General features: G+C 69.7%; 38 protein-coding genes and 7 pseudogenes (2 of these 45 running past the window's edge). 28 read left to right on the top strand and 17 right to left on the bottom strand.

Annotated features, from left to right (window positions below):
- The 12 genes from OG331_RS50645 to OG331_RS50590 all read left to right on the top strand — a co-directional run.
- On the top strand, positions 1–167 hold the 3' portion of the coding sequence (locus OG331_RS50645) for an XRE family transcriptional regulator (protein ID WP_406190952.1). The gene continues 1,120 nt to the left of window position 1, outside the view; 167 of the gene's 1,287 nt are visible here — the last part of the coding sequence; the start codon falls outside the window, past its left edge; the stop codon is at positions 165–167.
- Entirely contained in the window at positions 164–703 is a 540-nt protein-coding gene (locus tag OG331_RS50640) for a GNAT family N-acetyltransferase (protein ID WP_406190954.1), read from the top strand. Before OG331_RS50645 ends, OG331_RS50640 begins: the two co-directional genes overlap by 4 nt.
- A gap of 767 nt (positions 704–1,470) precedes the next feature.
- Positions 1,471–2,070 (top strand): hypothetical protein, encoded by a 600-nt coding sequence (locus tag OG331_RS50635; RefSeq protein ID WP_406190956.1) that lies wholly within the window; start codon positions 1,471–1,473, stop codon positions 2,068–2,070.
- Positions 2,016–2,915 carry an ATP/GTP-binding protein gene (locus tag OG331_RS50630; protein WP_406190958.1) on the top strand — a complete coding sequence of 300 codons (900 nt, stop codon included), beginning with the start codon at positions 2,016–2,018 and terminating at the stop codon, positions 2,913–2,915. The genes OG331_RS50635 and OG331_RS50630 overlap by 55 nt, the downstream gene beginning before the upstream one ends.
- 21 nt (positions 2,916–2,936) lie before the next feature.
- Positions 2,937–3,638, top strand: coding sequence for an SAF domain-containing protein (locus tag OG331_RS50625; RefSeq protein ID WP_406190960.1), 702 nt, complete (start codon positions 2,937–2,939; stop codon positions 3,636–3,638).
- On the top strand, positions 3,638–4,447 hold the full coding sequence (locus OG331_RS50620; protein ID WP_406190962.1) for a hypothetical protein: 810 nt from the start codon (positions 3,638–3,640) through the stop codon (positions 4,445–4,447). The genes OG331_RS50625 and OG331_RS50620 overlap by 1 nt, the downstream gene beginning before the upstream one ends.
- Complete coding sequence (locus OG331_RS50615; protein WP_406190964.1) at positions 4,437–5,945, top strand: CpaF family protein; 1,509 nt, start codon at positions 4,437–4,439, stop codon at positions 5,943–5,945. The genes OG331_RS50620 and OG331_RS50615 overlap by 11 nt, the downstream gene beginning before the upstream one ends.
- The gene (locus OG331_RS50610) at positions 5,942–6,898 is read left to right on the top strand and encodes a type II secretion system F family protein (protein WP_406190966.1); all 957 of its coding nucleotides are present in this window, start codon (positions 5,942–5,944) and stop codon (positions 6,896–6,898) included. Before OG331_RS50615 ends, OG331_RS50610 begins: the two co-directional genes overlap by 4 nt.
- Positions 6,895–7,779, top strand: a complete 885-nt coding sequence (locus tag OG331_RS50605; protein ID WP_406190968.1) for a type II secretion system F family protein — start codon at positions 6,895–6,897, stop codon at positions 7,777–7,779. The genes OG331_RS50610 and OG331_RS50605 overlap by 4 nt, the downstream gene beginning before the upstream one ends.
- Positions 7,780–7,820: 41 nt before the next feature.
- Positions 7,821–8,036 carry a hypothetical protein gene (locus tag OG331_RS50600; protein WP_369275996.1) on the top strand — a complete coding sequence of 72 codons (216 nt, stop codon included), beginning with the start codon at positions 7,821–7,823 and terminating at the stop codon, positions 8,034–8,036.
- Complete coding sequence (locus OG331_RS50595; protein ID WP_406190971.1) at positions 8,036–8,464, top strand: TadE family protein; 429 nt, start codon at positions 8,036–8,038, stop codon at positions 8,462–8,464. Before OG331_RS50600 ends, OG331_RS50595 begins: the two co-directional genes overlap by 1 nt.
- A gap of 56 nt (positions 8,465–8,520) precedes the next feature.
- Positions 8,521–8,979, top strand: coding sequence for a TadE/TadG family type IV pilus assembly protein (locus OG331_RS50590; protein WP_406190973.1), 459 nt, complete (start codon positions 8,521–8,523; stop codon positions 8,977–8,979).
- A 20-nt stretch (positions 8,980–8,999) separates the two neighbouring features.
- Here the strand turns inward: OG331_RS50590 and OG331_RS50585 are convergent, their stop codons facing one another.
- On the bottom strand, positions 9,000–9,335 hold the full coding sequence (locus OG331_RS50585) for a hypothetical protein (RefSeq protein ID WP_406190975.1): 336 nt from the start codon (positions 9,333–9,335) through the stop codon (positions 9,000–9,002).
- Between the two features lie 104 nt (positions 9,336–9,439).
- Between OG331_RS50585 and OG331_RS50580 the strand changes: the two genes are divergently transcribed.
- The 4 genes from OG331_RS50580 (at position 9,440) to OG331_RS50565 (ending at position 14,326) form a co-directional block, all read left to right on the top strand.
- Positions 9,440–9,889 carry a TadE/TadG family type IV pilus assembly protein gene (locus tag OG331_RS50580; protein WP_406190977.1) on the top strand — a complete coding sequence of 150 codons (450 nt, stop codon included), beginning with the start codon at positions 9,440–9,442 and terminating at the stop codon, positions 9,887–9,889.
- Complete coding sequence (locus OG331_RS50575) at positions 9,889–13,293, top strand: hypothetical protein (protein ID WP_406190979.1); 3,405 nt, start codon at positions 9,889–9,891, stop codon at positions 13,291–13,293. Before OG331_RS50580 ends, OG331_RS50575 begins: the two co-directional genes overlap by 1 nt.
- Before the next feature lie 58 nt (positions 13,294–13,351).
- On the top strand, positions 13,352–13,642 hold the full coding sequence (locus OG331_RS50570) for a hypothetical protein (protein WP_406190980.1): 291 nt from the start codon (positions 13,352–13,354) through the stop codon (positions 13,640–13,642).
- Between the two features lie 294 nt (positions 13,643–13,936).
- Positions 13,937–14,326, top strand: a complete 390-nt coding sequence (locus tag OG331_RS50565; RefSeq protein WP_406190982.1) for a hypothetical protein — start codon at positions 13,937–13,939, stop codon at positions 14,324–14,326.
- 186 nt (positions 14,327–14,512) lie between these two features.
- Here the strand turns inward: OG331_RS50565 and OG331_RS50560 are convergent, their stop codons facing one another.
- Positions 14,513–15,976: an amidase gene (locus OG331_RS50560; RefSeq protein ID WP_406190984.1), complete on the bottom strand. Its 1,464-nt coding sequence runs from the start codon at positions 15,974–15,976 to the stop codon at positions 14,513–14,515.
- A gap of 64 nt (positions 15,977–16,040) precedes the next feature.
- On the opposite strand from OG331_RS50560, the gene OG331_RS50555 reads away from it, so the two are divergent.
- A complete protein-coding gene (locus OG331_RS50555; RefSeq protein WP_406190986.1) occupies positions 16,041–16,670 on the top strand; it encodes a TetR/AcrR family transcriptional regulator in 630 nt (209 codons plus the stop codon).
- 99 nt (positions 16,671–16,769) lie between these two features.
- Here OG331_RS50555 and OG331_RS50550 read toward each other — a convergent pair whose 3' ends face one another.
- From OG331_RS50550 to OG331_RS50535, 4 genes are all read right to left on the bottom strand, one after another.
- Complete coding sequence (locus OG331_RS50550; RefSeq protein WP_406190988.1) at positions 16,770–17,048, bottom strand: hypothetical protein; 279 nt, start codon at positions 17,046–17,048, stop codon at positions 16,770–16,772.
- Positions 17,027–17,230: a hypothetical protein gene (locus tag OG331_RS50545; protein WP_406190990.1), complete on the bottom strand. Its 204-nt coding sequence runs from the start codon at positions 17,228–17,230 to the stop codon at positions 17,027–17,029. The genes OG331_RS50550 and OG331_RS50545 overlap by 22 nt, the downstream gene beginning before the upstream one ends.
- Before the next feature lie 3 nt (positions 17,231–17,233).
- On the bottom strand, positions 17,234–17,617 hold the full coding sequence (locus OG331_RS50540; RefSeq protein ID WP_406190992.1) for a hypothetical protein: 384 nt from the start codon (positions 17,615–17,617) through the stop codon (positions 17,234–17,236).
- Between the two features lie 509 nt (positions 17,618–18,126).
- The gene (locus OG331_RS50535; RefSeq protein WP_406209530.1) at positions 18,127–18,396 is read right to left on the bottom strand and encodes a helix-turn-helix domain-containing protein; all 270 of its coding nucleotides are present in this window, start codon (positions 18,394–18,396) and stop codon (positions 18,127–18,129) included.
- A 653-nt stretch (positions 18,397–19,049) separates the two neighbouring features.
- Between OG331_RS50535 and OG331_RS50530 the strand changes: the two genes are divergently transcribed.
- Complete coding sequence (locus OG331_RS50530) at positions 19,050–19,814, top strand: hypothetical protein (RefSeq protein WP_406190996.1); 765 nt, start codon at positions 19,050–19,052, stop codon at positions 19,812–19,814.
- A gap of 88 nt (positions 19,815–19,902) precedes the next feature.
- Here the strand turns inward: OG331_RS50530 and OG331_RS50525 are convergent.
- The 3 genes and pseudogenes from OG331_RS50525 to OG331_RS50515 form a co-directional block, all read right to left on the bottom strand.
- Positions 19,903–20,025, bottom strand: a pseudogene (locus tag OG331_RS50525) (IS701 family transposase); the annotation flags it as partial.
- A gap of 32 nt (positions 20,026–20,057) precedes the next feature.
- Complete coding sequence (locus tag OG331_RS50520) at positions 20,058–20,399, bottom strand: transposase (protein ID WP_406209587.1); 342 nt, start codon at positions 20,397–20,399, stop codon at positions 20,058–20,060.
- A pseudogene (locus OG331_RS50515) lies at positions 20,388–20,600 on the bottom strand (IS5/IS1182 family transposase); the annotation flags it as partial. The gene OG331_RS50520 and the pseudogene OG331_RS50515, both read right to left, overlap by 12 nt.
- 447 nt (positions 20,601–21,047) lie before the next feature.
- On the opposite strand from OG331_RS50515, the gene OG331_RS50510 reads away from it, so the two are divergent.
- The 4 genes and pseudogenes from OG331_RS50510 to OG331_RS50495 all read left to right on the top strand — a co-directional run bounded on the left by OG331_RS50510 (position 21,048) and on the right by OG331_RS50495 (position 46,399).
- Positions 21,048–22,301 (top strand): cytochrome P450, encoded by a 1,254-nt coding sequence (locus OG331_RS50510; protein ID WP_406190998.1) that lies wholly within the window; start codon positions 21,048–21,050, stop codon positions 22,299–22,301.
- 176 nt (positions 22,302–22,477) lie between these two features.
- Positions 22,478–29,083, top strand: a pseudogene (locus OG331_RS50505) (SDR family NAD(P)-dependent oxidoreductase); the annotation flags it as partial.
- 147 nt (positions 29,084–29,230) lie between these two features.
- Positions 29,231–33,220 (top strand): type I polyketide synthase, encoded by a 3,990-nt coding sequence (locus OG331_RS50500; RefSeq protein WP_406190999.1) that lies wholly within the window; start codon positions 29,231–29,233, stop codon positions 33,218–33,220.
- A gap of 99 nt (positions 33,221–33,319) precedes the next feature.
- Positions 33,320–46,399, top strand: coding sequence for an SDR family NAD(P)-dependent oxidoreductase (locus OG331_RS50495; protein ID WP_406209590.1), 13,080 nt, complete (start codon positions 33,320–33,322; stop codon positions 46,397–46,399).
- A gap of 390 nt (positions 46,400–46,789) precedes the next feature.
- Here OG331_RS50495 and OG331_RS50490 read toward each other — a convergent pair whose 3' ends face one another.
- The 3 genes and pseudogenes from OG331_RS50490 to OG331_RS50480 all read right to left on the bottom strand — a co-directional run bounded on the left by OG331_RS50490 (position 46,790) and on the right by OG331_RS50480 (position 48,291).
- Positions 46,790–47,113, bottom strand: coding sequence for a nitronate monooxygenase (locus tag OG331_RS50490; RefSeq protein WP_406191000.1), 324 nt, complete (start codon positions 47,111–47,113; stop codon positions 46,790–46,792).
- Between the two features lie 181 nt (positions 47,114–47,294).
- Positions 47,295–47,552 (bottom strand): annotated as a pseudogene (locus OG331_RS50485) (hypothetical protein); the annotation flags it as partial.
- Entirely contained in the window at positions 47,509–48,291 is a 783-nt protein-coding gene (locus OG331_RS50480) for a transposase (protein ID WP_406191002.1), read from the bottom strand. The gene OG331_RS50480 and the pseudogene OG331_RS50485, both read right to left, overlap by 44 nt.
- Here OG331_RS50480 and OG331_RS50475 point away from each other — a divergent pair.
- From OG331_RS50475 to OG331_RS50465, 3 genes are all read left to right on the top strand, one after another.
- Positions 48,290–49,516 (top strand): PP2C family protein-serine/threonine phosphatase, encoded by a 1,227-nt coding sequence (locus tag OG331_RS50475; RefSeq protein WP_406191004.1) that lies wholly within the window; start codon positions 48,290–48,292, stop codon positions 49,514–49,516. The genes OG331_RS50480 and OG331_RS50475 overlap by 2 nt on opposite strands.
- 247 nt (positions 49,517–49,763) lie before the next feature.
- Complete coding sequence (locus tag OG331_RS50470) at positions 49,764–50,450, top strand: transposase family protein (protein ID WP_406190792.1); 687 nt, start codon at positions 49,764–49,766, stop codon at positions 50,448–50,450.
- A 113-nt stretch (positions 50,451–50,563) separates the two neighbouring features.
- Positions 50,564–50,905, top strand: coding sequence for a helicase associated domain-containing protein (locus tag OG331_RS50465; RefSeq protein WP_406191006.1), 342 nt, complete (start codon positions 50,564–50,566; stop codon positions 50,903–50,905).
- 233 nt (positions 50,906–51,138) lie between these two features.
- Here the strand turns inward: OG331_RS50465 and OG331_RS50460 are convergent, their stop codons facing one another.
- On the bottom strand, positions 51,139–51,699 hold the full coding sequence (locus OG331_RS50460) for a transposase (RefSeq protein ID WP_406209527.1): 561 nt from the start codon (positions 51,697–51,699) through the stop codon (positions 51,139–51,141).
- Here OG331_RS50460 and OG331_RS50455 point away from each other — a divergent pair.
- Positions 51,668–52,032, top strand: a pseudogene (locus OG331_RS50455) (transposase family protein); the annotation flags it as partial. The gene OG331_RS50460 and the pseudogene OG331_RS50455 sit on opposite strands and share 32 nt — an antisense overlap.
- Here OG331_RS50455 and OG331_RS50450 read toward each other — a convergent pair.
- Positions 51,980–52,963 (bottom strand): transposase, encoded by a 984-nt coding sequence (locus OG331_RS50450; protein WP_406191008.1) that lies wholly within the window; start codon positions 52,961–52,963, stop codon positions 51,980–51,982. The pseudogene OG331_RS50455 and the gene OG331_RS50450 overlap by 53 nt on opposite strands.
- A gap of 178 nt (positions 52,964–53,141) precedes the next feature.
- On the opposite strand from OG331_RS50450, the pseudogene OG331_RS50445 reads away from it, so the two are divergent.
- Positions 53,142–53,263 (top strand): annotated as a pseudogene (locus tag OG331_RS50445) (IS5/IS1182 family transposase); the annotation flags it as partial.
- 36 nt (positions 53,264–53,299) lie between these two features.
- Here OG331_RS50445 and OG331_RS50440 read toward each other — a convergent pair.
- Positions 53,300–54,625: an IS4 family transposase gene (locus OG331_RS50440; protein ID WP_406191011.1), complete on the bottom strand. Its 1,326-nt coding sequence runs from the start codon at positions 54,623–54,625 to the stop codon at positions 53,300–53,302.
- Positions 54,626–54,700: 75 nt separating this feature from the next.
- On the opposite strand from OG331_RS50440, the pseudogene OG331_RS50435 reads away from it, so the two are divergent.
- Positions 54,701–54,832, top strand: a pseudogene (locus OG331_RS50435) (IS5/IS1182 family transposase); the annotation flags it as partial.
- Between the two features lie 167 nt (positions 54,833–54,999).
- Here the strand turns inward: OG331_RS50435 and tpg are convergent.
- Together tpg and tap are read right to left on the bottom strand one after the other, a co-directional pair.
- Positions 55,000–55,557, bottom strand: coding sequence for a telomere-protecting terminal protein Tpg (gene tpg, locus OG331_RS50430; protein WP_406191014.1), 558 nt, complete (start codon positions 55,555–55,557; stop codon positions 55,000–55,002).
- Between the two features lie 7 nt (positions 55,558–55,564).
- On the bottom strand, positions 55,565–57,671 hold the 3' portion of the coding sequence (tap, locus tag OG331_RS50425) for a telomere-associated protein Tap (RefSeq protein ID WP_406191017.1). 14 nt of this gene lie beyond the right edge of the window; the window shows 2,107 of its 2,121 coding nt (coding positions 15–2,121); the start codon falls outside the window, past its right edge — the gene reads right to left on this strand; it ends in the stop codon at positions 55,565–55,567.

The following is a 57,671-nucleotide window of genomic DNA, read 5'->3' as shown; positions in this document are numbered from 1 at the left end:
CCGCCACGGCCACAGCAATGAAGGTCCCCGCCGACGCTGCCACCCAGCACGCCCGGGTAACGCGCATGCTGCAGGAGTTTGGAGCCGCGCTGCGCGCCACAGCGCCGGGCAGCGCCAGCGTGCATACCTGGACCGAGCACGCCGCCACCTGGAGGATGGCTGCATGACCACGGCCCCCGCTATTGAACTGCGCACATTCACCACCCTCGACACCGCCCGCGGCGACCTCCTCGACGCGTACGCCGACGTGCGCGCCCCGCTGCTCCACCTGCCGAACTACGCGGTCACCGCGTTCGGCGAGCGCCTAGACCGGCACGGCGCCGAACCGGGGTTCACGGCCGTCCTCGCATACGCGGAGGGGCATCCGGTTGGCTACGCCTACGGCAACACCATCGAACACGGCGACCGCTACTGGCAGCGCACCAGCCCGACGCCGGCAGAGACGTACACCGAGCGCCCGGCCGTGGCCCTGAAGGAGATCGGCGTCCGGCCGACCTGGCGGAAGACTGGCACGTCCCGCCGTATCCATGACGCCCTCCTTGCCACACGCGACGAGCCGTACGTCACGCTCATGGTCAACCCGGCTGCTGGGGACGGAAAGGTTCACGCGCTCTACAGATCATGGGGCTACGAGGATATCGGACAGAGCCAGCCGTCACCGGCTTCGCCCGTACTCACCGTGATGATCCGAGCCAGCCACTAATTGGCGCGCAGACTTCGCCTTGGCACGCAACGGACAAGGTCTCCGATTGGTGGACCTGGTACGTCCTCGACGCAGTGCAAACCTGCTCCTAAAGGGCCGTCCCGGTACCGTGTGCGATGCCACGGCCGCGATGTACGGCGCTACCCAGGCGCAGCGGGAAACAACGATCGTCGACCTGGTGGAACGAAGCGTCACAGCGGAGGCCTTACGGGAGCTCGGGGAGCGCGGACCCTCAGCAACCAGAACTTCGTCGACGGATTGACCTTGTCCGGTGAGGAAGTGACCAACATGGCTTCCTCGTCGAGCAGGCTGTTTTCCTCGTCTACGTCCAGCCCGAACGACGTGCCGTACTGCGCCAGGCGCGCAATACGGCAGCACGGCGCCAGGCTGTCCGCCCGGACAGCGGAGCGCCTGAATTTGGTCCGCCGTCAGTTCCCAGCACTACGCGAAACGCTAGATGGCGACGTGATCATCCTCTGGCTGCACATGGCACTGTAAGCCAACAGGAACAGGACGCTCGCCCTCGTTCACTGAAGGAATCAGCGAACGTAGGGGACTACAAGTCGACATCCAGTTGCGAATGCGACCACGTATGTCACAAGTTGTGCGAGTCGACCCAAATATTAGGCTGGGAAGTTGGCTGGCGTCTACGTAATGTCCCGGTCACGTAAACGCATAACCGCAGCTCGAACGGGACGCAGCTATGCACTGCTGTACACGGCATCTCGGGTAGCGGTCTGCCACATCGCGTCGTACGGGGAGACTACGTGACACAAGCACAACGCCGTGGGGCGGGATTCACCACCGTTCGCTTCCACAGGAATGCAACCGCCTTGTTCCTTGCGGGCAGCCTGATGGGGCTAGCCGGCTGCAGCGACAGCGACCCAAAGGCGTCGCCATCTGCACCGAGCCAGAGGCCTACCGCAACCCCGACTGCGTCCCCCAATTCCACGGCTGATGCTGAGGAGGCCGCGGTCCTCGCCGCGTACACCCAGTCCTGGAAAGCCCAGGCTGAGGCCTACGCCAAGGCGTCCTCTGCAGGCACCGGCTTGAGAAAGACCACCACTCTTCGGGCCTTGGGCCTCATCGAGAAGGACCTGACGACCATGCGTAAGGCCGGGCAGGTGACGACCGGAAAGCCCGCGATTCACCCCCGAGACCCCAAGGTCACCGATGGTGACATTCCCAAGGCCACCCTCACCGACTGCGTCGACACCACGAACTGGACTCTGATCGACAAGGCCTCGAAGAAGAAGGTCCCGCTGCCGTCGACGCGGCTCGTCAAATACATCAGCACCGCAAAGCTGGAGAAGTGGGGGGCAAAGTGGATGGTCACCGAGTTGACCGCTCAAGCGCAGTCCTGCTGATACGGCGCCTTGCGCTACTCAGTTCCGTATTCGTCCTGGCCGCCTCTGGCGCCGCCCAGGCCGGTGAGGACCCCGATGTCGGGGCGGGTCAGTGCCAGGTCATTAAGTTCTGCGTCGATGTCTCCGTCGGTGGCGAGCCGGGTGGGAAGGACACGCAGACGGGCTCGGGGAACGGGAGTGGGGGCAGCGACAGCGGGTTGAAGTGCGGGTATACCAAGATCGACCCTGAGCCACCAGCTAGCGCGGTCGAGCTCTGGAAGGGCGCCGACCCGAAGAAGAGCGATCTGTACTTTTACTCCTGTTCGGACGGTGGCCAGGACAACCCCGACGGGTTCATTTCCGTGCCGAACGGTCAGCCCCCTCAGCAGGAGGCCAATCCGCAGGAGTTGGCGGAGCGTGCGGTCGACTCCATGACGATGCTTGGCCCAGATGTCGCGAGCCCGAAGGCGGCCGGGCGGTACACCGTGGGTGTCCCGGTGTGGATGTGGGTCAACCAGAGCGCCACGACCTATGGCCCCAACACCGCCTCTGCCTCGGCGGGCGGAGTGACCGTCACCGCGACCGCGAGGGTCTCGAAGATCGTGTGGCAGATGGGTGACGGTGTCAGCGTGACCTGCAACGGCCCCGGTACCCCCTACCAGGTGTCAGAGAGCATGGCCGAATCGCCGACCTGCGGGCACGTTTACGCAAAGACTTCAGATGGTGCCCCAGGCGCCAAGTTCCCGGTCACGGCTACCTCGACGTGGACGATCGACTGGCAGGGCAGCGGAGCGGCCGGTCAGCTCACCGAGATCCGGCAAACCAACGTGCAGGTGGCGATCGGCGAGCTGCAGGTCGTCAGGTAAAGCCGCCGGAAGGGCAGAACGTTGAGCAAGACACAAGAACGCACGGCCACCGCGACGAGCATGCCGCCGCAGGCTCAGGTTGCCGGCCCGGTGACGCCCCCACGTGTGTCAGCGCGCCGGCGCCGTCCGGGCGTGATCGCCTTATCGCTGGCGCTGATCGCTGCTGGCGGCGCTGGGGTTGCGGTTCTGCTGCTGAAGGTCGGCCACAGAACCGAGGTGGTGACCGTGGTCCGCGACGTTCAAGTCGGTCAGGTGCTCACCGAGCAGGACCTGGGCGCGGCCTCCGTCGCGCTGGATCCGGCATTGAAGGCGGTTGAGGCCGGCGACCGGTATTCGGTGGTCGGCAAGCGGGCGGCGGTCGAACTCAAGTCCGGCTCGCTGCTCACTCCGTCCCAGGTGACCAAGGACAGCCTGGTCAAGACGGGTGAGCAACTGGTGCCGATCGGTCTGAAGCCGGAACAGGTACCGGCCACGGCTCTTGTGCCGGGGCAGAAGGTGCAGCTGGTTCGCGTTCCTGCCCAGGGCGCATCGAGCGCGGACACCGAGACGGACAAGTCCCCCAAGACGATCGCAGGGCGGGTGGTGAAGGCGTCGAAGGCAGCTCCCGGAACTGGCGTGGTGGTGGTCGACGTCGCGACCTCCGCTAGCGATGGCCCGGCTGCCGCGGCGTGGGTGTCGGCTGGCACGTTGCGTCTGGTTCTCGACGCTCCGGACGGCAGCTGATGAGTGTGATCGCCCTGGCTGGCTGCAGTGGCGCGCCGGGGGTGACTACCACGGCTCTGGCGCTGCTGCTGAATTGGCCGCTGCAGCCGGGCCGGAAGATGATTCTCGCCGAGTGTGACCCCGACGGCGGTGCCGTGCTGCACGGCTTGCTGCAGGGCACCCTCGGTGACCGCTATGGACTGCGGAACCTTTCCGTCGCCGCCAGGACAGGTGAGTTCAGCGACGCGTTCTGGCGGCAGCTGATTGACCTGAGCGGTGAGGACGGTACGAAGGCGTCACCACTTGACCGGCTGCTGCTGCCTGGGATCACGGATCCTGCGCAGGCGGCGAGCCTGAGCCCGGTCTGGAAGGCGCTCGCGACGATGTTCCGGGGCATAGATGCGCAGACCGACCACGATGTGCTGATCGACCTCGGCCGTTCGGGGGCGGTCGGCCCTTCCGGTGTTCTGGCCGAGCAGGCTGACCTCGTCGTGGTAGTGGTCCGCAACACGCTGCGCGGGCTACAGGCCGCGCAGTCGCGGGTGGGCGCGTTGGAGGAACGTATCGGCGATGTCGGGCTCTTGGTGATCGATGAGGGGTCCTACCCGGCCGGTGAGGTGCAGCGAGTGCTGCAGGTGCCGGTGGTAGCGACCCTGCCGTACGCGCAGGAGGACGCGCGGGTGCTGTCCGACGGCGCCGAGCAGCCTCGGCGTTTCGCCAGGTCGCCGCTGATGAAGGCGGCCCGCACGGGCAGCACGGTGCTGGTCCAGCGCGCTGCGCTGCGCCGTGCCCGCCTCGCCCCGGGTGTGGAGGTGAGCCATGCGCGGTAGACCTCTGCACCCCGACCCCAGCGTGAACCCGTTGCCGGGCCACCCTCTGGAGCAGCCGCAACAGGCGAACGGGGCGCCGGCCGGGGCGGCTGCGAGCGTCGAGGCTTTCGGGACGGCAGTGCCCCAGGTCACTGTCGACTACAAGGTTGCCCGGCACATCGCTGGCCAGGTCGCCCGGCAGCGCGAGGAGCTGCTGAAGGCCAGCCCGGATGTGGACCGGGCTACCGAAGAGCAGCAGTGCCTGCACTGGATCAACGAAGCGGTTGCACTGTGGTCGGACGCTCAGGGCGTCGAGCGCGGTGTGAGCCCCACGCCGCACGAGGATGACGGGCTGCGGCGTGCCGTGTACGACCTGCTGTACCGGGCTGGCAGGTTGCAGCCGTACCTGGACGATGAGCGGGTCGAGGACATCATCATCCAGGGACCGCACGAGGTGTGGCTCGACTATGGGGACGGCCAGCGGCGCATGGTCGGCCCGATCGCGGACTCTGAGGAAGAACTGCTGGAGCTGCTGCGGGAGTTGGCACGGGACTCCGGGCTCAGTGAGCGCACGATCTCCACGGCGAACCCGACGCTCGCCCTGTCCCTGCAGGATGGCTCCCGTCTGCAGGCCATCACCGGGCTGGGTCCGATGACCTATGCGGTCATCCGCCGACACCGGGTCTCCCACGCCGACCTGGACGAGTTGGTCCGGCTGGGCACGATCGACGAGGTCCTGCGGGAGTTCCTCGGCGCGTGCGTGCGCGCAGAGAAGAACATCATGATCGCGGGGAAGCAGAAAGCTGGAAAGACGACGCTGCTGCGAGCGATGCTCAAGGAATTCGACCCGGAGTGCCGGTTCGCCACCATCCAGACCGAGGACGAGCTTTTCGCGCACACCAACGGCTACCACCGCCAGGTCGTCTCCCTGGTGGGCCGCGAGTCCAACGGTGAGAAGGACGTCACCGGTCGCGGCGCCGGAGAGGTCACGCTGCTGGATCTGATGCATCCCGCACTGCGGATGTCGCTGGAGCGGATCGTGGTCGGCGAGGTCCGCGGCCCCGAAGTCGTCGCCATGATGCAGGCGCTGACGAATGGCTCGGGCGGCAACCTGTGCACCATCCACGCGCGTCGCCCGGACATCATCTTCGACCGGATCGCCGAGCTGTATGCGCTCGCCCAGGAGAATCTGTCCGAGCAGCTCGCGTACCGTCAGACCGCCAACGGCCTGGACTTCATCGTCTACGTCGACATGACGGACGAGACGCAGATCGGTGGCCGCCGCCACCGCTACGTCTCCCACGTCCTGGAGCTCACCGGGATCGGCGAGTCCGGCCGCCCCGCCACCAACGAAGTCTTCTCCCCCAGCACCGAGTTCGGTGAGCTGCGAGCAGTGCCTCGGATGGATCCGGGCTGCATCGACGATCTACGCAGGGTCGGCTTCGACTCCGCGCTGCTGCAGCAGCCCTATGGGGCCTGGACTGCGCCACTGCCCCTGAAAGTGGGGGTGAACCGGTGACCTTGCTTCTGGGCCTTCTGTCCGGCATGGCCATGGTCGGCGGACTGATCGGCGTCATCGTCGGGCTGGTCGGGACCACGGCGCCCCGCAGAGCTCCACTGCGGCAGCGGTGGCAGGCGTTATGCACAGGCCGGGACCAGGCCGAGGGCGTCATGCTGCGGCGGCGGGCGCTGGCTATCTCGGCACTCGTGGTCTTCCTCGCCGTGTGGCTGGTCTCGGGGAACTTCGTGGCCGGGGCACTGCTCGGCGCCGCGGTCGTCGGGGTGCCCTGGCTGGTCGCCCCGGCGCGTCTCGCGCAGGAGTGGATCGGTCAGCTGGAGGCGTTGAGTGAGTGGACGCAGCGCCTGGCCGGTCTACTGCGGCTGGGCATGGGCCTGGAACAGGCAATGATCACCAGTCGGAACGGGGCGCCGGACGCGCTCGCGCCCCAGATCGCTGGCCTGTCCGACCGGTTGCGGTTGGGCTGGCGGCCCGAGAAGGCCCTGCGGGCCTTCGCCGCCGAGCTGGATGACGTCACGGCGGACAAGGTGACGGCCGCTTTGATCCTGTCGGCGGGCGACCGCGGCCCGGGTCTGGCCCAGGCGCTGGAGGACCTGGCCGGCACGGTCCGTGAGGAAGTTGCACGCAAGCGGTCCATCGAGGCGGATCGCGCCAAGCCGCGTACCACCGTGCGGTGGATGACCTTCATCACCCTGGGTGTGATCGTCGGCGGATTCTTCGTCCCGTCCTACACCCGCCCTTACGGCACGCTGCTGGGCCAGCTGGTGCTCGCCTTCCTGACGGCAGGGTTCGTCGGCGTGCTGGCGATGATGCGGCAGTTGGGCAACTTCCGCCGTATCCCGCGCTTCCTGATCGCGGACACGCGCAGCAGCGTGCGGCTCCCCGCTCCGGTTCCCGCGGCCGGGCAGGACACGGCCGCGGTAGAGCGTGAGCTGGAAGGAGCCCGGTCGTGAATCTGATTCCTGCGCTCCTCACAGGCGGCACTGTCGGGGGCGGCGTCGCACTCCTGGTGCGTGAACTGCTGCGTCCCCAGCCCGCGTTGGCGGCAGCGCTCGCACGTAGCGCGCCGGCCAGTCTGAGCATGCCGGAGCCGGAACTCGACCGTGAGGAACGGTGGGGCAGGTGGCTGCTGGCCCGCATCGAGCGCATGCCCGGTGTGCGGCCCCCCACCAAAAATCTCGCCCTGCTCGGTCAGGGGCCGGGCCAGTTCATGCTGAAGAAGACCGCGCTGGCCGCGCTCGGCCTGCTGTGCCCGGTGCTGGTGACCATCCCGTGGATCATCGCCGGTGTCTCGCTGCCGTTCTACGTACCCGCCGTGGTGGGCTTCGCCATCGCCGGTCTGCTGTTCGTCACCCCTGACCTCGCCGTACGCGACCAGGCCAAGCGGGCGCGGGAGGAGTTCGCGCACGCCCTGTCCGCCTACATGGACCTGGTCGCGTTGAAGCGGGCCGCGGACGCCGGTCCAACGGAAGCGCTGGAAAAGGCCGCTGCGGTCGGCCGCGGCTGGCCTTTTCTGTATTTGCAGGGCGCGTTGCGCCGGGCCCGGCTGGAGAAGATCCCTCCCTATCAGGCTCTGACGGAACTCGCCGATACCTACGACCTGCCGGGCCTGGACGACGTCGCTGACATCATGCGCGGCTCGGCCACCGACGGCGCCGCCGTCTACAAGGCGCTACGGGCCCGCACCGCAGCGCTCAATGCCGAGCTGTTGTCCGATCAGGCCACCGAGGCAAACGCCGCCAGCCAAAAGATGACCGCGCCCGGAGCTCTGCTCGCCGTGCTCGTGATGCTCCTGATGGCGTTCCCCGCGGTGATCCGCATGCTCACCGTCTAAGACCGCCCGACACCGTTCAACGCATCTGAGAGGTAAGGACCATGAGGTACACCGCAGCCCGCACCCGCCGTGCTGTCTTCTGGCTGACCACGCGGTGGCGGGAACGCATGGAGGAGGCAACCCGCCGGCCGGACCGCGGCGACATCAGCCTCACCACCGTGATCATCTGGGTGGCCGCTGTCACCGGTGCTCTGGTGATCGCCGGAACTATCGCCGCGGTGATCGCCAGGTACAACGGGACCCTGAACGGCATCTGATGCTGGGCGGCGAGCAGCTTCAGACCTGGTGGCGCGGCCGGCGATGGAGTGACGACCGCGGAGACGCCTCCATCCAGATGGCGATCATCTTCCCGTTCGTTCTGCTGGCCACCATCGCCGTCATTCAGGTGTCCATGTGGTACTACGCGCGGTCAATCGCCCTGACCGCCGCCCGCGAAGGCCTGGCTGAGGCCCGCGCCTACCAGGCCTCCCCCGCCGACGGCACAGCCAAAGCACAGGATGTACTTCAGCGTTCGGCGGGCGACAGCCTGCTCAACTACAGCGTCTCCAGCGCCGGCAGCACCGCCGAGCGGGTGCGGCTGACGGTGACGGGCACGGCCCAGTCGATGATCCCGGGTGTGGCCGGTCTGCAGGTCAGTCAGTCGGCAGCCGGTGCCGTGGAGCGCTGGACGCTCCCAGGGGGGTGAATCCGTTGAGCAGCAGGGCTCGTTGGGCTCGCCGGGCGCGCAGCGATGACGGCAGTGTGGCGATCGAGGCCGCCATCATCGTCCCGCCGCTGATCATGTTCCTGTGTATGGCGATCGCGGGCGGCCGGCTCGTCATGTCCGGAGCGAAGATCGATGCCGCAGCTGAGGACGCCGCCCGTGAGGCGTCCATCCACCGCACGGTCGCCTCCGCCCAGGATGCCGCCCGCGCGGCAGCGACTGAGTCGCTGGACGACCAGGGCATCAGGTGCGCGAGCGCCGACGTCACCATCAACACGAGCGGGCTGAACGTTGCCGTGGGCCAGATGGGCACCGTCACCGTGACCGTGCACTGCACGGTCAGCCTGTCGGACCTGCTGCTGCCGGGTGTGCCGGGAGCTCGCACGCTCACATCGTCAGCGACCTCGGTCGTGGATCAGTACCGGCAGAGAGCTCTCGGGTTCGCGAATCCTGAAGTGCCGTGGACCGCGAACCGAAGCGCAGGTGCTGCGCAGTGAGCGCGCGACGGCACCTGGGCTCACGCGCCGCGCGTCGAGCGTGCTCGAGCTCTTGTCTGGCAGACGGCCCGTGCCGTGCGCCACACGCTCTCGAACTCTCCGATGGTGAGGTCCCGCGGATCAGGGATGTCCCACTCATGGACGGGAACCTCGGCGGTGGCGCCGAAGGTCGCTTCGTAGTCCGCGAGAGTTCCGGCCTGTTGGGCGGCATTCCACTCGGTCAACGAGGCCGCGGCGATGGGCCTTTCGAGCGGACCTTGGAGCTCGACCTGACGGGTGGCCCAGCCGTCGTCGTCGACCTCGAAGTAGAACCAGATGTTTTCTTCGGCCCAGTGGCTGCGAAACCAGCGCGTCATGACGTCATTGTCCGTGAACGCGCTGGGTCACGCCGACGGGAAAGCATCATTGAAGCCCGGGCGGCCGCTGCCGAACCTACGGCTTCTCCGACATGGGAGGGCTGATGAGCGTTCATCGGCTGGGCGAGCGGGCCCGGTTCGACGACCGCGGCGGCGTCACGGTGTTCGTCGCGGTGTGCATGGTCGCGCTGATCGGCATCATCGGCGTCGCGGTCGACGGCGGCAGCAAGATGCGCGCGGTGGAACGCGCCGATTTCATCGCCGGGGAAGCCGCCCGGGCAGGCGGACAGGCCATCGATCCCGCCAAGGCGATCAGTGGTGAAGCCGTGGTCGTGGATCCGCAGGACGCGGTCGCCGCCGCGCGCTCCTACCTCAGCTCGGTCGGCGCCACGGGCACCGTCAGCGTCTTAGGGGACGGCAAGACGCTCACCGTGACCGTCAACGACGCCTACGACACCAAGTTCCTGTCCGTCGTCGGGATCGGCTCGCTCACAGTGGCCGGCCACGGCGAGGCCACCCTCCTGTACGGCGTCACCGCTCCAGAAGGAAGCTGATGCGCACCACCCACTCCCCCGCCGCCACAGCAGGCCGTACCCTGGGCCGAGCCGTCAGGGCCGGCTTAAGCCTGCTTGTCCTGGCCGGCGCGGTCGCCGGGCTCCCGCTGCTGCTGGCGTGGGCCACACCGGCCATCTGGGCATCCAGCCACGACGACCTCACACACCTGCTGGACCGCCAGGACACCGGGGCTGCGTTCCTGCTCCTGCTCGTCGCGGTGGGCTGGATCGGGTGGGCACAGTTCACGTTCTGCGCCGTACGCGAACTGGTCGCGCAGCTGCGCGGCCGGGTCTGGCGTGCCCCTCGCGGACTGGGCAGCTCACAGCGCGCCGCTGCGCTCCTGATCGGCAGCATCCTGGTCCTGCTACCCACGAGCTCGGCCCTCGCCTCCGACGCCCAGGCAGCTCCCGCCGCCGCCTCGGCCCGCCTGCCCGGCCAGAGCCACGCCCCGCAGGCGGCCGAGGCCGACCACGACGCGACGCGCGCGGGCACGACGCACCGTGCATACACGGTGCGCGAGACGCGGCCGGCGGAAAGCCTGTGGGCCATCGCCGAGCGGCAGTTGGGGGACGGCGAGCGATGGCGGGAGATCGCCGACCTGAACGAGGGCAGGACCATGGTCGACGGCGAGGTCTTCCGCGCGAACAGTTTTCTGCAGCCGGGCTGGCAGTTGCAGATGCCTGATGCCGGGGATGCCGCGGGAGGCCTCCGTACGCAACTGGGTGCTGGCGCCCCGCCTGTCGGTGCCGAGAAGAGCGAGCACGTCGTCACGGTCCAGTCCGGCGACTACCTGTCGAAGATCGCCGAGGAGGAGCTCGGCGACGGCAACGACTGGCCTCGGCTATTCAATGCCAGCCGGGGCAAGCCGCAGCCGGACGGCCTGCCCGCTATCACCGACCCGGACCTGATCCGCCCCGGGCAGCAGGTCACTGTGCCCGGCACCCAGCCCGAACAGCCGCCCCAGAATCGCGAGTCGGGAAGCACGGAGACCACTCCCCCGGCCGGCCAGAAGCCCGACAGCGAGCAGAACCCGGGCGGGGGCACGGGGGATGAGCAAGCGCCCGCGCCGAGCCATACCGCAACACCTGCCCCCGAGGCCTCGGCCCCCAGCGCATCGGCAAGCCACACTGCCGGGCAGGATCAGGCCTCTCCGTCCGCATCGGCCTCTGCAGCACCCGGGCCCACCGCCTCGGCCTCCGCCGTCTCGCCGTCGGCTGAATCATCTGGCTCCGCTGCCGCGTCATCCGCCCCTACGGCGTCCGACGCCCCGGCGACGGCTCCGGCCGGCAGCCCGCTGAACTTGCGCACTGTTCTCGGCGCCGGGGCGCTGCTGGCCGCCGCCGTCACCGGTGCCCTCGCCCTGCGCCGGACGCTGCAACGCCGCCGCCGCAAACCCGGCGAGACGATCGCCATCGCGCCGGAGACATCCACGGCGGAAGCCCAGTTGGCGGCGGCCGCCGAGCCCGGCGGAGCTGCCCGCTTGGACCGTGCACTGCGCACTCTCGCCCACCAGCCCGCTCGCCCAGAAAGCCTCGGCGGTCTGCCGTCGCTGCGGGCCGCACGGATCGGGGCCCGCGCGCTGGAGGTGCTGCCCGAGGACCTCTCCCAGGAGCCGTCGGCACCCTTCGTACCCGGGAAGGGCGGTTGGTGGGTCCTGCCCTCTGATGCCGTCCTCCTGGACGAGGAAGCCGCCCGCGAGGTGCCGGCACCGTATCCCGGGCTGGTCACGATCGGCAGCACCGCGGCGGGGGACCTTCTGCTGCTCAACCTGGCGCAAGTGCCTGCGCTGCTGCTGGACGGCAACCCGGTCCACATCACCGAACTGTGCACCTCCCTCGCCCTGGAGCTCGCGATGAGCCCGTGGGCGAACGAGGTCGAGGTCGTCACGATCGGATTCGGTGACGACTTGCCGCAGTTGCTGCCCACCGCGCGGATCGCCCACATGCGGCAGGCCGAGCACGCGCTGCGCGATCTGTCCGAACGGCTGCTGGAAACACACCAGATGCCCGAGACTCAGCGTCACCCGTACCTGCTGCTGTGCGCGGCCTCGCTGGACGCCGACACAGCCTGGCAGTTCGCCGATGTCATCAGCAGGTCCGGTACGGTGCCCGTCACGCTGGTCGCCCCGGCGAGTTCGGCGGCCCCGCACTTCCCCGAGGCGGAACTCCTCAACGCGTCCGTCGGCGAGCCGCAGCACCTCGACCACGCCGGCATCGACATCACCGTGCAGCGCCTGGAGCACGCCGCCTACCTGCAGATCACCACCGCACTGACGTTGTCCGGGCAGCCAGCCCACCCGGCCGAGGGCCACTGGCAGGACGTCCCGGACGAGCCCGACAGGACTGCGCAGCCGCAACCGCCCGCACCAAAGGACCTCATCGCGCCGACGAGCCCTTCGTTTGCAACGGCACCGGACGGGCGCAGCGAGGCGTTCCCTGCTCTGGTCGCCGCCACCACGGATCCGTCCGGGCTGCGTCTCCTGCCTACCGCCGTCGTGCCGACGCAGGGCCACGACGAGCCCGGCCCAGACACCGAAGCAGCAGTCGCGGCGCCCCCGCAGTCCACTGGCGGTGAAGAGGTCGCGGCGGCGAACGACACCGAGGACCTGGTCCAGGACCACGAGGGGGTGGAGAAGTCCGAGGCGCATGCCCTGCAGGCGCCGGAGATCCGAGTCCTGGGTCCGGTCGAGGTGACCGGCGTGGACAGCACCGGCCACGGCCCGCGGATGGCGCAGCTCGCCGCCCTGCTGCTGTTCCGGCCCGGGCGCAGCGCCGACGTGCTGTGCTTCGACATGGATCCCGTCAATCCCTGGTCGGTGAGCACCCTCAACGCCCGGGTAGGGGGCCTGCGGCGCTGTCTGGGCAGCGATCCCACCGGCAATCCCTACGTGCCCCGCCGCAGCTCCGGCGAAGATCCCTACCGGCTCTCCCCCGGCGTGCGCTGCGACTGGATCCGTTTCCTGCAACTCGTCGAACACGCCCTGCCGCTAGGCCCCACCGGCCTACCTGACCTGGAGAAGGCCCTCGGCCTGGTGCGCGGCCGGCCGTTCGGAGGCAAGCCCCTGCCCTGGGCCGAACCCCACCAGCAGGAAATGATCACGCGGATCATCGACGTCGCCCACACTGTGGCCGCGTACCGCACGCCCGCGGGTCCGCACCACGACCTCAGCGCGGCCCGACAGGCCGTCGCGACGGGTCTCGACGTCGACAACAGCGCAGAGCTGTTGTATCGGGACTGGCTCCGGATCGAGCATTCGGCCGGGAACCGGCAGGGCCTGCATACCGCCATCACCCGCGTGCAACAGGTCAACCACGCGCTGGACTGCTCCCTGGAGTCTGAGACATTCCAACTGATCAACGAGCTCCTCAATAAGCCACCGGCAGGCGCGCTCCCCACGCGGTGAGGCGGCCTCCCGCTACAAGCAGGGCCAGCACGGCCGTTCAATACGCGCTTAGCTCGGGATGCCCCGGTTCAAGTCGAAGCGCAAGGCGTGCCTTGCGTGCCGGTTCACCACCGGTACGCTCCGTGTCGAGTCGGACGGCCGGCATGTCACGCTGCCCTGGCTGGGCACCATCCGCACCCGCGAACGCACCGCCGAACTCCTCGGCCGCGTGCAGGCAGGAAAGGCCCGGGTCCTGTCCGCGGCCGTGCGGCACGAGCGTGGACGAGGACAACGCCAGCGCAACCGCGTCCCGCTTGAACTCGGCTGTGCACCGCTTGCTCGTATATCTCTTGCTGCTCACTACCTGTGACGAGGACGGGAGCAGTCGCACAGCGCTCCGTGTCCGTCCGTTCGCCGTAGTTATACGAGAACAGGGCCATGCCGGCCGCGAGATGACCGGCGAGGCGCTCGTATCCGGTGTCGGCCGACGGATCAGCCACAACGCCCTCCACCCGTCTGGCGACAAGAACTTACGGCCGACAAGGATGCTGTCGGCCTGGTCTCAACGATCAACAGCGCAGGTCGTGGTGTCGGCGGCGGCTGTCCCTTCCGCCTGGAGATGTCGGTGTGCCCACCAGCCCGGCCGGGCTGGCACGATGCGTGTATGACGTTGCCGACTCCCTGCCCTGCTGATCTGATCCCGGAGGCCACCGGTCTGGACGCCTATACCGCGGTCTATCAGCAGGCTAAGCGGCAGCGTGCGGTGTTCGTTGCTGTGGAGTGTCAGGCACAGTTTTGGACGGTGAAGGTCGACACGCTCACCGCGGGCCCGTCGTACGCCGTCGACGACACGGTGATCGAGACTCTTCGTGCCGCCGTCGCCCATCTGGTGCGCTCCCGCGAGATCCGTCCGGACTCGCATGAGAGCGTTGGCTACGTTGCGCTGTTCGACATCGGCAGCGAATCCAGGGCTCGTGAACTTGCGGCGGCGCTGCATGCCTCCCTGTATGGAGACCTCACACTACTGAGCCGCGCGGTTCCAGAAATCTCCTGACCCCAAGCTGCTGACATCCCGCGAGGGCCGTGCCTACCTGCTAAGACGCGGTATCAGACGATCCCGCCTCCAGGCGGACCGGGGCTGCAACGGGCAGCACCTCGGCGACGGACGGTAGTGGTGAGGGGGTGTTGGACGACTCTCTGTCACCCCCGCCCCGCCAGTCACGCAAGCGGCTTGACACGATCATTGAGATTCTCCTTGATCATCGGATCCGCCGTTGATTAGACACTCCCCCGCCGACGGTCGGAGCGAGGGCCACGCCGTCTGCTCCTCGAGGGCAAAGGCGACTTCCAGAAGAACGCGTTCGTCGCCGTGCGCGGCAGCCAAGTGGACACCTATCGGTACGCCCTCTTCGGCCATGCCCATGGGGAGCGAGAGGGCCGGTGTGCCCGCGATGTTCTGCAGGGGGGTGAAGGCGATGTACTGCTGGAGCCGGTTGAGGAGCTCGTCGTAGGGGACCTCAGGGCCAATGTGGCCGAGTGGCGGGGGCACGTGTGCGAGGACGGGGGAGACGATCAGCTCATGACGGTCGAAAGCCCGGGCATAGATGTAGGCGGCGCGGCGCAACCGCCTCACCGCTCCCGGCACCTTGACCCATCCTCCTCGGGTGAACTGCCTGCGGAGTCCCTTGGTCAGCCCGTCGAGGAGCGTGGTGTCGAAGGAGCGGTCGAACATGAACCTTCCCGCACCTCCGATCACCCCCGCTAGGAGGGTCCAGTAGGTGATGAAGTCTGTGCCGAAATCGTCTGCTGCAGGCATCGAGATGGGTTCGACGACGTGCCCCTGGGCTTCAAGCAGCCGGGCCGTGTGTTCCACTGCGTTCCTAGTCTGCTCGTCGACGACGGCGTCGGTGACCGAGGTCAGGAGCAGGCCGACGCGCAGGCGCCTTCGGGCCGGGCCCTCCACCAGCCCGATCGGCGCGAGGCGGGGATTGCGCCAGTATCCCTCAGCCGCAGCGATGTAGGCGGCGGTGTCGCGGACTGTGCGCGTCAGGACCCCTTCGGAGACGATGTTGATCGGCATGGTGCGGGCCAGCTCTCCGTCGCGATGCCGGCCTCGGGAAGGCTTGAGACCGATCAGGCCGGCGGCCGCGGCGGGAATGCGGATGGATCCGCCACCGTCGTTGGCGTGCGCGATCGGCAGGGCGCCCGTGGCCACCAGCGCGGCTGCCCCGCCGGACGAGGCGCCGATGGAGCGGGTCGTGTTCCAGGGGTTGCGGATGGGAGGTGCGCTGCGGAATTCGCTCGTGGCATTGAACCCGAACTCCGGTGTGCGGCTCTTGCCCAGGACTGTAAGACCGGTTCCCATCAGCTGTTGGGCGTAGCGGCCGGTCCGGGCGGCGGGCTTGGCGTGAAAGGCGTCGGTCCCGTAGTTGGTCGGCATGCCGTCGACATCGGTGTTGTCCTTCACCAGTGTCGGTACGCCGTAGAGGGGAGCCTCGGTATTGCTGGAGCGTCGGGGTGTCGCGTAGGCCGTGTAGGCGGTGGCGGCCAGGAACGGGTCGACGTGCTGGATCCGTGCTATCGCTGCGGCCTCGACCTCCTGCACGCTGAGCTCCCCGCTGCGGATGAGGGCGGCGAGGGCAACGGCGTCGTGGTCGGCCAGGGCGTCGTCGGTGAAGGCGTGGACGCGGGTCGGCTTGTTCATGGCGTCACGCTAGGAGCAAGCCGACAAGAAGTCTAGAACTTCTTACAGACTTTAAGATGGCTCCATGAAGCGACGCCATGGTGAGAACGCGCAGCGACGACGGGCCGCCTTGATGCAGGCGGCCGTCGAAGTGACTGCAGAAAAGGGGATGGCGGGCGTCACCCACCGGGCGGTGACGGAACGGGCCGGGCTGCCGCTGGCGACCGTCGGCTACTTCTTCGAGTCGATCGACGATCTGGCAGTCGAGGCGCTCCGGACGAGGGTCGCCGCCGACGCGGAGAGCATGGGCGTCCTCGCCGAGAAGCTGAAACAGCAGGACAGCAGCCCTGATGAGGTGGCGGCCGCGTTCGCGGCGGCCGCAGGCGCTCTGCCCCGTGTCGAAGCCATGGCCTTCATCGAAGCATTCCTGCACGCCGCCCGCGCTCCCGAACTTCGGCAGGTCGTGGTCGAGGCGGTCGACATGGGGCGTGGCGTCGCGGCCGCGGCCGCGGCCAGTCTGGGTGACGACAACGCTGACACCGGGGCCTTCCTGGCCCTGATCCACGGCTACATGCTGCACAGCCTCGCGGCGCCGGACCGGGTGGACCTGGACGCGCTGTTGCGAGGCGTCCGTGCTCTCTTCCTCGGCGGACTTTTGGATGCCGGGAAGGTCGAACTCGCGCTTGAGCTGGCGGGACGGTCGGCCCGTCCCTGAGTGGGCGTTCAGAGGTGGTCTGTGGCGTAAAGTGCGCTTCGCGCGCGTCAGTCTTGAGGCGTTTGCCTTCTCCGCCCTGACCCTCAACTACCCCTACGGTCACGACTCCACGATACGAGGGCAGACCCAACGGCCGTCGTCGGCGAGCGTGAACCGGTGCCGCAGACAGCGGTCCACGTCCTCGACGGGGGTCGGGTCGGCCCGCCACGCCTCAAGCGGCCTACGCCCTTCAAGGGCCTGCGAGGAGTGCTCGGTGTTCCACCACGTGATCCACTCCAGCAGCAGACGGACGAACTCGGCGAACGGCAGCGCAGTCGCCTCGTCCACGCGGCCGGGGCGGGCGCCGGGGCGCAGCCTCAACGCATCCGCTCCGCGCACCGGTTCAGATTCTCGATCGACCCCTTCAAATCCGGCCGGTAGGCGGGCAGGTCCTGCACCGGCACCGCGAAATACCCCAACGCATCGGAGACCGTCGCGGAGAGGAAGTCGGCGCCGCGGACGATACGCACCAGCGAGGGCAGGCCACCGACGGGCCCGTACGGGCCCGTCGGGCTCCTCATCCCTTACCAGCGCGATCCGCAACGCGGCCCGGCCAGGATCGCGTCCCTCGAGGGCTGATGCGGCGTGATCGCCGCACCCGGAATCACCTCGGTCGCACAGTCGATGAACCATGTCACCCACGGGAACACCAACTCGCCGTCCAGCAACACCTCGACCGACACATGCTTATGATCCGCCTCCCGGCAGGCATTCCGCCACAGCCTCGGCCGCCACAGATGCACATCGTGACGCCGCCGGGCCGGCTCCCCGACCGCAAGCGCCGCACGCTGCCCGGGGTTGAGGTCGAGGCGGATCGCCCGATGCAGCGTCGCCAACGACGGCACATCGGGCACCTGATTGCCCTCGGCGCGCGCCCGCGCAGCCTCGGCCACCAGATCCCGGTGCACCGCGGCCGCGTTCCCGCACCACGCCACCAGACGCCCATGCAAGTCATCAGTGATACGGAAACGCTCCCGCTGAACCGGACCCGTACGCCCCCACACCGTCCGGAATGACACCCCCCGCCGACGACGCGACCAGCCGCACATGCTCTGTCGTCAGCTCCCCGCGCCCGTCCGGTGCCAGCAACCGGGACACCGCCTACTCACGACCCAGCCGCCGCTCCCCCACCACAAAGGACATCTCCGCCCGGGAAACCGCACCGCTGGAGCCAAGCGCTTCCACCCCGCCCATAGAGCACCCCCCTGACACCGACGCCGCGCACGCGGCGCACACCAGGCACGATCCTCGTCAACACGCAGACACAGTCCGGAAGTTCACACGATCCGACACAGATACGTGATTTAGGGAAATAGCAACCCGCCGGGCGGGAACCTGCGGGGCGAACCCGAGCCGGTGCATCAACCGGGTGGCGCGGCGCCCGAGACGCTGCAGGAGACGTGGAACTTCCTGCCGATCAGCGGGTGGCCACCCTCGATGCGGTCCACACCTGGTCCTCGACCCAGCCATGCGCGGCCGGCCCCTCCTCCAGATACACAGCCAGCTTGTCCAGACACCGCGGGGACAGACGGCACCGTGACCCGCTCGGCCCCCGGGAAGCCAGCGCCTGAACACCACCGTCCCGCCGCAACTGATGCCACTGATAAACCGACTTCACGCTCACCCGCAGCCGCCGAGTGACTTCCGACGGCTTGATCTGCTGCTCGAGCAGTACAGCTGCCTGCATCCGTAACGACTCCCGACGCTGAGGCCCCCTCGGAGTCAGCCCGCCGCCATCCGCATATCTCATCCCACCACGGATACAGTCACCCACTCACACCCATCAGGGACTTCGCGACGATTCACCCCACCGAGCTGAAGTCAGTAACACCACGCCGCGGACACCTACGGCGCAGCGCGTTGGCTGTTCCTGCCCGAACTTAAGGCACCAGCAACGAATGGTCTCGTTGGAGACGGCCAGTCCGCGTTCGAGTAGGTGCTCGTCGACCTCACGGAAGCTGAGCGAAAGCGGAAGTACGCCATACACAGTGAGACTATGGCCGGTAACCGGTGGTTCGCGTAGATCCTCATACTCGGCCCGACAGTGTGACAGGGCTCAGCGCCCCCACCACTGCCCAATGGGGCGGTCCCGCTGCCCGTAGGTTCACAGTGACCTTGGATCTGCCGTCAGCGTCCATGGCAACCTGTCATCCTGGCGTCAACCCCCGTTACGTAGCGGCACTTTGGCCACAAGCCCCCCCACCCGCTGCCCCGGCCGCGTACAGGAATTCAGGCGGGGCGTGTCCACCCACAGCCACTCAATTGGCGCCGTCGTCGGAACGTGCGGGGCGGGGCAGTGCCCTGGTGCTCAGTGGGGAATCGACTAGGAAGAGACCGTCCATGACACATCGCAAGGCCCGGCTGATCGCGCTCACGACAGCCACTCTTTCCTTTGGCGCCGTGGCTGCCGGGACCGCCTCCGCCGAGACTCCCACGTTCTGTGGGGACATGTACGTCTGCTTGGAGAACGGCACCGTCTTCGGTGGCCCGGAGGAGACTTACCCGGAGACCCCGAGCGAGACCCAGATCACTGCACAACAGATAGTCGAGGACTGTGCGGTCGACAGGCAGGCCGACGCGCCTGGGGTGTCGTGCGGCTTCTACCCATACGGCGAGCCCGAGGTCGTGGGGTTCGGGAAATGGGAGCCGCTGACCTCCGACTACACCAATTGTTACGGCGGAGGCGGTGACCTCAACAACATCGAATGGAGTGACCACAACGAATACACCACGTCCAACAGTGTGACAGTCGGTGCCAGTGTCGAGATCGGGCTCAGCGAGCTGGTCCAGGTCTCGATCGATACAAACTTCCAGCACACCTGGGGTTCGTCGACCGGTACGACGCAGAGCTTCACCGCGTTCGTCCCCAAGGGCTACAAGGCACATCTGCAGCACCGTTACCAACGTCAGCAAGTCACTGGCGTGCTGTGGATCGACTACGAGCACACTGGCACCGGACCCATGGAGGGCCACGGCCACCATTACTGGGCCATTACAGACTTCACGGCGACCTCCCCGGTAAAGGGATCCTCCGACGCGACGGTTAAGGATCAGGTGTCCCTCGCCAAGCCCCGGCCAGTGCAGGCGGGAGACTGCACCGACTGATTCCGTGACGCGGTCCTGAGGTGGGCCAGTCGTTCAAGAGCTGGCCCACCCACCCGGTCGTGAGCCTCGATCACACAAGGCAGCGGGGTATTTCCTGTCGCACGTCGTCGAGCACCTCATCCGCGTCCCACTCGATCCGGTTCAGCATCCGGTGGATACGGTCCGGACCCTCGTGGCCGGCTTCCTCCGCCAGCGTCCAGCTGTTCTTCCGGGTCTGGTCCGAAAATGAAAGCTGATCCCAGGTCAGTGAGGTGACTGGTGGGCTGTGTTCAGGTGGTGGCGTCGTCTGCCGGATTTGTGCTTGCCGGCGGATTCGTGGTGGCCAGGGCAGACTCCGGCCCACGAGGCGAGGTGGCATGCGGTCGCGAAGCGGGCCATGTCACCGCCGGTCTGCGCGATGAGGACTTCAGCGACGCCCTGGCCGACGCCGGGGATGGTCTGCAACAGCTCAAGCTCGCGGCAGAAAGGGAGTATCTCCTCCTCGATCCGCGCGGACAGCTCGCCGATCGCGCCGAGGTGGTCGATGCGTTCAAGGTGGAGCCGGCACAAGAGCGCGTGGTGTCGCTGAAGTAACAGTGGTGCCACCTGCCGCAACGTGAGGTTCGTGCGCCAGTACGTGGCCGCCAACAGGACGCGGGCTGCCAGCGGCAGCCGCCAGGGGCGGCCCCGCTGAACGTCGCCGCCACGACGCCGCACCAACGCCACCAGCCTGGCGAACTGCACCTCGGTCAACCCGGAAAACGGTTCGATCCACTTCGGATCATCCGCTGAGATCACCACACCCATGTCATTTCGGGGCAGCCGCATTGGTGACATGTAGGTGTGAATATCTCCTCCGGCCGCCATTCCCGGATCAAGGCACGCAGACCTTTTTCAGTCAGCAGAGTCGGGACTGCCAATTCGATGCGGCAGAACCTGGCCCTGCGTAACCCGCGGTGTCATACGAGTGCCGTGGTGGCCGCCGGGTCTCAGGCCCAAGGCGCGCAGCCGGCGGTGGGTCACGACTCCAGCGACAGCCTCACATCGTCCGCGGCTACTTCGGCGGCTCACACGTCGGCTACGTCCTGAACGGGAACCCATTGCTTTTCTGATCAATAACTACTCGCACGTAACGTGATACGCAGCACTCTGCCTTTCGCTGTGCGCCCTCACCCGTATGCACCCCCTATACTTCAACGAGTACTTTCCTGCAGGATCCCGGCCGGGACGAACGATTACAGAGGAACCCAGCACGTGAGCAATGCTTTTGTGATCGACAATATCCAGACCAATCCGCTCCATGCTTTGCTGGATCCTCAGGTCCGCCCCGATCCCTACGGGATTCACGCAGAACTCCGCGAGTCCAGCCCTCTCCGAGTGGATGAGGGTCTGGTGATCGTCGGGGATTACCGCAGCTGCTTAGCGGCGATGCGCAATCCGGCCCTGGGCAGCGACACCCTGAAATCGTCCTGGCTCAAGGGGGTGCTTCCGCAATCCGAAGCGCCGGTCCTCGACTCCATCTTCTTCATGGATCCGCCCGACCACCCCCGCAAGCGGCGCTTGATCTCCAAGGCCTTCACGCCCCGTATCACGGCCCGGTATGAACCCTGGATCCAGGGCCTCGTCGACGGCGCGATCTCCGAGATCGCGGACAAGGACTCCTTCGACGGGGTCCGTGACTATGCGAACCGGTTGTCGATGGGCACCATCTGCGAGCTGATGGATCTTCCGCCGAGCGATGTGCCCATGCTGAAGGAGTGGTCCGACCAGTTGGCGCTCGCGACCGAGCTGCCCACGCTGGTGGCCGCCTTCCGCAACTCGGAGATGTTCTCGGCGGAGCAGTTGGCCGGCTTCGACAGGACCTCCATGGCGATACACGCCTACTTCGCCGACCTGATCCACAAACGGCGCAAGAAGCCCGGCGAGGACCTGATCTCCAGTCTGATCCAGACGGAGGAGGAGGGGCATTCGCTGACCAGGCATGAGGTGACCAATGTGCTCCTCAACCTTTTCGCCGCGGCTCATGAGTCCGTCACCAACCTCATCTCCAGCGGGATGCTCATACTGTCGCGATACCCGGACCAGTTGTCGCTGTTGCGCGACGACCCATCGATCGCCCCGCTGCTGGTCGAGGAGGTTCTGCGGTACGACGCACCGGTGCATGTCACGGCACGGGTCGCGCTGTCCTCCACATGTGTCGGCGAGATAGACGTCGAGCCGGGGACGATCGTGATCCTGCTGCTGGCCGCCGGCAACCGCGACGAGGCGGAATTCCCCCAGGCCGACCGTTTCCAGGGCAACCGGAAGACCAAGGGGATCGGGCTCGCTTTCGGCGCCGGGCCGCATTTCTGCCTCGGTGCCAGCCTGGCCAAGCTGGAGGCGGAGATTGCCCTCAAGGCATTCGCTGAACGGCTCACCGACTTTACGGTGGACGAGGATTCGCTGACCTATCGGCCGCATGTCGTCGCCCGCGGTCTGCAGAGCATGACCGTCCGCCGCCGCCCTTAAATCCCCGGGCTCTCTCGCTTTCATCTTCACCCCCACATTTCACGGTTTCGCACTGCACATCTGCAGCCGTTATTTTCGCGTGCGCATTTTCGCCTCTCTCTTTGCGTGGCGCAATTCACCTTCGCCTTCCGCCTCGAACCGTGCCAGGAGACCCAGTGTCGACAGAAGACGACAAGATTCGGCAATATCTGAAGCAGGTGACGGCCGAGCTGCTCCGCACTCGAGAACGACTGCACGAGGTCGAGAAGCGAAATGACGACCCCATCGCCATCATCGGAATGGGTTGCCGTTACCCCGGCGGCGTGGGGTCCGCAACGGATCTGTGGGATCTGGTCGAACGCGGCGATGACACGATATCGAAGTTCCCCGACGACCGGCACTGGGATGTCGAGAAGCTATACGACCCCGACCCGGAGGCGGGCAAGTCGGGCCGGTCGTATGTGCGCGAAGGGGGCTTCCTCTCCGAGGCCGGCCACTTCGACGCCGGTTTCTTCGGCATCTCGCCACGAGAGGCACTGGTGATGGACCCTCAGCAGCGGGTGCTGCTGGAGGTCGCCTGGGAAACCCTGGAAGCCGCCGGAATCGACCCGGAGTCCCTGCGCGACAGCGGCACCGGGGTCTTCGTGGGGGCATCCGGCCACGACTACGAGACGCTGTGGAAGGCCTCGAAGGAGTACTCGCCGCACGGCATCACCGGAAACAGCACCAGCGTCATCTCCGGCCGGGTTTCGTACTGTTTCGGCTTCGAGGGACCGGCCGTCACCATCGACACCGCGTGTTCCTCGTCGCTGGTGGCGCTCCATCTGGCCGCGCAGGCACTGCGTGAGGACGAGTGCTCCCTGGCGCTGGCGGGTGGGGTGACCGTCATGAGCACTCCAGCCACCTTCGTGGAATTCTGCGGGCAGGGCGTGACGTCGCCCGACGCTCGGTCCAAGTCCTTCGCGGGCGCGGCGAACGGAGCGGTCTGGGCCGAGGGCGCCGGGCTGCTGCTGTTGGAGCGCCTGTCGGACGCGCGCCGCCACGGCCACCGGGTGCTGGCCACTCTCCGGGGTTCGGCGGTCAACCAGGACGGCACGAGCAACGGCCTGTCCGCGCCCAACGCAGCAGCGCAGCGCCGGGTGATCCGGGCGGCGCTGGCCGACGCGGGCCTGACGCCGCGCGACGTCGACGTAGTGGAAGCACACGGCACGGGCACCGCACTGGGTGACCCGATCGAAGGAGAGGCGCTGGTCGCGACCTACGGTCAGGACCGGCCGACGGACCGGCCGCTGTGGCTGGGCTCGGTGAAGTCCAACATCGGCCACACACAGGCCGCCGCGGGCGTCGCCGGCGCCATAAAAATGATCATGGCGATGCGGAACGGCCTGCTGCCCCAGACCCTCCATGTCGATGTCCCTACACCGAAGGTGGCGTGGGGAGTCGGCTCGGTCAGCCTGCTGACGGAGCCTGTCGAGTGGCCCCGCACGGACGGACCGCGCCGCGCCGCCATCTCGTCGTTCGGCATCAGCGGCACCAACGCCCATGTCATCCTGGAAGAGCCGCCCGCCGAGTACGGGGCCAGCGAGGAACCGCCCGAGAAGGCCCCCGGCGTGGCGGACCCCCTGCCGCTCGTGCCGTGGCTGGTCTCGGGCAGGAGCGAGCGGGCCCTACGGGCCCAGGCCGAGCGGCTGCTGGCCTTCGTCGAGCGTTCCGATCAACGGCCGGACGCGCCGGACCCGGCGGAACTGGGCTGGTCTCTGGCCACCACTCGCAGCAGCTTCCGCCACCGGGCCGTGGTGCTGGGACAGGACCGGGCCGCCCTCACTGCCGGGCTGCGCCATCTCGCCGAGGGGACACCGGGCGCACAGGTGATCGAGGGCGTGGCCGCGGCCGGGTCGCTCGGCATACTGTTCACCGGCCAAGGCTCTCAGCGGCCGGGCATGGGACAGCAGCTGGCCGAGGCGTACCCCGCCTTCGCGACCGCCTTCGACGCGGTGTGCGAGGAGCTGGACGGGCACCTGGAACGGCCGCTGCGGGACGTGCTCTTCGCTCCCGCCGGCTCCGAGGAGTCGGCGCTGCTGGACCGGACCGACTACGCACAGGCGGGGCTGTTCGCGGTCGAGGTCGCCCTGTTCCGCCAGTTCCAGTCCTGGGGCGTACGGCCGAAGGTCCTGCTCGGGCACTCCATCGGCGAGATCTCCGCGGCACATGTGGCCGGGCTGTGGTCGCTGAAGGAGGCGTGCCGTCTCGTCGCGGCCCGCGGCCGGCTGATGCAGGCGCTGCCCGCCGGTGGCGCGATGCTGTCGGTGCGGGCCTCGGAGGACGAGGTCATGCCGCTGCTGGCGGGCCGTGAGGACCGGATAGCCGTCGCGGCGGTGAACTCCGCGGACTCCGTGGTGCTCTCCGGTGATGAGGAGGAAGTGGCACGGCTGGAACGGCTGTGGGCCGAAGAGGGCCGCCGCACCAAGCGGCTGACGGTCAGCCACGCCTTCCACTCCCCCCACATGGAGCCGATGCTCGCGGACTTCGCCGAGGTCGTGCAGGGCCTGGACTTCCAGGAACCCGAAATCGCCGTGGTGTCGAACCTCACCGGTGAGGTGGCCTCGGCGGAGGAGCTGCGTTCACCACGCTACTGGGTGGACCACGTGCGCCGGACCGTGCGCTTCCACGACGGTCTGCGGACCGTACACGCCCGGGGCGTCGACACCCTGCTGGAACTCGGTCCGAACGGCGTGCTCTCCGCACTGGCGCAGGGGGGCGGGGCCGCCGGGGAGTCCGTGGCCGTACCTGCGCTGCGCAAGGACCGGGACGAGGCCGAGAGCGTCGTCCTGGCTCTGGGCGCGCTGCACACCCACGGCGTCGAGGTGAACTGGAACGCGGTGTTCGCCGCCGCCGCGCAGCGCGGGATCGAGCTGCCGACCTACGCGTTCCAGCGGGAGCGGTACTGGCTCGCCCCGACCACCGGCGCCGCCGACGTGGAATCCGCGGGGCTGTCCCACGCCGGCCATCCCCTGCTGGGTGCGGCGCTCGGGATGGCGGACAGCGAGGGGCTGGTGCTCACCGGCCGGCTGTCCCTGCGCGACCAGCCGTGGCTCGCCGGGCACCAGGTGATGGGCGCGGTGATCCTTCCCGCCACCGCCCATGTCGAACTGGCGTTGTGCGCCGGTGACCGGGTCGGCTGCGACCTGGTCGAGGAACTGACCCTGGAAGCCCCGCTGGTGCTGCCCCCGGACGCCGCGGTCCGCGTCCAGATCCTGGTCGGGTCCCCGGACGAGGCAGGGCGGCGTTCGGTACGGGTGTTCTCGCAGCCCGAGAGCGCCCAGTACGCGGGCGGCGGGAGGTGGCGGCCGCACGCCGCCGGGTTCCTGGCAGTCCGGGGGGCCGCCCTCCCCGAACCCGAACTGGTCGAGTGGCCGCCGCCCGGGTCCGAGGAGATCGCCGGCCCGGAGGTCTACGACCAGCCCGAGTCGTCCCACACCTACGCCTACGAGGGCGCGTTCCGGGGCCTGCGGACGGTATGGCGCAGGAAGACCGCGCAGGGCGCCACCGAACTGTTCGCCGAGATCTCGCTCCCCACCGACGCGGCCGGGGAGGCGGATCGTTACGCGATGCATCCGGCGCTGCTCGACGCGGCGTTGCACGCGGTCGGCCTCGGCCCGTTCCTCCAGGCTGTCGACGACGGAGCGGGCAGCATGCCCTTCTCCTGGTCGGGGGTGTCGCTGCACGCCTGGGGCGCCTCTGCACTGCGGGTACGGATCCGGGGCGCCGACGGGCAGGTGGAACTGACCCTCGCCGACAGCGACGGCCTCCCCGTGGCGTCGGTGGGCTCCCTGGCCTGGCGGCCGGTTCCGCTGGAGCGGACGCAGCTGACGGGCCACAGCGCCGAGGAGTCGCTGTTCGGGCTGGACTGGGTCCCGGCACCCCCGGCGGCGGCGCCGGACTCCGCCGCCCCATGGGCCGTGATCGGCGACTCCTTCGAGGGCGCGGAGTCCTTCCCGGACCTGGCGTCGCTGGCCGCCGCCATCGACATGGGCCTGCCCGTACCGGAGGTGGTGCTCCGTCCTGTCGCCCCGGCGACCGAAGCCGCCGGGGAGGTACCGGGGCAGGTACGCACCGCTCTCACGGATCTGACGGGAGAGCTCGCGGCCTGGCTGGCCGACGAACGGTTCGCGGCGGCGCGCCTGGTCCTGCTGACCCGCGGCGCGGTGACCACGTCGGGACGCGGCCCGGTGGACCTCACCAGGGCACCGCTGTGGGGCATGGCCCGGTCGGCGCAGGCCGAGAACCCGGGCCGGCTGCTCCTCGTGGACGTCGACGACCCCGCCGTCCCGGCGAGCACCGTGCGGACCGCGGTCGCCACCGCGCTGGGCGCGGGGGAACCGCAGCTCGCGCTCCGTGCGGGGGAACCGCTCGTCCCCCGGCTGCACCCGGTGACCTCCGACGCGCTGCTCCCCGTCCCCGCCGGCGAACGGGCATGGCGTCTGGACTCCACCGCTCCGGGAGCGCTCGACAACCTCGCGCTGCTGCCCTGCCCCGAGGTCCTTGAAGACCTGGCACCGGACGAGGTGCGGGTGGAAGTGCGCGCGGCGGGCGTGAACTTCCGCGACGTGCTGATCGCCCTGGCCATGTATCCCGGCCGCGCCGTTCCGGGAGCCGAGGCCGCGGGTGTGGTCCGCGAGGTCGGTTCCGCGGTGACCGGCCTGCGCCCCGGCGACCACGTGATGGGCGTCTTCACCGGCGCGCTGGGCCCGGTCGCCGTCACCGACGCCCGGCTGGTCGCGCCGATGCCACAGGACTGGTCGTTCGAGTTGGCCGCGTCGGTGCCGATCACCTATCTGACCGCCTACTACGGGCTCACCGATCTCGCCGGGATGCGACCGGGCGAGTCCGTACTGATCCACTCGGGCGCGGGCGGAGTCGGCATCGCGGCCATCCAGATCGCCAGGCACCTCGGTGTCGAGGTGTTCGCCACCGCCAGTCCCGGCAAGTGGGACTTCCTGCGCGGGCTCGGACTGGACGACGCCCACATCGCGTCCTCGCGCACCGTCGAGTTCGAGCAGAGCTTCCGTGAGGCCACCGGTGGCCGGGGAGTCGACGTGGTCCTGAACTCGTTCACCGGCGAGTTCCTGGACGCGTCACTGCGCCTGCTCGTCGAAGGCGGACGGTTCATCGAGATCGGCAAGGCCGACATCCGCGACGCCGACGAGATGGCCACCCAGTACGGCATCACCTACCAGGCGTTCGATCTGGTCGCGTCCGCGGGAGCGCCGCGGATCCAGGAGATGCTGCACGAGCTGTTCGCCCTGTTCCGCGAGGGCGCGCTCACCGCGCCGCCCCGCCGGGACTGGGACATCAGGCGGGCCAAGGAAGCGCTGCGGCACGTCAGCCAGGCCCAGCACGTGGGCAAGGTGGTGCTCACCGTCCCGCGCCGGCCGGCCTTGGCGCAAGGCACGGTTCTCATCACCGGTGGCACGGGGTGGCTGGGCGGGCTGATGGCACGCCACCTCGTCCGGCAGGGCGCGAAGCACCTGGTGCTGCTCGGCCGCCGGGGCACGGATACCCCGGGCGCCGCCCAGCTGGTGGCCGAGCTGTCCGCCGAGGGAGCCGAGGTGACGGTCGCCACCGGTGACGTCGTCGAGCGGGGTGACGTTGAGCGGGTGCTGGCCGGCATCCCCGCCGAACACCCCCTGACCGCGGTGATCCACGCCGCCGGCGTGCTGTCCGACGGCGTCGTGGCGTCGGTGACGGGCGAGCAGATCGACACGGTCCTGCGGCCCAAGGTGGACGGGGCGTGGCATCTGCACGAGCTGACGCGGGACCTCGATCTGGCCTCGTTCGTGTGCTTCTCGTCGGCCGCGGGAATCTTCGGCGCGGCCGGGCAGGGCGCCTACGCGGCGGCCAACTCCTTCGTGGACGCGCTGATGGCCCACCGGGCGGCCCAGGGGCTGGCGGGAACCTCGCTGGCATGGGGCCTGTGGGCTCCGGGTCAGGACGAGGCGTCCGGCGGCGGCATGGCCGGCGGCCTGGCAGCCGCCGACTGGGCGCGGATGAACCGCACGGGCGTGCTGAGCCTGACCGCCGCGCAGGGCCTGGCCCTGTGGGACGCGGCGCGGGAGTCCGACCGCGTGCTGCTGGCTCCCGTCCGGCTCGATCTCGCCGTGGTCGCCGGGCTCGGCGAGTCCGTCCCGTCCCTGCTGCGGGGCATGGTCCGGACGTCGGTGCGCCGCAGTGCGGGCGGCCGCCAGCCCTCCGCTCCCTCCGAGTCCCCCGAGGCGCTGGCCCGGCGGCTGGGCGCCCTGCCACCCGCGCAACGAGTCCGCAGGCTGCTCGAACTGATCCGCGGTCATGTCGCCGCGGTGCTGGGATACGCCTCGGCCGAGGACCTGCCGGTGGACGCCAGCTTCCGCGATCTGGGATTCGACTCGCTGACCTCCGTGGAACTGCGCAACCGCATCAACGGGGCGACCGGGCTCCAGTTGCCCGCCACCCTCGTGTTCGACCAGCCGACGCCGGCCGCCCTCGCCGAGCACCTCGGCGCGGAGATCGCCCCGAACGCTTCTGGCCCTGCGCAGCCCGAGGCCGAGGGGACTGCGACCGTCCTGGCGGAGCTCAGCACGCTGGAGAGCAGCGTGTCGGCGCTGGACGACGACGAGCTGCGCGCCACCGTCCGGTCGCGGCTGCGCGCCCTGCTGTCCGGACTGGAAGACGCCCCGAGCGCCGACGCCCCCGACTCGGACACCCTGCGGTCGGCCACGCTGAGCGAGCTGTTCGACTTCGTGGACCGCGAGTTCGGACGCGGTTAGGGCCGGTCCGGGCGCTCTTCGAGGAGCGGCCCGCGGCGTCGGGTTCGTCGCACGGCGGAGGAGAAGCCCGAGAAGAGCGCCCGGACAGGGCCCAGGGCCGCACAGCCCGATTCACACCTGCCATCTCGATCTCAAAAGCGGTGCCACATGTCGAATGACCCCAAGCTCGTCGAATACTTCCAGCGTGTGACGGCCGAACTGTACGAAACCCGAGAGCGGCTGCGCGCGGTCGAGCGCGCAGCGGCAGACGATCCCGTGGTCGTCGTGGGAATGGGCTGCCGGTTCCCCGGCGGGGTCCGCTCCCCGCAGGACCTGTGGGAGGTGTTCCGCGACGGCCGGGACGTGATCTCCGACTTCCCCGAGGACCGCGGCTGGGACACCGACGGCCTCTACGACCCGGACAGTGAAAGCACACCACCGGGGAAGACCTACGTCCGCCACGGCGGATTCCTTTCCGACGCGGCCGACTTCGATCCCGCTTTCTTCGGTATCAGCCCCCGCGAAGCCCTGGTCATGGACCCCCAACAGCGGATCCTGCTGGAAGTCGCCTGGCACGCGCTGGAATCCGCCGGGATCGACCCCACCACCTTGCAGTCCACCCGCACCGGCGTCTTCACCGGCCTCATCCACGGCGACTACGCCAGCCAGGCCCAGCAGATACCCGAGGACCTCGTCGGCCAGGTGTCCATCGCCAACACCAGCAGCGTGGCGTCCGGCCGGCTCTCCTACACCCTCGGCCTCCAGGGACCCGCGATCACCCTGGACACCGCCTGCTCCTCCTCCCTGGTCGCCATCCACCTCGCCGCCCAGTCGCTCCGCAACGGCGAAACCACCCTCGCCCTGGCCGGTGGCGTCACCGTGATGGCCGGCCCCGCCCGCTTCATCGAGTTCTCCCAGCAGCACGCCCTCGCGCCCGACGGCCGCTGCAAGCCCTTCGCCGCCGACGCCGACGGCACCTCCTGGAGCGAAGGGGCGGGCTTCATCGTCCTCGAACGCCTCTCCCACGCCCGAGCAGCCGGCCACCGCGTACTGGCCGTCCTGCGCGGATCGGCCGTCAACCAGGACGGCTCCTCCAACGGGCTCACCGCGCCCAGCCGCCACGCCCAGCAGCAGCTCATCCACGACGCCCTGGCCGACGCGCGCCTCACCCCGCACGACATCGACGCCATCGAGACCCACGGCACCGGCACCCCCCTCGGCGACCCCATCGAAGCCCACGCGCTGGACCCCGTCTTCGGCCCCCGGCGCGACCGCCCCCTGTGGATCGGCTCCGCCAAATCCAACCTCGGCCACGCCCAGGCCGCCGCGGGCATCGCCGGCACCATCAAGATGATCCTCGCCATCCAACACGCCCAGCTCCCAAGGACACTGCACCTCACCGCACCCAGCCCCCACGTCGACTGGGACGCCACACCGCTGGCACTCCTCACCGAGCACACCTCCTGGCCCGACGCCGGCCGCCCCCGCCGCGCCGCCGTGTCCTCGTTCGGCATCAGCGGAACCAACGCCCACCTCATCCTCGAAGAGCCCCCCGCGGACGACGCCGCCCCGGCGGCGACCGCCACCGCGCCCGCCAGTGGCACCGCACTCCCGCTGCTGCCCTTCGCCCTCTCCGGCACCACGCCCAAGGCCCTCGTCGCCCAGGCCCGACAGCTCCTGGAGCACCTCACCCCCGACTCCGGCCTGCTGGACCTCGCGTACTCCCTCGCCACCACCCGCGCCCACCACCCGCACCGCGCCGTCGTCCTGGCCACCACCGTCGACGGGCTCATCACCGAACTCACCCGCATCGCGGACGGCACACCCTCCGCCGACACCATCACCGGCCGCATCGTCCCCAACACCACCACGGCCTTCCTCTTCCCCGGACAGGGCACCCAGTGGGCCTCGATGGGCGCGGAGTTGCTGGACTCCTCCAAGGTATTCGCCACGAAGATGGCCGAGTGCGAGAGCGCTCTGGCTCCGTTCGTCGACTGGTCGCTCACCGAGGTGCTGCGAGGCGCTGCGGGAGCCCCGTCAACGGACCGGGTGGATGTGCTGCAGCCGACCCTGCTGGCGCTGATGATCTCCCTGGCCGAACTCTGGCGCTCCTATGGTGTGACACCTTCCGCGGTCGCCGGGCACTCCCAGGGCGAGATCGCCGCCGCCTGGGTGGCCGGCGCGCTGTCGCTGCCGGACGCCATGCGGGTGGCGGCGCTCAGGAGCCGTGCGCTGACGAAGCTGTCCGGCCTCGGTGGCATGGCCTCGGTCGCGCTGCCCGAGCAGCAGGTGGAAGAGATGCTGGCGCGCTGGAAGGGCCGGCTCACCGTCGGCGCGGTGAACGGCGCACGGTCCACCGTGGTCTCCGGCGACCCGGAGGCACTCACCGAACTCCTGGCGGAGTGCGCGGCACGGGACGTACGGGCGCAGCGCGTCCCGGTCGACTACGCGTCGCATGCACCGCAGGTGGAACAGATCCGCGACCAGGTCCTGAGCGACCTGTCGGCCATCGCTCCGAAGCCGGCGGAGGTGCCGTACGTCTCCGGGCTCACGGGGAAGCTGATCGAGCCCGAGAGCCATCCGCTGGACGCTGACCACTGGTACCGCAGCCTTCGCGAGCCGGTCCGCTTCGACCGGGCGACGACGAGCCTGATCGCCGACGGGCACCGGCTGCTGCTGGAGGTGAGTACGCATCCGGTGCTGCTTCCGGCCGTCCGCGAGACCCTGGACGACAGTGGCGTCTCCGCCTCCGTCCTGGCAACGCTGCGCCGCAACGAAGGCGGCATGGGACGCTTCCTGTGCGCGCTGGCCGAGGCGCACGTGGCGGGGGTCGGGATCGACTGGCACGCGGTCTTCGATGGCACGGGCGCCCGCCGGACGGAACTGCCCGGCTATGCCTTCCAGCGCGAACGCTACTGGCTGGACCCGGTGCTGCCGACGTTCGTCCCCACGACCGCGCAGCCGCAGGCGGCCGAGTCGCCCGGTTCGCTGGCGGAGCGGCTGGCCGCCCTGTCCCCCGCCGAACGTGAGCAGGCGCTGGTGGACCTGGTCGCGGGCCATGTCGCCGTGGTGCTCAAGTACCGTTCGGCCGGGGAGGTCCCGGTCGAGGACACCTTCCGCGACCTGGGTTTCGAATCGCTGACCGCCGTGGCGCTGCGCAACCGGATCGTGGAATCCACCGGAGTGGACGTCCAGCTCACCGATGTCCTCAACTACCCCACCGTCATGGACCTCGCCGAATTGATCGGGGAACGCCTTGCCGAGGCGGAGCCGGTCCCGCCTACCCCCTCGCCCGCCCGCGACGACGCCGCGGCCCCCGGGGACAGCATCGCCGCGCTCTACCTGCAGGGGGTCGAAAGCGGCCAAACCGGCGAGGCGATGGGCCTGGTGCGCATGGCGGCGCGTCTGCGCCCCGCCTTCGAGGCGGAGACGGACGGCACCACCGCCGTCCTCACCCGGCTGATGTCCGGGAGTGACACGCCGCCGCTGGTGTGCACGACGGCGCCGGTGGCGCCGATCTCGGACGCGGCGTACTCCTTCCTCGCTCCCGCGCTGCCCGCACGGCGGGACGTATGGACCCTGCGGCCGCCGGGGTTCGCTGAGGGCGAGCTGCTGCCCGTCGGCCTTCCCGACCTCTTCGAGGCGCAGCGCAGGGCTCTGGCCGAACAGGTAGACCGGGAGGCGATCGTACTGGTCGGCTACTCGTCCGGCGGGTGGGTCGCCCATGGGCTGGCCGCCTACCTGGAATCCCTCGGCCGGCCGCCTGCGGCGGTGGTGCTCTTCGACTACTATCCGCCGGCGTCGGACGTGGACGAGGCGCGCGCCCGGTTCATGCGGGAGCAGGCACGGCTGGGCGGTGGCGACGGCCCGCTCACCCCGGACAGCAGGTCGGCCCCGCAGGGCCATGAACTGAGCGCCATGGGTCACTACATGAGCCTGTTCGACGGTTGGCGGCCCGGCCGGATCAGCGCGCCCACCCTGCACATCAGGGCGTCCGAGCTGCTCTCCGGCCTGACCGGTGAGGTACCCGAGGGCCTGTTCCCGGCCGATCTGTGCCACACCTCGGTGAGCCTCCCGGGCAATCACTTCACCCTCTTGTCCCAGCATTCCGAGGCTGCGGGCAAGGTTCTGCACGACTGGCTCACCGCGACGGTGTAGCCGCGCCCGGCAGACGCGGCGCCGGCTAACCGGCCGGCCCTTCTTGGCGGCCCCTTCTTCATGAGGTGAATTGTGGACGAGACAACGGTGGGTACCGGCATGGCGGAATCCGGCCGGGCGGACGCGGTCGCGGTGGTCGGACTGTCCTGCCGCTTCGCGGAGGCGGCAGGCCCGGACGCCTTCTGGCACCTGCTGCGGACCGGCGGGAACGCCGTCACCGAGGTGCCCGAGGGCCGCTGGGACCGCGACGGGTCCGCGGCGGGCGGAGCGGGTACCCGGTGGGGCTCGTTCCTCGCGGATGTCGCGGGGTTCGACGCCGGGTTCTTCGGTGTCTCACGCCGCGAAGCCGCCGTGATGGACCCGCAGCAGCGGCTGATGCTGGAGCTGAGCTGGGAGGCGCTGGAGGACTCGGGCACCGTCCCGGCGACGCTCCGGGGCGAACGCTGCGGGGTGTTCATCGGCGCGATGCGGGACGACTACGCGCGGCTGGCCCAGGGCCTGGGGCCGGATCTGCGGACGCACCACTCGTTCGCCGGGCTGCAGCGCAGCCTGATCGCCAACCGCGTCTCGTACTTCTGCGGTCTGCGCGGCCCGAGCATGACGGTGGACACCGGGCAGTCCTCCTCCCTGACCGCCGTTCACCTGGCCTGCCAGAGCCTGCTGACCGGCGAGTCGGAGATCGCGCTCGCCGGCGGTGTGAACCTCAACCTCGCGGCGGCGAGCGAGGAGGATGCGGCGGCCTTCGGTGGCCTCTCCCCCGACGGCCGCTGCTACACCTTCGACGCCCGGGCCAACGGCTTCGTGCGCGGCGAGGGCGGTGGTGTCGTCGTGCTGAAGACACTGGCGAAGGCCCTCGCCGACGGCGACCGCGTCCACTGCGTCATCAGCGGCGGCGCGGTGAACAACGACGGCGGCGGCGAGGGCCTCACCGTGCCCAGCCAGGACGCCCAGGAAGAGCTGCTGAGGCTGGCGTACCGGAACGCCGGTGTCGATCCAGCCCTGGTCCAGTACGTGGAGCTGCACGGAACGGGCACCAGGGTCGGCGACCCGGTGGAGGCCGCCGCCCTGGGTGCCGTGCTGGGTGCCCGGCGAAGCCCCGGGCACCCCTTGCCGGTGGGGTCGGTCAAGTCCAACCTGGGGCACCTGGAAGCCGCTGCCGGCATCTGCTCCCTGATCAAGACGGCGCTGGCGCTCCGGAACCGTGAACTGCCCCCGAGCCTGAACTTCGAGACACCGCATCCGCAGATCCCACTGGAGTCCCTGCGGCTGCGGGTCATCACCGAACTCAAGCCATGGAGCGGCTCCGGCGGGCCTCTGGTGGCGGGCGTCAGCTCCTTCGGCATGGGCGGCACCAACTGCCATCTGGTGCTCGCCGAAGCACCGGCCCACACCCCCGCGGCACCACCGCGGCCTGAGACGACCGGACCCCAGGTAGTTCCCGCTCTGCTGTCGGCACGCACCGGGCCCGCCCTGCGCGCACAGGCCGAGCGCCTGGCGGCCTTCGTCGAGGACCACCCCCAGGTCGATCCGGTGGACCTCGCCCACTCGCTGGCCACCACCCGTACCGCCTTCGAGCACCGGGCCGTTGCGGCGGCGTCCGACCGGACCACGCTGCTGGTGGCGTTGCGGGCGCTCGCGAAGGGGCGCCAGCCCGTGCGGGTGTCCCGGGGCGTGGTCGACCCGAACGCCCGGGTCGCGTTCCTGTTCGCCGGACAGGGCGGCCAGCGGCTGGACATGGGCCGGGAACTGTACGTCGCGTTCCCCGCGTTCGCGGCGGCTTTCGACGAGGTGTGCCGGTACCTGGACAGCCATCTGCAACGGCCGGTGCGCGAGGTCGTGTTCGCCGCCCCGGGTTCACCCGAAGCGGCCCTGCTGGACCAGACGCTGTACACCCAGGCGGCGGTCTTCGCCCTGGAGGTGGCGCTCTACCGGCTGCTGACGTCGTTCGGTGTCCGGGCGGACCAGCTCGCCGGGCATTCCGTCGGCGAGCTGGCGGCCGCGCATGTCGCCGGGCTGTTCTCGCTGCCGGACGCGGCAGCCCTGGTAGCCACCCGTGGGCGGCTGATGCAGAGCCTGCCGACGGACGGTGCGATGGTGTCCGTGCGGGCGGGCGCCGACGAGGTGCGCGACCTCCTCGCCGGCCGCGAGGACCGGCTGTCGCTGGCCGCGGTCAACGGCCCGGCGGCCACGGTGCTCAGCGGCGACGAGGACGTCGTGGCCGAGGTGGTGCACGTCCTCGCGGCGCGGGGCCACAAGACCAAGCGGCTGCGGGTCTCCCACGCCCTGCACTCCCCCCACCTGGAGCCGGTGCTGGAGGAGTTCCGCGCGGCCGTCGCGGCGGTGACGTTCCAGCCACCACGCGTCCCCATCGTCTCGACGCTCACCGGTGAACCGGTACCGCCGGAGCAGATGAGCACCCCGGAGTACTGGGTGCGCCAGGCCAGAGAGCCGGTGCGATTCCTGGAGGCCGTGCGGGCCCTACTCGCCTCGGGCACGACGGTCTTCGTCGAGCTGGGCCCCGACGGCTCACTGGCCACCATGGCGCGCGACTGCGTGGCCGCTGCGCCGGGGAACACCGCGGCCGTCGTCCCCACGCTGCGGGCCGGCCGCCCCGAGTCCCAGACGCTGTTGACGGCCCTGGGCGCAATGCACACCCGGGGCGTCACGGTGGACTGGACCACGGCCTTCGCCAACAGCGGCGCACGCCCGGTCCGGCTGCCCACGTACGCGTTCCAGCGTGAGCGGCACTGGTGGAAGAGCGGCAGGCCGCAGGAACCCGCCGACACACCCGCGGATACGCCCACGCACGCGCCCGCCTGGCCGTCCGGCGAGCAGCCCGCAGCGACCGGTTCACTGCAGGCCCGACTGGCCGGGCTGCCCGCCGCCGAGCAGAACCGTGCGGTGCTCGAACTGGTGCTGGAGCACGCGGCCGACGTACTCGGAGAGTACCGCGCCGACCAGGTCGATCCGACCCGTACCTTCCAGGACCTGGGCTTCGACTCGCTGATGGGCGCGGAGCTGCTGGTGCGGCTCGGCGAGACGGCACAGTCGCCGCTGTCCCCGACCGCGCTTTTCGACCACCCGACGCCGACGGGACTGGCCCACGGACTGCTCGCCCAGCTGCCCGACACCCCATCGGCCCCGGTGTCCGCGGCGGAGGCAGGGCCAGCGGCCTCCGCCGACCGGGACGACCCGATCGCCATCATCGGCATGGCCTGCCGCTATCCCGGTGACGTGTCGACGCCGGAGGAGCTGTGGCAGCTGGCTGCCTCCGGCACGGACGCGATCGGCGGCTTCCCCACGGACCGGGGCTGGGACGTCGAAGGACTGTACGACCCCGACCCGGACCGGCGCGGGAAGTCCTACACCCGGTACGGGGGCTTCCTGCACAACGCGGCCGACTTCGACGCCGCGTTCTTCGGGATCTCGCCGCGCGAGGCACTGACCACCGACCCGCAGCAGCGACTGCTGCTGACCACCGCCTGGGAGGCGTTCGAGAGCGCGGGCATCGATCCGGCATCGGTCAGGGACAGCCGCACCGCCGTCTTCGCCGGTGTGATGCACCACGACTACGCACCACGCGTCCACACGGTGCCGGAAGGACTCGAGGGCCACCTGGTCACCGGCAACACCTCGAGCGTGGTGTCGGGCCGTCTGGCATACGTCTTCGGCCTGCGGGGGCCCGCCGTCACCGTGGACACGGCGTGCTCGTCCTCCCTGGTGGCACTGCACCTGGCGGCGCAGGCGCTGCGCCGAGGCGAGTGCTCCCTGGCGCTCGCCGGCGGGGTAAGCGTCATGGCGACCCCGGAGATGTTCGTCGAGTTCTCCAGGCTGCGAGGGCTGGCGCCGGACGGCCGGTGCAAGTCGTTCTCGGGGACGGCGGACGGCACCGCCTGGGCCGAGGGCTCCGGACTGCTGGTACTGGAACGGCTTTCCGACGCCCACCGCAACGGGCACCGGGTCCTCGCGGTGATCAAGGGCTCGGCGGTGAACCAGGACGGCGCCTCCAACGGCCTGTCGGCACCGAGCGGCCCCGCGCAGGAACAGGTGATACGCGAAGCGCTGGCCGACGCAAGGCTGGCAGCGGCCGAGGTCGACGCCGTCGAGGCGCACGGCACCGGCACCCCGCTGGGCGACCCGATCGAGGCTCAGGCCCTGCTGGCTACCTACGGCCAAGACCGCCCCGCGGACCGACCGCTCCTGCTCGGTTCCCTGAAGTCCAACATCGGTCACGCCCAGGCCGCGGCGGGCGTCGGCGGCGTCATCAAGATGGTGCTGGCCATGCGGCACGGGCTGCTGCCGAAGCTGCTGCACCTGGATGAGCCGACCCGGCATGTCGACTGGAGCAGCGGCCTGGTCACCCCGCTCGCCGAGGACACCGAGTGGCCCCGGACCGGACGTGCCCGCCGCGCCGCCGTGTCCTCCTTCGGCATCAGCGGCACCAACGCCCATCTGGTGCTGGAGGCACCCCACGCACAGGCGCCGGCCGCCACGGAGGTTGCCCCTGCCGGGGACGGCGGCCTGCAGGCGGCGACGCCCTGGGTGCTCTCGGGCCGGAGCGAAGCGGCGCTGCGCGACCAGGCGTCGCGTCTGCGGGCCCACCTCGACCGCCATCCGGACCTGGACCTCACCGATGTGGCCTACACCCTGGCGAGCGGCCGGTCCGTGTTCGACCACCGGTCGGTGATCGTGGGCCGGGACCGCGTTTCCCTGCTGAAGGGTCTGGACGCGGTTGCCGCCGGGACACCGGCCGCGGGAGTGTGCTCCGGCCGGGCCCGTACCGGGCACCGCCCGGTGCTGGTGTTCCCCGGACAGGGCACCCAGTGGGCCGGCATGGCGGTGAACCTCCTCGCCACCTCCCCGGCCTTCGCCGAGCGGATGGCTGACTGCGGGCGGGCCCTGGCACCGTTCATCGACTGGTCCCTCCCCGATGTCCTGGCCGACGAGAGCGCGCTGGCCGAAGTCGACGTGGTGCAGCCGGCGCTGTGGGCCGTGATGGTCTCCCTCGCCGCCGCGTGGCGCGCGTACGGAGTCGAGCCGGCGGCGGTCGTGGGGCATTCGCAGGGCGAGATCGCGGCCACCACGGTGGCCGGGGGGCTGTCCCTGGAGGACGGTGCCCGCGTGGTGGCGCTGCGCAGCAAGGCGCTGCGCGCCCTCTCCGGGCAGGGCGGCATGATGTCGGTCCGGCTACCGCGTCAGGAGACAGAGGAGCGTATCCGGCCCTGGCGGGACCGCATCTCGATCGCCGCGGTCAACGGCCCCCAGTCGACGGTGGTCTCGGGTGAGCCGGCGGCGCTGGACGAGCTGAGCCAGGAGCTGTCCGGATCGGACGTCCGGTGGTCCCGGCTGCCCGTGGACTACGCCTCCCACTCCAGTCAGGTGGCACAACTGCGTGAGCGGCTACTGACCGAGCTGTCCCCGATCACACCCCGGTCGAGCGACGTGCCCTTCTACTCCACGCTGACCCGCGGCCTGATCGACACCGCCAAGCTGGACGCGGACTACTGGTATCGCAATCTGCGCCACCCCGTGGAGTTCGACAGCGTGATCCACACGCTGGCCGACCAAGGCCACAGGCTATTCATCGAGTCCAGTCCACGCTCCGTGCTGACCATGGACGTTCAGCAGGTCCTGGACGAGACCACCGAGGGCGGCACTGCCCTGGGCACGCTCCGGCGCAACGATGGCGGTCTGGACCGCTTCCTGGCGTCCGTCGCCGAGGCGCATGTGCACGGGCTGAACGCACGATGGGCCGAGGCCTTCCGGCCCGGCACCGCCGAGTACACCGATCTGCCGACCTACGCCTTCCAGCCCGAACGGTTCTGGATGCTGCCGACCACGTCGGCCGCAGACGCCCAGGGGCTCGGGCTGCTCGCCTGCGAGCATCCGCTGCTGGGCGCCGCCGTCGCGAAGGCCGACGACGACAGCCTGGTCTTCACCGGCAGGCTCTCGCTGCGCGCCCAGCCCTGGCTGGCCGATCACGCAGTGAACGGCACGGTGCTGCTGCCCGGTACGGCCTTCGTCGAACTGGCCCTGCACGCGGGAGGACAGGCCGGCTGCGACCGGGTCGAGGAACTCGCCCTGGCGACGCCCCTGGTCCTGCCCGACGAGGGCGACGTGGAACTCCAGCTCACCGTGGGCGCGCCCGAGTCCGGCCGGCGCCCGGTCTCGGTGTATTCCCGCGCCGCCGACCGCGCCGCGCTGCCCGAGACGGTGTGGACCCGGCATGCGACCGGGTCTCTGATCAGCGGCGCCGACGGTCAGGAGGACCTCGGTCCGTGGCCGCCGGCGGACGCCGAGCCGCTGGACCTCACCGACGCCTATGAGCGCCTGGCGGAGACCGGGTACGAGTACGGTCCGGCCTTCCAGGGGCTCACGGCCGTATGGCAACTGGGCCACGACACATACGCCGAGGTCGCCCTGCCCGCCAGCTTCCAGGAGGACGCGCCCGGATTCGGCATCCACCCAGCGCTGCTCGACGCCGCCCTGCACCCGCTGCTGACCGGGGCGCAACCCGGCGCGGACGGTGACATGATCCAACTGCCCTTCTCCTGGACGGGAGTGTCTCTGTACGCCACGGGGGCCACCGCGCTGCGGATACGGCTCTCACCGACCGGCGACGGCGAGTTCTCGCTGACGGCCGCCGACAGCACCGGGCTCGCGGTGGCGTCCGTCGACGGCCTCACCCTGCGGCCGGTGAGGCCGGAGCACGCGGGCGCCGGCCGGGACCACCAGCGGTCGCTGTTCCAGGTCGACTGGGTCGATGTGACCCGTCCCGCCTCCGCCGCCTCTGGCGGCCGATGGGCGGTACTCGGGCCGGACGGCTCCGGCCTCGACATCGCGGACCCGGCGGTGTCATGCCATCCCGACCTCGCGTCGCTGCGCCTGGCGGTCGAGGGAGGCGAGACGGTACCGGACGTCGTGGTCATCGCCTGCCGGACCGTCCCTGACGGCCAGGACACGGCACCAGAGAACCGGAGTGCGCCCGCGGTGCCCGCCGCACTGAGCGCGGCCACGACCGGTGTCCTCGACCTCCTCCAGAGCTGGCTGGCCGATGAGGCGTTCGCCACCTCGCGCCTGGTCGTCGTCACCCGGGGCGCAATCGCCGCGGCCCCCGGTGAGGACGTACCCGACCTGTCCCATGCGCCTGTGTGGGGCCTGCTGCGCACCGCCCAGTCCGAGCACCCGAGCCGCTTCCTGATCGTCGACACCGATGCCGGGGGCACCGACATCGGCCTGCTCCGCACCGCGGCCGCGTCCGGCGAACCGCAACTGGCCGTGCGCGACGGGCAGCTGATCGCGCCCCGGTTGAGCCGGGCCACCCCGGCCGAGGCCGGACGCCCGGCCCCCTGGGACCCCAACGGCACTGTGTTGATCACCGGCGGCACCGGGACCCTGGGCGGTCTCCTCGCCCGTCATCTGGTCACCGAACACGGTGTACGGCGGCTGCTGCTGACCGGCCGCCACGGGCAGGACGCCCCCGGAGCGGCCGAACTCCACGCCGAACTCGGCGCGCTGGGCGCCCACGTGACCATCGCGGCCTGCGATGCGGCCGACGCCAAGCGGCTCGCCGCCGTCCTGGCGGGCGTACCCGGCGAGCACCCGCTGACGGCGGTGATCCACGCGGCGGGCGTCCTCGATGACGGCACCGTGGAATCGCTCGACGCGGAGCGCCTGGAGGGCGTACTGCGTCCCAAGGCGGTGGGCGCCTGGAACCTGCACCGGCTGACCGAGTCCCTCAGTCTTTCCGCGTTCGTGCTCTTCTCGTCGGTCGCGGGAACGTCCGGCACTCCCGGCCAGGGCAACTACGCCGCCGCCAACACGTTCCTGGACGCGCTGGCCCACCATCGCCGGGCCCGGGGGCTTGCGGCGACATCCCTGGCATGGGGCTTGTGGGACCGCAACAGCGGGATGACCGGACATCTGGGCCGCACCGACCGGGCCAGACTGGCGCGCGGCGGTCTGGTACCGCTGAGCGAGGAGCAAGGTGTCATGCTCTTCGATGCAGCACTCGCGCTGGACTCCGCGCTGCTGGTACCCGCCCGGCTCGACCTGGCGGCACTGCGCATGCAGGCCGCGCACGGCACGGTGCCCGCGCTGTTCACCTCACTGCTCGGCGCCAGCCGGCGGGTGCTGCCCGCCTCGCGCCCGCCCGCGCTCTCACCTCAGGATCCCGCAGGTCCAGTCGCCTTCTCGGACGGCCGGGCACTGATGGAACTGGTCCGGACCACCGTGGCCACCGTGCTCGGGCACGCGGCACCGGACCGGATCGATGACGACCGCGCCTTCAGGGACCTGGGCTTCGACTCGCTCACCGGGCTCGAACTCCGTAACCGGCTCAGCGCCGCCACGGGGCTGAGGCTGCCCGCTACCACGGTCTTCGACCACCCCACGCCGACAGCGCTGGCCGACTATCTCTCAGGCCGGGTGTCCGCGCCGGCCAGCCGGCCGACGCCGCTGCCCACCGCCGCGAGCGACGACGATCCCGTGGTCATCGTGGGGACCGGCTGCCGGTTCCCCGGCGGGGTGCGCTCCGCGCAGGACCTGTGGGAGGTGTTCAGCGAAGGCCGGGACGTGGTCTGCGACTTCCCCCGCAACCGCGGCTGGGACATCGACACCCTCTACGACCCCGACAGCGCCACCCCGCAACCCGGCAGGACCTACGCCCGCCACGGCGGGTTCCTCACCGACGCCACCGACTTCGACCCCACCTTCTTCGGCATCAGCCCCCGCGAAGCACTGATCATGGACCCCCAGCAGCGGGTCCTACTGGAAGTCGCCTGGCACGCGCTAGAGTCCGCCGGGATCGACCCGAGCACCCTCCACGGAACCCGCACCGGCGTCTTCACCGGGCTCATCCCCGGCGAGTACGCCGCCCACCCGGGCATTCCCCTCGACCTCATCGGCCAGCGGTCCATCGCCAACACCAGCAGCGTCGCCTCCGGCCGACTCTCCTACACCCTCGGACTCCAGGGCCCCGCCATCACCATCGACACCGCCTGTTCCTCCTCCCTGGTTGCCATCCACCTCGCCGCCCAGTCACTCCGCAACGGCGAAACCACCCTCGCTCTGGCCGGCGGGGCGACCATCATGGCCACCCCCGCCCACTTCATCGAGTTCTCCCAGCAGCAGGGCCTCGCTCCCGACGGCCGCTGCAAGCCCTTCGCCGCCGCCGCCGACGGCACCGGCTTCTCCGAGGGCGCGGGCCTGGTCGTGCTGGAGCGCCTCTCGGACGCCCGCCGCAACGGGCACCGTGTGCTGGCGGTGATCCGCGGCTCGGCCGTCAACCAGGACGGGGCCAGCAACGGTCTCACCGCCCCCAACGGCCCGGCCCAGCAGCGGTTGATCGAGGCCGCCCTGGCCAACGCCCGGCTGTGCGCCGACGAGATCGACGTGGTCGAGGCGCATGGCACCGGGACCTCGCTCGGCGACCCGATCGAAGCGGGGGCGCTGCTGGCCGCCTACGGCGAGAACCGCCCCGCGGACCGGCCGCTGTGGCTGGGCTCGGCGAAGTCCAACCTCGGCCACACCCAGGCCGCGGCCGGCGTGGCCGGTGTGATCAAGATGATCGAAGCCCTGCGGCACGAGCTGCTGCCCCAGACCCTGCATGTGGACAGCCCCACGCCACAGGTCGACTGGTCAGGCGAGACCGTACGGCTGCTGACGGAGGCTCAGCCGTGGACGGCCAGCGAACGCGAGCGCCGGGCGGCCGTCTCCTCCTTCGGCATCAGCGGGACCAACGCCCACCTCATCCTCGAAGAGCCCCCCGCGGACGACGCCGCCTCGGCCACCACCGCGCCAGCCGACCGCTCCACCGCCCCCGTGCTCCCCTTCGCCCTCTCCGCCACCACCGCCGGGGCGCTCCCCAGCCAGGCCCGGGAACTCCTGAGGCATCTGGGCCCCCACACCGATCCCCTCGACCTCGCCCACTCCCTCGGCACCACCCGCAAACACCACCCTCACCGCGCCGTCGTCCTGGCCCCGAACATCGGCGAACTAAGCACGGAACTCACCCACATCGCCCACGGCTCCGCCACCTCGAGCACGGTCACGAGCAGCACCACCCCCAACCCCACCACCGCCTTCCTCTTCCCCGGACAAGGCACCGGGTGGCCCGCCATGGGAGAGGACCTGCACCGGGCGTACCCCGTCTTCGCGGAGGCCTTCGACGCGATCTGCGCCGAGCTGAACGGACAGCTCGAACATCCCCTGAAGGAAGCGGTGTTCGCTGCCAAGGGCACCGACAAGGCAGGGTTGCTCGAACGCACCGACTACGCCCAAGCCGCCGTGTTCGCGATCGAAGTGGCGCTGTTCCGGCTACTGACCCACCACGGCGTCCAGCCCGACTTCCTGGCGGGACACTCTGTCGGCGAGATCGCCGCAGCGCATGTGGCCGGGGTGCTGTCCCTGGCCGACGCCTGCACACTGGTCGTCACGCGCGGCAGGTTGATGCACACCCTGGCGCCCGGCGGGACGATGGTCTCCCTCGCCGCGTCGGAAGACGACGTCCGGTCGCTCATCGCGGGCCGGGAGCACGAGGTCGCGGTGGCCGCGGTGAACGGCCCCGAGGCGGTGGTCATCTCCGGCGACGAGGAAGCTGTCCTCGACTGTGCCGACCGCATGGCAGCCCAGGGACACCGTACGACCCGGCTGGCCGTCCATCGCGCCTTCCACTCGCACCACATGGACGCGGTACTCGAACCGTTCCACGAGGCGCTGGCCACACTGCGGTTCCAGCCGCCCACGGTACCGATCGTCTCCGCGGTGACCGGCTCACCGGTCACCGCGGCCGAGATCTGCTCACCCGGCTACTGGACGCGCCACGCCCGCGCGACCGTCCGCTTCCAGGACAGCCTGGACTGGCTGTCGAAGGCCGGTGTGGGCCTGTATGCGGAGGTGGGTCCGGGCCACGCGCTCACGGCTCTGGGCCAGCACAACCTGGCCCCTCAGCCGGGCGATCCCGACGCCGTCGAGCTGGTGTCATGCCTGCGCGAGGGACGCCCCGGAACCGAAACCCTGCCGGCGGCGCTGGCGGTCCTCCACACCCGGGGCGCTTCGGTGGACTGGGCCGCCTGGTGTGCGGGGGGCCGGACCGTCGACCTGCCCCTGTACGCCTTCCAGCGCGAGCGATACTGGCTGCGGGACGGCGGCGCACCGGCGACCGGAGAGGACCGGGGCGGTGCGACGGCGGGGGCCACGGGGGATCCGCTGTGCTACGAGATGGGCTGGCGCCCCTGGGTCCCGGCGGTGGCGCCGCCGGGGGTGACGGCCAGTCACTGGCTGGTCATCGCACCGTCGGACGGCGCGTACGACGAGACGGTCTCGGCCCTGCTGCGAGCGCTGGGAGAGCGTGGCGCGGTGGCCGTGGAGTCGCGCGCCACCGGTGCCGACCGGGAGACCTGGCGGCAGCTGCTCACCGGCACTCCGCTACCCGCTCCACTGGCCGGGATCGTGTCGCTGGTGTCGCTGGACGAACGGAGGGATCCCGCGCAACCCTCGGTGCCCCGGGCGGTGACGGCCACTCTCGGGCTGGTGCAGGCGCTGGAAGACCTCGGGGTCGACGCGCCGGTCCGCAGCGTGACCAGGGGTGCGGTCGGCATCAGCGAGGAGGACCCGGTGCTCCGGCCGGGCCAGGCCGCAGTGTGGGGCCTGGGCAGGGTCATCGCCCTGGAGGCCCCGCATCTGTGGGGCGGGCTGATCGACCTGCCCGAGGCGATGGACGAGCGGTCCTGGTCATGGTTCTGTGACGCGCTGACGGCCGAGGGCGGGGATGACCAGCTGGCTCTCCGCTCCTCGGGGATATACGTCCCCCGCCTCACCCGTACCGGGCTCCCGGCCCCAACCTACCCGGACGGGCTCACCGGTTGGCGCCCGCGCGGTACGGTACTGGTCACCGGTGGGCTGGGGGGGCTGGGCGCCCATGTGGCCCGTTGGCTGGCCCGCAGCGGAGCCGAACACCTCCTCCTGACCGGCCGCCGGGGACCGAACACCCCGGGCGCGGACAGCCTGCGCGCGGAACTCGTCGAGCTGGGGGCGACGGTCACCATCGCCGCCTGCGACATCACGGACCGTGAGGCGCTGGACCGCCTGATCCGCACCGTGCCCGCCGACACACCGCTCACGGGCGTCGTCCACGCGGCCGGGGTACTCGACGACGGACTCATCGCCTCACTCTCCCCAGAACGCCTGGGCACGGTCTTCGGGGCGAAGACCGATGCCGCCTGGCATCTGCACGAACTCACCCGTGACCATCCGCTGGAGCGGTTCGTCCTGTTCTCGTCCCTCGCGGGTACCGTCGGCTCGCCCGGGCAGGGCAACTACGCCGCCGCCAACGCAGTCCTCGACGCGCTGGCCCAGCACCGGCGGGGGCTCGGGCTTCCCGCGACCTCGCTCGCCTGGGGCCCCTGGGCCGATACCGGGATGTTCACCTCCGCGGTGGCCCAGTTCCGGCACCACGACGGCCTCACCCCGTTGCCGGCACCCCTCGCCCTGGACGCCTTCGCCTCCAGCCTCGCCCGGCCGGGCTCCTTCTACGCCATCGCGGACGTCGACTGGGACCGGTTCGCCCATACGACCGGCCGGCCCGGCTCCCTGCTCTCCGACCTCACCTCCGCGGGCGTCGGTGAGCCCCCGTCCGGAACGAGCGCCGACGGCACTCCCTCACCCCAACACCTGGCCGCCCTGCACTCCGACGAACTCCAGGACGAGCTGTTGCGGCAGGTGATCACACACGTCGCGGCGGTGTCGGGACACGCGACCGCGGCGATCCCGGCGAGCCAGGCGTTCAAGGAGATGGGGCTGGACTCACTCGCCACCATCCAGCTGCGCAACCGCCTCCACGCCGCCACAGGCGTGCGGCTGGCCACCACGGTCGCCTACGAACATCCCACACCGACCGCGCTGGCCCGGCATCTGGCCGCGGGCATCGGTGACCAGCGGGGCGATGTGGTCCGTCCCGTGATGGCCCAGCTCAGGAAACTGCAGACCGCGCTCTCCGCGATTCCCGCCGGGGACGAGCGCAGAGAGGAGATCGACACTCTGTTGGAGACTATCTTCCTGAAATGGCGGGAGCAGGAGCGCGTCCAGGCCGACGCGGCGAAGGGGCGCGATCTCGTCCTTGCCTCGGACGACGAGATGTTCGACCTCATCGACAACGTCCTCGGCCATACGGAGGAATAGGGGTACGCCGATTCCCAGCGCACTGGCCATCAGTTCCATGGTCGCCTCCCCTGCGGGCGGGCCCGGTCGGCGCCGGTTCGCCAGCGAACATCCACCCCCACGTCGTCAGCGAGATCCGATAGACCCTGGCGGGGGACTTCGGGATGCCGGCGCCGGTGATGTACCGCTCGACCGCCGCGGTGTACGACGACGGCGAGACGGACAGGGGCCCCACCCGGGCGCGCGGCAACCTGAGCGCACCCCGCTCCCGAGTTCGGCCACTGGTTCGTTCGCCATGCCCGTCCCGCCCTTCTGGTCCTGCCGCAGTAAATGCGTACACCTCGCCCCGGCGGCCGAATCGCCCCGCCGCAGGTCGCGGTGATAGAGGCCCTGCCGCAGTAAATCCGGTATTTACTGCGGCAGGCGACTGACGAGCCGTCGGACGATGGACGAAGGTGACACAGGCACCGCGACCGTGTCCGCCACCTGCGGGACCAGCGAGAACGTGCCCACCAGGGACTCCCGGACGGGGCGCAGGAAGGCTCCCCGGTGGCCGCCCGCGTCGCTGCCGGAGGCGACGATCGCGTCCAGGCCCGAGATCTCCAGGGCGATGGCCTCTTCGATGGTCGTCGCCGTACCGATCAACGCGATGCCGAGCCGCCGGGCCTCCTCGACCAGACGTCGGGGCGGCAGCCCCATCACGAGGCTGATGACCGGCGGGGCGGCGGTGAGCAAGGCATTCACCTGCGCGCCGAAGTCCGGCCACGTCGGCGGCGGTGGGGGCGGCGACGCCGAGTTCCTCGTAGTACGGCCGCAGCCGCGCCACGTGAGAGGCCAGGTCCGTGTCGGACGGCTGGAGTTCAGATTCACCATCGAGCGGAACCCACAGGTTCACCGCGAACGGCCGGTCCGTGCCCGCTTTCAGCCGTGCTACCAGATCCCCGATCTCCTCCGAGAGGAGGATGTGGGCCCCGTACGAGCCGAGCCCGCCGTCCTCCGACACCGCCACGGCCAGCTCGACGGAAGACAGTCCGCCGCCGAACGGCCCTTGGATGATAGGCAGTTCGATGCCGAGGAGCTCGCCAAGACGTGCCGGCCTCCCGGCGCACCACACTAGTAGACTGTCGTGGCTAATTCTTGGGATAAAGGTGGCGCAGTTTGATGCGTGCGTCATGGGTGGTGAACTGCCAGTTCACTTGGCGTTGGTCGGTGTTGGTGGCGTTCTGCCAGGCCGAGAGTTCGGTGTTGAGTGTGTCGAGGTCGCCGATCCGGCGGTCGAGGCATTGCCGGGTCAGCGCGGAGAGTTCGATCTCGGCGATGTTGAGCCAGGAGCCGTGCTTGGGTGTGTGGTGGATCTCGAGGCGCTGGGCCGGGGCGAAGGCCTCTTCTGGTTCGAATGCCTCGTACAGGGAGGCGATGGTGTGGGTGTTGAGGTTGTCCATCACCAGCACCACGGTCGCGGCGTCGGGGTGGTCCACGGTCAGTAGCTGCTTGACCTGGCCGGCCCAGTCGATCCGGGTCCGCCGGGACAGTGCCTGCGTGCGACGCCATCCGCGTAAGGGTTCGGTCCATACGAAGACGGAGCAGGTGCCGCAGCGGATGTACTCGCTGTCCTGGCACGCGTCGCGGCCGGGCCGGGCCCGTGGGGGTCGCGGACATGGGTGAGGAGCTGGTAGGGCTTCTCGTCCATGCACACCACCTGGGATGCCTGCGGATCGCGGCCTGTATTGCTCAGGAAGCTGCGTGCCACGAAGCGGATTCGTGGCCGCCGGATTGATCGGGTGATGTTTACGTGACAGGGCTGGCCAGGTGACTGCTGTGGGGTGAAAGGGACTGTGGCCGGGCCTGGTGTTGTGTTGCGGTCTACCGTGAAAACAGCACAGTGACGGTCGGCGTCGAGGCAGGCAGCGCATGAACCCGCAAATCGATTACGAGGCGGTCTTCCAAGCCCTGCCTGGCATGGTGGCGCTGCTGGCACCGGACCTGGTGTATGCCGACGCGAACGAGGACTTCCAGCGGCTGGCCGGGCGTACCCGCGAGCAGCTGGTCGGCCGCTACATTTTCGACGTCTTTCCCGAGAACCCGAACGATCCGGCCGCGGCCGGTATACAGGAGACCCAGGCGTCGATGCTCCGCGTGGTCGCCACCGCCGAACGCGACACCATGGCACTGCTCCGCTACGACATCGAGGATCCCGAGCGGCCCGGGCTTTGGCAGGAGCATTACTGGAGCCCGGTGAACGCTCCTGTTCTCGGGCCGGACGGGCAGGTGGTGCTGATCCTGCACAGAGTGGAGGAGATCACCGAACTCCTTCGGGCTCGCGGCGGCCAGGCCGGCGGCGACGGGGCACAGGTCCTGGAGGCTGAGCTCTACACCCGCTCTCGTGAACTGCAGGAGGTCAACGAGCGCCTGCGTCAGGCGCACGCCCGTGAACGCGAGGTGGCCCTGGCCCTGCAGGAAGCCATGCTGCCCGCTCCCAGCCCCGTAGGGCACCACCAGGCGGCCGTGCGCTACCAGCCCGCCACCACAAGCCTGAACGTGTGCGGCGACTGGTACGACCTGGCCGATCTGCCCGGTGACAGCATCGCGGTCGCCGTCGGCGACGTCGTCGGCCACGGCCTCACCGCGGCCGGCGTCATGGGCCAGCTGCGCAGCGCGCTGAGCGCTGCCTGCCGCGTCGCCGACGGCCCGGCCCGCGCCCTGGAAGCCCTCGGCCTGTACGCCCGCTTCGTCACAGGCGCAGAGTCGACAACCGCAGTAACGGCCTTCATCGACTGGGACCACCACACCATCGCCTACAGCAGCGCCGGCCACCCTCCACCCGCCCTGCTCCATCCCGACGGCACCGTGACCTTCCTCGACCAGGCCACCGACCCACCACTAGGCGCCCGCCCCGAACACATCCCCCGCCCGCAGGCCCGCACACCCTTCGCCGAGGGCGCCACCCTGGTCCTGTACACCGACGGCCTGATCGAACGCCGACACGAGGACATCGATACCGGTCTGGCCCGCCTCGCCGACTCCCTCACCCACCACCGGCACACAAGCCCCGAAACCCTGGCCGACGACCTCCTGGCCGATCTCCTCCCACCCACCGGCAACACCGACGACATCGCCCTCGTCGTCATCCGCCTATAACCCGTGGAACCGGCAACCTGGCACAGGACGAACTACGAGAGCCAGAGGCCTATTCACGGGGTGGTGGGGCGCCTGGGTTCCTTGATCATCAGTACGGCCCTGCTCGGTAGTCTGATGTCTGCGACAACGTCAGAAGTGAACCGGGGCAGGGCCGTTGAGCTGGAACGTTACGGCAGGGTTGGACAAGGATCAACTGGACGGGCTGGTGGTGCGGGTCCATCGGATACTCATGACGGATCCTGATCCTGTGGTGTCTCCGGCCCGGATGTGGTCACTGGGCCTGTACCGGTCGGTGGTCCTGGTGCTGTTCCTACTGCGGCAGAACCCCGTCCAGGAGGCGGCGGCGGAGCTGTTCGGTGTCAGCCAGGCCACTGTTTCCCGGCGGTGGACGGGGCTGCTTCCGGTGGTGGAGAAGGCCCTCGCCGGGCATGTCCCCGATCCCGTGGAGGCCTCCGCCGGCCGGATCGTGCTCATCGACGGCACCCTGGTCACCACGTGGGACTGGGCGAGCGAAGGCACCACCCTGTTCTCCGGCAAGCACCGCGACACCGGCTTCAACCTGCAGGTTGCGGCCACGCTGTCCGGGGACCTGCTCGCGGTGTCCGAGCCCGTCCCGGGCTCCCGGCACGACATGTACGCCTGGCGCCGGTCCCACTTCCCGGAAACCTTCGCGGAACGGCAGAGCATGGGCGATCTTGGCTACGTGGGCTCCGGCATGCTCACCGCGAGACGCAGACCACCTGGTCAGGAACGTCCCACTGGCGACAACGTCTACAACGGGAGCATCAGCAGACTCCGCGCCGCCATCGAGCGAGCGATCGCACACCTGAAAGACTGGAAGATTCTCGCGACCCGCTACCGCGGCCCCCTGGCCAAGTTCCCCCTCGTTGCCAAAACCGTCACCGCCCTCACCTTCTACAAGAAGGGCTGGTGAGACCCCGTGAATAGACCTCCCAGCCTCGCGCAATTTGCGACAGGGTCCGCACCGGTGCCGCCTGGCCCTTGCAAAACGCGGTCCAGAACGCTGCGGTTTCGCTGTCGCCGACCATGGCGCCCAGGAATCCGACGGGAAAGGACGGCGGCAACTATCCCAACGGCAAACGCGGGGCGGGGCAGATGAGTGGCCAGCGCGCGGCGCGGCTGGAGAAGCTCGGCATGGTGTGGAGCCTGGCGGATGAGCGGTTCCAGGAGAACTTGGAAGCCGCGAAGGCGTACTACCAGCAGCACTGGACCCTATGTGCTCCGAGGTCGGCAACGATGCTGGACCGGCCGGTGGGGCAGTGGCTGTCCAACCTCCGCCGCCCTGGCGCGCTGGACGGCCACCCCGAGTGGAAGTCGGCGCTGGAGGCCTTGGACGAGGACTGGAACCGGTCGTGGCCGGCCGAGTGACAGCGGCACTACACCGCGCTGCGCGAGCTGGTGGCCGACGAAGAAGGCCAGGCCGGCCAGACCGAGGTCCTGCCCGGCCTCACCGTGCATGGGATGGACGTCGGGAAGTGGCTGGCCCGGCAGCGGACGCCAAAGGTCTGGGAGGCCCTGACGGACGGGCAGCGCGAGCGGCGTCGGGGGTACGCATTCAGAAGGAATGCGGCTGATCGGTGACGGTGTGTGAGGCGTGCTGGTCAGGTGGTTTGCGTGATGGGGGGCATCCAGAGGTTGCCGGTGAAGGCGCGGTGGATGGCCTCGAAGGCGCTCAGCCCGTGTTTGCGGGCGGAGTCGAGGTAGGAGCGCACGGCGAGCCAGGCCATGGCGCCGTCGGCGGACTGGTGACAGCCGGAGATCTTCAGCTGGGTCTTGACCGGCCGCAGTGCTCGTTCGCCGCAGTTGTTGGTGAAGGGCACGTGCCGGGGGGCGTCGGCGAAGCGGAGCACGGCGTGCGCCTGGTCCCGCAGACGTTCCAGCAGGTTGCGGGCCGGAGTCTGTTTCCGTCCCGGCGCGCGGGGATGGAGCGAGAGCCCGACGGCGATGCCTCGGTGGAAGGCTTCGAAGTGCAGCAGCAGGGCCTCGGGTGCGATCTCACTGATCTCGCCGGAGCGCACCCTGATCGCCTGTGTGTTCAGGCCGGCCAGGGCCCACCGGATCTGCTGGTGCCACCTCTGCGCGGGGAAGTCCTCTTCGGCAGCGGTCAGTTCGCGGATCAGGTGAGCGGTCCTCGTCGGCTTGAGCGAGGGCGACTTCGTCATCGTCGATGGCACCCTGATCCCGGCCGACCGCGTCCGTGCGGATGAGCCGTACTCGCAGAAACACCGCAAGCACGGCATAAACGTGCAGGTCATCGCCGCATCGAACGGCACCCCGCTGTGGTTCTCACGAGCAACACCCGGCCGCACTCACGACCTGACCTCCGCCCGTGCCCACGGGATCGTCCAAGCCTGCTTGACCCGGCAGATCCTCGTCCTGGCCGACCGCGCCCACCGTGGCGCCGGCGCCACGGTACGCACCCCCTACTGCCGTACCAGCAGTTCAACCGCGACCACGCCCGCCTCCGGGCACCGGGAGAACGCGCCTTCGCTCAAGGGTGTTCAGCCCGGTCAACTCCGCCACCTGGTAGCCCTCCTGGAGGCTGCCGTCCTGTCTGATCGAGGTCTCCCATGCGGTCTCCGGCAGCTTCGCGATGGCCTTCTCGTCCTCTTCGGTGATCGTCCAGCCGGTGGTGAAGCGGACGGTACGGCGCATCGTGTTCAGGTCCCGGAGGTGTTCGTGCAGGCCGTGGGTGGCCCCGGCGCCGTCGACGCGTACCAGGATCTTGGCGGTGGAGGCGCCGGGGACCTGGGCGAGCGCCTCGCCGAGCACGTGCAAATGGTCGGCGACCGTGTTGGAGCCGGCGCTACCGGTTCGCAGCCACATGGCCAGGCACTCGGAGGTATTCGCGCACCAGGCGGCGAGCGGATGAAAGCCGTAGGTCTTCTTCCAGGTCGCCGAGGCGCCCAGCTTCTTCGACGCCGCGGTGATGATCGTGGCGTCCATATCGATCACGACCCAGCGGTGCAGCACCTTCCCCGCGACGGTCAGCCACGGAAACCCGCCCGGCCGCAGGGCCAGCTGCGACCACACATGCCGACGCACCCGAGCCCGCACCGCCGCGATCTTCGCCAGCACCCGCTCGTCCATCGCCGCAAGCGTCCGGCGCGTCGTCGAGTCGGACACCGTCGGCCCGAACAGGCCCTGGTGATGGGCCTGCATCTGCTCGGCATCGGACAGATTCACTGCTCCCAGCACGATCGCCACGGCCAGCTGTACGACCACGACCGCGCGATCGCGCCAGCCGAACCCCGCCCCCTGGGGCAGCGCGCCCGCCAGCGCACTCGTCAACCCCGTACGGTCCGCCAGCTTCCGCAGCAGCACCGCCCCGGCATGCCCGATCAGCGCCTTGCCATCAGCGGCCACGGACAGCCGCCGATCCCACCCCGTAGACTCACTCACCAGAAAGGTGCCCCGCTCCTGCATTCCAGATGCTTCCTCGACAGTCGCATCCTCGCAGGTCAGGGCACCTTTCGCGTCAACCGGCCCCGCACGCAGCCGAATTCAGCTGAATACCCGAGGCTGAACCTCTTTCATCCTGCCCCGCAGGGGGAAATGACCTGGTGGGCGGGGGCGTGACAGGACAGGGCCCCTCGTCGTTGGCGTGGTGATCTCACTCATCGCACCGGCGACCGAGGGGCCCTGTTGGTTCCGTATCCTTCCATGCTCGACGTCCCGTATGAGCTCGTCGAGCATGTCTCCTGGCTCATCTACGCCCGAAGGCGGGGGTTGAGTCTTTCGATGATTTCTGCGTGTGCCGTCTCAAGGGCATTCATGAGGTGGTGAGGGGGAAAAGCCCGCCTGGTCTGTGACCTGGCGTCGGATAATGCGAAGTGACCGCATGAAGGACAGTCTGTCGGGGTCGATGTCGGCCTGGTCGGCTGCCTCGCACATCAGATGCCGGACCGCGTAGTGCGTGAGGAGCAGTGCCCAGATCTCCTGCTCGATCATGTCCGGTGTCTTCGAGCGCAGTACGCCGCCGCGGCCTCGCTGATGAGTTTTGATCTCGTCCAGGCTGGATTCGAATTCCCAGCGTTCGGCATAGGCGGCCGCGAGTTCAGCGGAACTTGCCTCGTCGGGGGCCATGATGGTGGTGATCAGGCAGAAGATCTCTCCCTTGCCTTCACGGTTTGTCACTTCGTATTCGATGACCCGGACCGGAAGCCCGGACGGTTCCTCGATGTTCGCCGATCCGCGGTGTCGCTGGACCGCGCGCCGATGACGGACCTTCGGGTCGAGCAGGAACGACTCGTACGACCCGTCCTTCAGGGGCCGCACCACTGGCAGGTGAGGCCCATCAGGCATGCGCCACAGCAGATCCGCGCCGGTAGCCGCGGCAGCTTCCCACAGACGGTACGCATAGAATCCCCGGTCAGCGGTAACCAGCATGCCCGGTTCGAAATCGACGACGAGTTCCTCGGCGAGAACACCTTCGTCCACGCGCCAGGGCCCCAGCCGTGCTGCTACCACGGCATGGGTCCCGCATTCGCCCAGCCCCACGATCTTCACCTGGGAAAAAGGCGCCGGATTTTTCGTCCCTCCGGACCGGCCGAACCTCGCGTCATTCGCAGGGGTATCGGGAACATCCAGCACGAAACCGTCGATGGCCATCAGCCGCCACCGCCCCAGCCACGCCCCTTGCGTGCCCCGCCGAGCGCAAGGCAGTGCCACCCGCTCAAACAGCACCCGCAACGGCTCCGGTCCCAGACGCCGGCGCGCCAGGGAAATCGCACCCGTCGTGGGAACTGTCCAGTCCTTGCGCCATGTCCCCAGAAAACGCAGACCGTTGACGAGAAGCCGCATCACTTCCTCGTACGACTCGCCGAAGAACAGACACAAGCCCATCACGTAATAGACAACAACACGCGCCGGGAGCAGACGTGACCGCTTTTCCATCCGGCCCGTCTCGACGAGAACCTCATCGACCAGATCACGGTCGACCAGGCGCGTCAGAACACCAACACCCACCCGGTCGGTTAGACGCACGCCCGAAACTGCCGCCGAGCCCTCCAGCACCCCACCCATAGGCGAGGAAGGTATCCGGTCTCCTGGAAACAACAAAGCACCGGTACTTGGATAGTTGACCATCCACAGGCAGCCCGGGCGTGTCGCTGTGGAAAAGTGGACGACTGGAAATCAGTCACTTATCTAAGTGGCATTGGGCTGCGGGCTCCTGGAGAACGCGCCTTCGCACAGCTGAAGACCTGGCGACTGCTCCGGCGGGCCAGATGCTCCACTCGTCGCATCGGCACCATCGTCCAGGCCGTCCACACCCTCATGACCTGCACGTATTAAGGATGAAAGAGGTTCACTGACGCGTACAGTAGTCGTCGGGGATCTCGCCGACGGCCTCACGCGGCCGCTGGGCAATCTCATCGGCGGTGTCCGTCAGCGTCATTGCAACTCCTTCTCCGTCGAGGAATTTGGGCGGCTTTCGAGCTCGCCATAAATTGGGCTCTGAATTAGTAGTCGAGATCCAGGTAGTCAATGTCGTTGATTTCCACGTCCGACAGTCCCATGGCACGTGCGCCGCCGTCCTGGAAATAGACGTCCTTGAACCCTTCGGCGATGATCCCACGCATTTCCTGGTCGCCGGCCCCTGCGTCGCGGGCGTCGAAGAGGCGCTGTGCGTACGCCGGGGGGAGGTGCACGGTGAGTCGCCTAAACCGTCCGTCGTCGGTCGTGCCGATGGGCGCGGTGTACCCGAACCGGGCCCTCGTCTCGACCGTGATCCCGCCCGTGGCGGCGGCCTGGCGCTGCCGGCGCTTGCGCACCTGCGGCTGCCAGCGAGCCCTCACAGCGTTGTCAATCTTCGCGGCGATGTCGGCGCGGGCGTGCTTGCGGGCCCCCCTGCGGTACCTGTTGACGGAGTCGGCGGTGACACCGATCTCCTGCGCAACGGCCTTCGCGCTGCCCAACTGCCGGATCAGGTAGCCGATCTGGCCCTTGAGGGTCTTGGGCGGCTCCCGGGTGAAGCTCTCCCGGCCGGCACGCTCGATCGCGTCGTCGATCTCTCCCACCACAGCCCTACTCCCCCTCGTCCAGGACAGCGTCGCCGCCCTTGATATGCCGGGCCGGGTTCAGGCCCTGCTCCATCAAGTCGACCGCCCACAGCATCGACTGCACGCCCTCCAGCTTCGCCAGGCCCGGGGTAGGCCCGAGACGGAACCCGCCCGGCTGCGGCTTACCGGACGCCGCGTACGGCAAGAAGCCCAACGGGCTCCGGCCGGGCGAGGGATAGACGACGCAGTCGGACAGCACCGCGAGCGGGTACAGGCCCGTCATCGTCGCCATGTTGCGCAGCTTGCGGTGCATGTTGACCCGGGCCTTACTGATGACGGCGGCGCGGATGTCCGGGCGCCAGGTCGGCCGCTGAAGGGCCGGCCACCGCTCGCCCTCCTTGTAGGACTTGCCCTGCGGGCGCTCCCGCAGCTTCCCGACGCCGCCCTTCACGGTTGCCTTGATGGCCGTGAGCACGGCGGCCATCGCCGGGTCGACCTGCTTGTGCTGCTCCATCGCGGCGAGGAACTGGCGGTCGTCCAGGTCCTTGGTGACACCGAGGTCGGCGAGGGTGTCGACGTACGCGGTCTTGAGCCGGTCGTGCCACGGATCCAAGTACGCGCCGGTTGCTTGGCGCAGATACGCCTCGATCGGGGCGACGTTGTAGCCGAGCTCCTGGGCGTAGGCGACGGTGTGCGTCTGGTACCAGGCCGGGTCTGTCGGGCGCTCCCCGGTCGGCGTGAACGGCGAGGGCAGGCGCGGGTCCAGCTCCACGTGGGACAGGTCCGCCAGCCAACTGCCCGGCACCTTGGGGTTGAACGGCGGGTTCATGAAGTGCACCGGCTCCGACAGGCCGACGACCAGACGGGCCGCGGCCGCGAGGAACGCCGTGTTCAGGTCCAGGCCCACCGCGAAGGGGAGCGTGCACTCCTCATCGGTGAGCAAGTCCACCGACCGCACCCACTGGTACGCCTCCTCATTGAGGAAGCCACCCGCCCAGCCGGAGTCCACGACGACCGGATGCTCGGCGGTGGCCTCCGGCGGCGCCGGGTCCATCGGCTCCGTGCCCAGCGAGCCCGGGTTGTGGCCGGACACCCAGTTCCCGGTCGCTTCGTCCCGTACGGCGCGCGTGGACGGACGCAGCGCCGTCATCAACTCCAGCCCCGACACGGCCGTCGACCCACGCGGGGTGATGACCCGCTGAGCGTAGACGCCGAGGACTTGGGCGATGTCGGCCGGCTCCATGTCCGTCACGCCGGGCCAGGCCCGCTCATCGAGAGCGTCCCAGGACAGGATTGCCAGCTGCACGCACTGCCGCTCGCCCCCTTGGGCCTTGCGGTAGATGCGCGCCCACGGGCCGAACCCGCGCTGCGTCAGCTGCCACTTCGCCCTCACGACCTGCTTCACGACCGGGTGATCCTCGGGCAGGCGCAGCGATCGGCGCTGCTCGTGGCCTTCCAGGCGCTCCGGCAGGCCGAACGTCACGGCCGCGGCGGCGGTGAGCACGATCAGCGGGTCGGAGTCCTTGCCGTAGCGGTTGAGCTTTGCTGCACCGAGGCCGGACTCGCGCAGCGTCCACTCCACCAGCTCCACCACCGTGGTCGCCGGGCAGTCCAGCACGATCCCGTCGACGCCGTACGCGGAACCATCCCCGTCCAGCACCGCGAGCGGGCCGTGGGGGAAGCGCGGGTCCAGCGCGGGCGCGGTGGCCTTCTTCGCGGCCGGGCGGCGCGACGACGCGGGGCGCGCGGCCGACTGTTCGGGCGCGGCCGCCGCGGTGGGGGCCTGTCCCGGTGCGACAGCCCCCGTCTCCGGCGCACGGGTGGCCGGGCCGGTGAACGTGGCCCGCACGGCCGGCTGCGGCGCGACGGCCGGGGCGGGCGCGGTGGGGACGCCGTGCGCGGGGTACTTCGCCGCCCAACCCTTCAGCAGCCGCTGATACGCCTCCAGGCGTGGCGACTTCGGCTCGGAGCGGCCGTTCTCGTAGTTCTTCACCGTCTGCGTCGACGTCTTCAGCGCGACCGCGAGACGGGCCTGGGTGATGCCGGCTGCCTCCCGCAGCCGGGCCCGTTCCGCCGGGGGTGGGAGCTGCGGCTCCTCCTCCAGCAGTGCGTCGACGGACGCGAAAAGCTCT

This window comes from Streptomyces sp. NBC_01017, from assembly GCF_045162795.1.
GTDB lineage: Bacteria > Actinomycetota > Actinomycetes > Streptomycetales > Streptomycetaceae > Streptomyces > Streptomyces machairae.
This window is presented reverse-complemented; position numbering and strand designations above follow the sequence as displayed.

What these genes read in the sequence shown, in the direction of transcription:
- OG331_RS50460 (WP_406209527.1), bottom strand. Translation starts at nt 51,699, where the DNA reads ATGACGAAGTCGCCCTCGCTCAAGCCGACGAGGACCGCTCACCTGATC.
- OG331_RS50570 (WP_406190980.1), top strand. Translation starts at nt 13,352, where the DNA reads ATGCCCCGGTTCAAGTCGAAGCGCAAGGCGTGCCTTGCGTGCCGGTTC.
- OG331_RS50620 (WP_406190962.1), top strand. Translation starts at nt 3,638, where the DNA reads ATGAGTGTGATCGCCCTGGCTGGCTGCAGTGGCGCGCCGGGGGTGACT.
- OG331_RS50575 (WP_406190979.1), top strand. Translation starts at nt 9,889, where the DNA reads ATGCGCACCACCCACTCCCCCGCCGCCACAGCAGGCCGTACCCTGGGC.
- OG331_RS50640 (WP_406190954.1), top strand. Translation starts at nt 164, where the DNA reads ATGACCACGGCCCCCGCTATTGAACTGCGCACATTCACCACCCTCGAC.
- OG331_RS50480 (WP_406191002.1), bottom strand. Translation starts at nt 48,291, where the DNA reads ATGCGCTGCCTGCCTCGACGCCGACCGTCACTGTGCTGTTTTCACGGT.
- OG331_RS50565 (WP_406190982.1), top strand. Translation starts at nt 13,937, where the DNA reads ATGACGTTGCCGACTCCCTGCCCTGCTGATCTGATCCCGGAGGCCACC.
- OG331_RS50475 (WP_406191004.1), top strand. Translation starts at nt 48,290, where the DNA reads ATGAACCCGCAAATCGATTACGAGGCGGTCTTCCAAGCCCTGCCTGGC.
- OG331_RS50600 (WP_369275996.1), top strand. Translation starts at nt 7,821, where the DNA reads ATGAGGTACACCGCAGCCCGCACCCGCCGTGCTGTCTTCTGGCTGACC.
- OG331_RS50545 (WP_406190990.1), bottom strand. Translation starts at nt 17,230, where the DNA reads ATGAGGAGCCCGACGGGCCCGTACGGGCCCGTCGGTGGCCTGCCCTCG.
- OG331_RS50535 (WP_406209530.1), bottom strand. Translation starts at nt 18,396, where the DNA reads ATGCAGGCAGCTGTACTGCTCGAGCAGCAGATCAAGCCGTCGGAAGTC.
- OG331_RS50585 (WP_406190975.1), bottom strand. Translation starts at nt 9,335, where the DNA reads ATGACGCGCTGGTTTCGCAGCCACTGGGCCGAAGAAAACATCTGGTTC.
- OG331_RS50530 (WP_406190996.1), top strand. Translation starts at nt 19,050, where the DNA reads ATGACACATCGCAAGGCCCGGCTGATCGCGCTCACGACAGCCACTCTT.
- OG331_RS50595 (WP_406190971.1), top strand. Translation starts at nt 8,036, where the DNA reads ATGCTGGGCGGCGAGCAGCTTCAGACCTGGTGGCGCGGCCGGCGATGG.
- OG331_RS50555 (WP_406190986.1), top strand. Translation starts at nt 16,041, where the DNA reads ATGAAGCGACGCCATGGTGAGAACGCGCAGCGACGACGGGCCGCCTTG.
- OG331_RS50580 (WP_406190977.1), top strand. Translation starts at nt 9,440, where the DNA reads ATGAGCGTTCATCGGCTGGGCGAGCGGGCCCGGTTCGACGACCGCGGC.
- OG331_RS50560 (WP_406190984.1), bottom strand. Translation starts at nt 15,976, where the DNA reads ATGAACAAGCCGACCCGCGTCCACGCCTTCACCGACGACGCCCTGGCC.
- OG331_RS50615 (WP_406190964.1), top strand. Translation starts at nt 4,437, where the DNA reads ATGCGCGGTAGACCTCTGCACCCCGACCCCAGCGTGAACCCGTTGCCG.
- OG331_RS50450 (WP_406191008.1), bottom strand. Translation starts at nt 52,963, where the DNA reads ATGCAGGAGCGGGGCACCTTTCTGGTGAGTGAGTCTACGGGGTGGGAT.
- OG331_RS50440 (WP_406191011.1), bottom strand. Translation starts at nt 54,625, where the DNA reads ATGGTCAACTATCCAAGTACCGGTGCTTTGTTGTTTCCAGGAGACCGG.
- OG331_RS50500 (WP_406190999.1), top strand. Translation starts at nt 29,231, where the DNA reads ATGTCGAATGACCCCAAGCTCGTCGAATACTTCCAGCGTGTGACGGCC.
- OG331_RS50465 (WP_406191006.1), top strand. Translation starts at nt 50,564, where the DNA reads ATGGCGCCCAGGAATCCGACGGGAAAGGACGGCGGCAACTATCCCAAC.
- OG331_RS50495 (WP_406209590.1), top strand. Translation starts at nt 33,320, where the DNA reads ATGGCGGAATCCGGCCGGGCGGACGCGGTCGCGGTGGTCGGACTGTCC.